Annotated in this window: 52 protein-coding genes, 3 tRNA genes and 1 pseudogene (2 of these 56 only partly in view); 16 read left to right on the top strand and 40 right to left on the bottom strand. The window is 41.6% G+C overall.

The window, feature by feature from the left end; genetic code table 11:
* The 3 genes in view from AC13DA_RS13425 to AC13DA_RS13435 are tightly spaced (at most 1 nt apart) and all read right to left on the bottom strand, a layout consistent with a single transcriptional unit that may run on beyond the window.
* Window positions 1-566, bottom strand: the 5' portion of a protein-coding gene (locus tag AC13DA_RS13425; RefSeq protein ID WP_284452106.1) for a DUF1365 domain-containing protein. The gene continues 232 nt to the left of window position 1, outside the view; 566 of the gene's 798 nt are visible here — the first part of the coding sequence; the start codon lies at window positions 564-566; its stop codon lies beyond the left edge, outside the window.
* Window position 567: 1 nt separating this feature from the next.
* On the bottom strand, window positions 568-1812 hold the full coding sequence (locus AC13DA_RS13430; protein ID WP_007145561.1) for an NAD(P)/FAD-dependent oxidoreductase: 1245 nt from the start codon (window positions 1810-1812) through the stop codon (window positions 568-570).
* Entirely contained in the window at window positions 1809-2726 is a 918-nt protein-coding gene (locus AC13DA_RS13435; RefSeq protein ID WP_284452107.1) for an acyl-CoA desaturase, read from the bottom strand. Before AC13DA_RS13435 ends, AC13DA_RS13430 begins: the two co-directional genes overlap by 4 nt.
* Before the next feature lie 146 nt (window positions 2727-2872).
* Here AC13DA_RS13435 and AC13DA_RS13440 point away from each other — a divergent pair, with 146 nt between their 5' ends.
* Entirely contained in the window at window positions 2873-3424 is a 552-nt protein-coding gene (locus tag AC13DA_RS13440; protein WP_284452108.1) for a chalcone isomerase family protein, read from the top strand.
* Here AC13DA_RS13440 and AC13DA_RS13445 read toward each other — a convergent pair.
* The 6 genes from AC13DA_RS13445 to ectA all read right to left on the bottom strand — a co-directional run bounded on the left by AC13DA_RS13445 (window position 3421) and on the right by ectA (window position 9724).
* On the bottom strand, window positions 3421-4857 hold the full coding sequence (locus AC13DA_RS13445; protein ID WP_284452109.1) for a sodium/proline symporter: 1437 nt from the start codon (window positions 4855-4857) through the stop codon (window positions 3421-3423). The genes AC13DA_RS13440 and AC13DA_RS13445 overlap by 4 nt on opposite strands.
* Window positions 4858-4895: 38 nt before the next feature.
* The gene (locus AC13DA_RS13450) at window positions 4896-5780 is read right to left on the bottom strand and encodes a TPR end-of-group domain-containing protein (RefSeq protein WP_284452110.1); all 885 of its coding nucleotides are present in this window, start codon (window positions 5778-5780) and stop codon (window positions 4896-4898) included.
* Entirely contained in the window at window positions 5765-7207 is a 1443-nt protein-coding gene (locus AC13DA_RS13455; RefSeq protein WP_007145566.1) for an aspartate kinase, read from the bottom strand. The genes AC13DA_RS13450 and AC13DA_RS13455 overlap by 16 nt, the downstream gene beginning before the upstream one ends.
* Before the next feature lie 134 nt (window positions 7208-7341).
* Window positions 7342-7746 carry an ectoine synthase gene (locus AC13DA_RS13460; protein WP_007145567.1) on the bottom strand — a complete coding sequence of 135 codons (405 nt, stop codon included), beginning with the start codon at window positions 7744-7746 and terminating at the stop codon, window positions 7342-7344.
* Between the two features lie 71 nt (window positions 7747-7817).
* On the bottom strand, window positions 7818-9155 hold the full coding sequence (gene ectB / locus AC13DA_RS13465) for a diaminobutyrate--2-oxoglutarate transaminase (RefSeq protein WP_007145568.1): 1338 nt from the start codon (window positions 9153-9155) through the stop codon (window positions 7818-7820).
* Window positions 9156-9214: 59 nt separating this feature from the next.
* On the bottom strand, window positions 9215-9724 hold the full coding sequence (gene ectA / locus AC13DA_RS13470) for a diaminobutyrate acetyltransferase (protein WP_284452111.1): 510 nt from the start codon (window positions 9722-9724) through the stop codon (window positions 9215-9217).
* Between the two features lie 194 nt (window positions 9725-9918).
* On the opposite strand from ectA, the gene AC13DA_RS13475 reads away from it, so the two are divergent.
* Both AC13DA_RS13475 and AC13DA_RS13480 read left to right on the top strand, forming a co-directional pair.
* A complete protein-coding gene (locus tag AC13DA_RS13475; RefSeq protein ID WP_284452112.1) occupies window positions 9919-10356 on the top strand; it encodes a chemotaxis protein CheW in 438 nt (145 codons plus the stop codon).
* Window positions 10349-10948 (top strand): MarR family winged helix-turn-helix transcriptional regulator, encoded by a 600-nt coding sequence (locus tag AC13DA_RS13480; RefSeq protein WP_007145571.1) that lies wholly within the window; start codon window positions 10349-10351, stop codon window positions 10946-10948. Before AC13DA_RS13475 ends, AC13DA_RS13480 begins: the two co-directional genes overlap by 8 nt.
* Here the strand turns inward: AC13DA_RS13480 and AC13DA_RS13485 are convergent.
* The 3 genes from AC13DA_RS13485 to AC13DA_RS13495 all read right to left on the bottom strand — a co-directional run bounded on the left by AC13DA_RS13485 (window position 10945) and on the right by AC13DA_RS13495 (window position 16599).
* The gene (locus AC13DA_RS13485; protein ID WP_273181993.1) at window positions 10945-13041 is read right to left on the bottom strand and encodes a two-component system response regulator; all 2097 of its coding nucleotides are present in this window, start codon (window positions 13039-13041) and stop codon (window positions 10945-10947) included. The two genes, AC13DA_RS13480 and AC13DA_RS13485, sit on opposite strands and share 4 nt — an antisense overlap.
* Window positions 13041-15269 (bottom strand): response regulator, encoded by a 2229-nt coding sequence (locus AC13DA_RS13490; RefSeq protein WP_284452113.1) that lies wholly within the window; start codon window positions 15267-15269, stop codon window positions 13041-13043. The genes AC13DA_RS13485 and AC13DA_RS13490 overlap by 1 nt, the downstream gene beginning before the upstream one ends.
* A gap of 286 nt (window positions 15270-15555) precedes the next feature.
* The gene (locus tag AC13DA_RS13495; protein WP_284452114.1) at window positions 15556-16599 is read right to left on the bottom strand and encodes an NADP(H)-dependent aldo-keto reductase; all 1044 of its coding nucleotides are present in this window, start codon (window positions 16597-16599) and stop codon (window positions 15556-15558) included.
* A 254-nt stretch (window positions 16600-16853) separates the two neighbouring features.
* On the opposite strand from AC13DA_RS13495, the gene AC13DA_RS13500 reads away from it, so the two are divergent.
* Both AC13DA_RS13500 and AC13DA_RS13505 read left to right on the top strand, forming a co-directional pair.
* Window positions 16854-17018 carry a hypothetical protein gene (locus AC13DA_RS13500; protein ID WP_284452115.1) on the top strand — a complete coding sequence of 55 codons (165 nt, stop codon included), beginning with the start codon at window positions 16854-16856 and terminating at the stop codon, window positions 17016-17018.
* A 267-nt stretch (window positions 17019-17285) separates the two neighbouring features.
* Window positions 17286-18596, top strand: coding sequence for an MFS transporter (locus tag AC13DA_RS13505; protein WP_273181998.1), 1311 nt, complete (start codon window positions 17286-17288; stop codon window positions 18594-18596).
* 40 nt (window positions 18597-18636) lie between these two features.
* On the opposite strand, the gene AC13DA_RS13510 is transcribed toward AC13DA_RS13505, so the two are convergent.
* From AC13DA_RS13510 to AC13DA_RS13520, 3 genes are all read right to left on the bottom strand, one after another.
* A tRNA-Pro gene (locus AC13DA_RS13510) sits at window positions 18637-18713 on the bottom strand.
* A 110-nt stretch (window positions 18714-18823) separates the two neighbouring features.
* Complete coding sequence (gene ppsA / locus AC13DA_RS13515) at window positions 18824-21190, bottom strand: phosphoenolpyruvate synthase (protein ID WP_007145577.1); 2367 nt, start codon at window positions 21188-21190, stop codon at window positions 18824-18826.
* A gap of 8 nt (window positions 21191-21198) precedes the next feature.
* Entirely contained in the window at window positions 21199-22089 is an 891-nt protein-coding gene (locus tag AC13DA_RS13520; RefSeq protein WP_007145578.1) for a pyruvate, water dikinase regulatory protein, read from the bottom strand.
* Between the two features lie 279 nt (window positions 22090-22368).
* Here AC13DA_RS13520 and AC13DA_RS13525 point away from each other — a divergent pair, with 279 nt between their 5' ends.
* A complete protein-coding gene (locus tag AC13DA_RS13525) occupies window positions 22369-23358 on the top strand; it encodes an HpcH/HpaI aldolase/citrate lyase family protein (RefSeq protein ID WP_284452116.1) in 990 nt (329 codons plus the stop codon).
* A 75-nt stretch (window positions 23359-23433) separates the two neighbouring features.
* On the opposite strand, the gene AC13DA_RS13530 is transcribed toward AC13DA_RS13525, so the two are convergent.
* The 14 genes from AC13DA_RS13530 to uvrB all read right to left on the bottom strand — a co-directional run bounded on the left by AC13DA_RS13530 (window position 23434) and on the right by uvrB (window position 37263).
* Window positions 23434-23862, bottom strand: coding sequence for a group I truncated hemoglobin (locus AC13DA_RS13530; RefSeq protein ID WP_284452117.1), 429 nt, complete (start codon window positions 23860-23862; stop codon window positions 23434-23436).
* Window positions 23862-24689, bottom strand: coding sequence for a DUF3034 family protein (locus tag AC13DA_RS13535; protein WP_050797524.1), 828 nt, complete (start codon window positions 24687-24689; stop codon window positions 23862-23864). Before AC13DA_RS13535 ends, AC13DA_RS13530 begins: the two co-directional genes overlap by 1 nt.
* Entirely contained in the window at window positions 24667-26994 is a 2328-nt protein-coding gene (locus tag AC13DA_RS13540; RefSeq protein ID WP_284452118.1) for a bifunctional diguanylate cyclase/phosphodiesterase, read from the bottom strand. The genes AC13DA_RS13535 and AC13DA_RS13540 overlap by 23 nt, the downstream gene beginning before the upstream one ends.
* The gene (locus AC13DA_RS13545; RefSeq protein WP_284452119.1) at window positions 26975-27646 is read right to left on the bottom strand and encodes a methylamine utilization protein; all 672 of its coding nucleotides are present in this window, start codon (window positions 27644-27646) and stop codon (window positions 26975-26977) included. The genes AC13DA_RS13540 and AC13DA_RS13545 overlap by 20 nt, the downstream gene beginning before the upstream one ends.
* Window positions 27647-27778: 132 nt before the next feature.
* Window positions 27779-28141, bottom strand: coding sequence for a MerR family transcriptional regulator (locus AC13DA_RS13550; protein ID WP_007145584.1), 363 nt, complete (start codon window positions 28139-28141; stop codon window positions 27779-27781).
* Complete coding sequence (ihfA, locus tag AC13DA_RS13555; protein ID WP_007145585.1) at window positions 28125-28421, bottom strand: integration host factor subunit alpha; 297 nt, start codon at window positions 28419-28421, stop codon at window positions 28125-28127. The genes AC13DA_RS13550 and ihfA overlap by 17 nt, the downstream gene beginning before the upstream one ends.
* A 39-nt stretch (window positions 28422-28460) precedes the next feature.
* Entirely contained in the window at window positions 28461-30836 is a 2376-nt protein-coding gene (gene pheT, locus AC13DA_RS13560) for a phenylalanine--tRNA ligase subunit beta (protein WP_284452120.1), read from the bottom strand.
* A 16-nt stretch (window positions 30837-30852) separates the two neighbouring features.
* The gene (pheS, locus tag AC13DA_RS13565) at window positions 30853-31890 is read right to left on the bottom strand and encodes a phenylalanine--tRNA ligase subunit alpha (protein WP_284452121.1); all 1038 of its coding nucleotides are present in this window, start codon (window positions 31888-31890) and stop codon (window positions 30853-30855) included.
* 106 nt (window positions 31891-31996) lie between these two features.
* Entirely contained in the window at window positions 31997-32356 is a 360-nt protein-coding gene (gene rplT / locus AC13DA_RS13570) for a 50S ribosomal protein L20 (protein ID WP_091711655.1), read from the bottom strand.
* A 16-nt stretch (window positions 32357-32372) separates the two neighbouring features.
* On the bottom strand, window positions 32373-32570 hold the full coding sequence (gene rpmI, locus AC13DA_RS13575) for a 50S ribosomal protein L35 (protein ID WP_007145589.1): 198 nt from the start codon (window positions 32568-32570) through the stop codon (window positions 32373-32375).
* A 34-nt stretch (window positions 32571-32604) separates the two neighbouring features.
* A complete protein-coding gene (gene infC / locus AC13DA_RS13580; RefSeq protein ID WP_139031853.1) occupies window positions 32605-33123 on the bottom strand; it encodes a translation initiation factor IF-3 in 519 nt (172 codons plus the stop codon).
* A 3-nt stretch (window positions 33124-33126) separates the two neighbouring features.
* Complete coding sequence (thrS, locus tag AC13DA_RS13585) at window positions 33127-35052, bottom strand: threonine--tRNA ligase (protein ID WP_007145591.1); 1926 nt, start codon at window positions 35050-35052, stop codon at window positions 33127-33129.
* 72 nt (window positions 35053-35124) lie between these two features.
* Window positions 35125-35201 (bottom strand) — tRNA-Val (locus tag AC13DA_RS13590).
* A gap of 49 nt (window positions 35202-35250) precedes the next feature.
* On the bottom strand, window positions 35251-37263 hold the full coding sequence (gene uvrB / locus AC13DA_RS13595; protein WP_284452122.1) for an excinuclease ABC subunit UvrB: 2013 nt from the start codon (window positions 37261-37263) through the stop codon (window positions 35251-35253).
* Between the two features lie 78 nt (window positions 37264-37341).
* On the opposite strand from uvrB, the gene AC13DA_RS13600 reads away from it, so the two are divergent.
* Together AC13DA_RS13600 and AC13DA_RS13605 are read left to right on the top strand one after the other, a co-directional pair.
* Window positions 37342-38526, top strand: coding sequence for a pyridoxal phosphate-dependent aminotransferase (locus AC13DA_RS13600; protein WP_284452123.1), 1185 nt, complete (start codon window positions 37342-37344; stop codon window positions 38524-38526).
* Window positions 38527-38589: 63 nt separating this feature from the next.
* Window positions 38590-38665 (top strand) — tRNA-Asn (locus AC13DA_RS13605).
* A gap of 511 nt (window positions 38666-39176) precedes the next feature.
* On the opposite strand, the gene AC13DA_RS13610 is transcribed toward AC13DA_RS13605, so the two are convergent.
* From AC13DA_RS13610 to AC13DA_RS13650, 9 genes are all read right to left on the bottom strand, one after another.
* The gene (locus AC13DA_RS13610; protein ID WP_007145594.1) at window positions 39177-39491 is read right to left on the bottom strand and encodes a HigA family addiction module antitoxin; all 315 of its coding nucleotides are present in this window, start codon (window positions 39489-39491) and stop codon (window positions 39177-39179) included.
* A complete protein-coding gene (locus AC13DA_RS13615) occupies window positions 39491-39769 on the bottom strand; it encodes a type II toxin-antitoxin system RelE/ParE family toxin (RefSeq protein ID WP_007145595.1) in 279 nt (92 codons plus the stop codon). The genes AC13DA_RS13610 and AC13DA_RS13615 overlap by 1 nt, the downstream gene beginning before the upstream one ends.
* Window positions 39770-41109: 1340 nt before the next feature.
* Window positions 41110-41457, bottom strand: coding sequence for a DUF488 domain-containing protein (locus AC13DA_RS13620; protein ID WP_284452124.1), 348 nt, complete (start codon window positions 41455-41457; stop codon window positions 41110-41112).
* A 26-nt stretch (window positions 41458-41483) separates the two neighbouring features.
* Window positions 41484-41927 carry a CopD family protein gene (locus tag AC13DA_RS13625; protein WP_284452125.1) on the bottom strand — a complete coding sequence of 148 codons (444 nt, stop codon included), beginning with the start codon at window positions 41925-41927 and terminating at the stop codon, window positions 41484-41486.
* A 2-nt stretch (window positions 41928-41929) separates the two neighbouring features.
* Entirely contained in the window at window positions 41930-42358 is a 429-nt protein-coding gene (locus AC13DA_RS13630; RefSeq protein WP_284452126.1) for a SirB2 family protein, read from the bottom strand.
* A 30-nt stretch (window positions 42359-42388) separates the two neighbouring features.
* Window positions 42389-44653, bottom strand: a complete 2265-nt coding sequence (locus AC13DA_RS13635) for a nitric-oxide reductase large subunit (RefSeq protein WP_284452127.1) — start codon at window positions 44651-44653, stop codon at window positions 42389-42391.
* 499 nt (window positions 44654-45152) lie between these two features.
* Window positions 45153-45890: a sulfite exporter TauE/SafE family protein gene (locus tag AC13DA_RS13640; RefSeq protein WP_007145616.1), complete on the bottom strand. Its 738-nt coding sequence runs from the start codon at window positions 45888-45890 to the stop codon at window positions 45153-45155.
* A gap of 228 nt (window positions 45891-46118) precedes the next feature.
* Window positions 46119-46832, bottom strand: coding sequence for an NYN domain-containing protein (locus tag AC13DA_RS13645; protein ID WP_007145617.1), 714 nt, complete (start codon window positions 46830-46832; stop codon window positions 46119-46121).
* 84 nt (window positions 46833-46916) lie between these two features.
* Entirely contained in the window at window positions 46917-47759 is an 843-nt protein-coding gene (locus AC13DA_RS13650; RefSeq protein WP_007145618.1) for a LysR family transcriptional regulator, read from the bottom strand.
* Between the two features lie 101 nt (window positions 47760-47860).
* Here AC13DA_RS13650 and AC13DA_RS13655 point away from each other — a divergent pair, with 101 nt between their 5' ends.
* The 8 genes from AC13DA_RS13655 to AC13DA_RS13690 are packed head-to-tail and all read left to right on the top strand — an operon-like array spanning window position 47861 to window position 55150.
* Complete coding sequence (locus AC13DA_RS13655) at window positions 47861-49579, top strand: diflavin oxidoreductase (protein ID WP_007145619.1); 1719 nt, start codon at window positions 47861-47863, stop codon at window positions 49577-49579.
* 17 nt (window positions 49580-49596) lie between these two features.
* Window positions 49597-51315: an NADPH-dependent assimilatory sulfite reductase hemoprotein subunit gene (locus AC13DA_RS13660; protein WP_007145620.1), complete on the top strand. Its 1719-nt coding sequence runs from the start codon at window positions 49597-49599 to the stop codon at window positions 51313-51315.
* The gene (locus AC13DA_RS13665; protein ID WP_007145621.1) at window positions 51316-51642 is read left to right on the top strand and encodes a DsrE family protein; all 327 of its coding nucleotides are present in this window, start codon (window positions 51316-51318) and stop codon (window positions 51640-51642) included.
* A 9-nt stretch (window positions 51643-51651) separates the two neighbouring features.
* The gene (locus tag AC13DA_RS13670) at window positions 51652-52065 is read left to right on the top strand and encodes a DsrE family protein (protein WP_007145622.1); all 414 of its coding nucleotides are present in this window, start codon (window positions 51652-51654) and stop codon (window positions 52063-52065) included.
* Between the two features lie 2 nt (window positions 52066-52067).
* Window positions 52068-52463, top strand: a complete 396-nt coding sequence (locus AC13DA_RS13675) for a hypothetical protein (protein ID WP_007145623.1) — start codon at window positions 52068-52070, stop codon at window positions 52461-52463.
* Between the two features lie 39 nt (window positions 52464-52502).
* Window positions 52503-53954 (top strand): cytochrome-c oxidase, cbb3-type subunit I, encoded by a 1452-nt coding sequence (gene ccoN, locus AC13DA_RS13680; RefSeq protein ID WP_007145624.1) that lies wholly within the window; start codon window positions 52503-52505, stop codon window positions 53952-53954.
* A 3-nt stretch (window positions 53955-53957) separates the two neighbouring features.
* Window positions 53958-54200 (top strand): hypothetical protein, encoded by a 243-nt coding sequence (locus AC13DA_RS13685; protein ID WP_091716088.1) that lies wholly within the window; start codon window positions 53958-53960, stop codon window positions 54198-54200.
* The gene (locus AC13DA_RS13690; protein WP_273182060.1) at window positions 54197-55150 is read left to right on the top strand and encodes an NAD(P)H-dependent flavin oxidoreductase; all 954 of its coding nucleotides are present in this window, start codon (window positions 54197-54199) and stop codon (window positions 55148-55150) included. The genes AC13DA_RS13685 and AC13DA_RS13690 overlap by 4 nt, the downstream gene beginning before the upstream one ends.
* Before the next feature lie 60 nt (window positions 55151-55210).
* Here the strand turns inward: AC13DA_RS13690 and AC13DA_RS13695 are convergent.
* Window positions 55211-55654: pseudogene (locus tag AC13DA_RS13695) on the bottom strand (sodium:calcium antiporter); the annotation flags it as partial.
* Between the two features lie 75 nt (window positions 55655-55729).
* Window positions 55730-57671, bottom strand: the end of a protein-coding gene (locus tag AC13DA_RS13700; RefSeq protein ID WP_284452129.1) for a calcium-binding protein. 7067 nt of this gene lie beyond the right edge of the window; 1942 of the gene's 9009 nt are visible here — the last part of the coding sequence; its start codon lies off the right edge, out of view; it ends in the stop codon at window positions 55730-55732.

Raw genomic sequence — 57671 nt, forward strand, 5'->3', positions numbered from 1 at the left:
TGTCGAAACAAATGCATATCGATACTCAACGTATCGTCACGCCAGTAAAAACGCCATTCATATTGAATATCCATCGGCATAAAAGGCGAGATATGGAATTGTTTATCAAATACAGAAATGACCGACTGTGAATGCGTATTTTTCTCCGCTTTTAAAACATAACAATAACGTTCATCCCATGGTGTGTTATTGATATCAGCGAGTACATATTCCAGCTGTCCCTGATGATTAACACAAAAGTAAAAACTCACCGGATTAAAGACAAAACCGAGGTAACGGGGGTGTGTCAGCAGATAAACCTTGCCCGAGAATTGTTCGCCGGTACGTTTAAAAATGAATGACTCAACGGTAGTTTTTAAATCACCGGAATGCCTGCCAAGATAATCTTTACGCTTAAAGCTGATTAGATTAAACCGCTCAACCGACCACCAGCGATTTTCCTCAAAGGTGGAAGCAATCTCATCAACATCGAGCATTAACATAGCGATGGGATAGCGAAATTGATGAAATTTCGGGCTGACACGGGTGTGGCTGACTTCTCCTTTCATTAATGCTGTGGAAAACATCTTATTCAGCCTTCCCGTTAATTTGCTGCACAACGTTTAGAGCACTGCGAACCCCATCTTCATGGAATCCCCATCCCCAATAAGCGCCACAAAAGTAGGTTTGGCGCTGGCCAGAAATATCAGCCCAGCGTTGCTGTGCAGCCATGGTCTTTTCGTTATACACCGGATGAGCGTAATGGCGCTCCACCAATACTTTTTCAGGATCAACACGCTCTGCAGAGTTAAGAGAAACGACAAACTCGACTGGCGCCTCTAATTTTTGCAGGGTATTCATGTGATAAGAAACGGTGCACTTCTCTTGTAGCGCCGGGCTCACATATACATTCCAGCTTGCCCAGGCCGCTTTATTAGGCGGCAGCACTGACTCATCTGTATGCAACTGCATATGGTTTTTCTGATAGTCAATATTGCCTAAGACGGTGGCCTCGTCATAACTGGAGTCGGCCAGAATCGATAAAGCCTGATCGGAGTGGCAAGCTAATACGATAGCATCAAATGACTGTTCTTGACCGTTGACTGTCACTACCACACCGTTATCGATACGCTGAATTTTTTCAACGGCTGAACTGTGATGAATCTGCCCAGAAAACCTTTTAATAAATTGGTTTATATACTGATTTGATCCACCATCAACAACACGCCACTGTGGACGTCTGGTCAGCGATAACATCTTGTGGTTAGCCATAAAGGCAATCAGGTACCGTACTGGCATTTCCAGCAGACTGACAGAAGGACCGGACCACAATGCACAGGCCATGGGAATCAGATGGTCATGAATAAAAACATCACTGTAATGATGTTTTTTCAAATACTCCCCAACCGTTTGAGTATTATTCGGCTGTTTAAGAATATCGGGAGATTGTTTATAAAATCTCACAATATCCCTAATCATGCGATAAAAGTTGGGGTTGACGAGGTTTTTACGCTGACAGAATAATTTATTGAGATTGGTGGCATTGTAGTGCAAGCCGGTATCAGCATTATGCACACTGAAGCTCATTTCAGTGTCAAAGGCATCCACTTCCAACTCACGTAATAACTGGCTGAAATTGGGGTAGTTGTATTCATTAAAAACAATAAAGCCAGTGTCTACGGACCACGTCTTACCTGCGATATCAATTTGATGGGTATCTGTATGTCCGCCAATGTAATCATTAGCTTCAAACAAGCTAACATCATGCTGTTTAGATAAATACCATGCGGCTGTTACCCCAGAAATCCCGCCACCAACAATCGCAATTTTCATTTAATCACCTGTATCCCAGCTCGGTGATCACGCTTTTCAGCTGAAATGGTTCGCATATCCCATATCAGCCCCAGTTTTTTCATTAAAACAAGTAAATAGAAGCTGATATCAATTTCCCACCAATAAAAGCCTTGTCTGGCCGATGACGCATGATAATGATGATTGTTATGCCAGCCTTCCCCCAGTGTTAATAACGCCAGCCAAAAATTGTTTCGGCTACCATCCTCGGTGTTATATCGGCGTTTACCCCATTTATGGGCCAGAGAATTGATGAGTAAAGTTGCATGAAGCAGCACAACGGTTGAAATGAAATAGCCCCACACCAGCATCTGCCAGCCATTGGTCTGCCACTCAGGTTTGATCCAGTTTAACCATTCACCAAAGCCAAATAAGGCTATCGCCAGTATGACTGGCATCGCAATATCAAACCTGTCGAGCCAGCGTAACTCAGGATAACGCGTCAAATCTTTCACAAGGCGATAGTCCGCCTGAAAGTAACGCTTTGTCAGAAACCAGCCGAGATGACTCCATAAAAAACCATCATTCGGTGAATGCGGATCCGATGCGGTATCAGCATGGCGATGATGTTGACGATGATGGGCAGCCCACCAGATGGGACCACGTTGTGTTGAACAAGCACCAATCGCCGCAAAGATAAACTGCACCGGCCTGCTTGTTTTAAATGACTTGTGAGCAAAATAACGGTGATAAAAAGCGGTGATGGCAAACATTCTGATGAAATACAACAAGGCAGCGGTTATCAGAGCAACAGGTGATACGCCCACCCAAAAAACAGCGAGACAGGCTAAATGCAGTGCGATAAACGGTATGATTCTAAACCAATCAATCGTGTTATCGACCGTGGCATTCACCTTGTCGTATTTACTATCAAACCAGTATCTGAGCGATTTCATATCAGTCCTTCAAACATGGAAATAGCGTATTGAGCAATCTGTGAATTTGATGTGAAACAAGTACTGGTGCGGTTTCACCTTAAATTCACAGTGTGAAGATTGTAATGCAGGCTTGTTTCATTTCTACAGAGCAGGAAAGCAAACTGATGATGCTCAAACTATTCTCCATGATTATGGCAATACTTTTCCCCAGCGTGACATCGGCAAACAATAGCTTTCCTGATTCAGTGGTAGACACATCGCCATCATTACAAAAATGTCATGAAACCGCGATTAGTGTGATGGCATTTATCGATGTCGCTGATGCCGCCATATATCGTCCTGATTGCAGTAAACTGCCTGAAATTCGTGGCGAGAAACAACTCTCTTTTCTTTATCACCGTAGCATTAAAAGCAGTGATTTTATTGAGGCATCGGAAACGCTACTGAAGCGTAATCTAACAGCAGCTGAATATAGAAATATTGAGACAGAGTTACAACAGTTTAATGCTGCTTATGAAGATGTTAATGCAGGTGATAGTTACGATATAAGACAAACACAAGACGGTTTGTATTTATTTAAAAACGGCCGCCAACTCGCCCATAGTCCGTCATCCACACTGGCAGAATCCTACTATCAGATATGGTTTGGTGCTGACCCTTTTGATACAGATCTGAAAGAGGACTTGCTTGCGCCCATATCAAATCAACCTAACTAAGATGAAGAATCAGAAACGACTCTATGTGTCGTCCCCACTGTCTTTTTTTTCCAGACAAGTCCAGCAGCCAATATCAGCAAACCACTCATGATGCCCGGCAGGCCTTCGTAAACAGCATTGTGCAAACCAAAATAGCGCCATAATAAAGCCACAGACAAACCAATTAACATGGCAATAATGCTCAGTCGTTGACTCGGTCTGAACCCCATACATAGAGTAATAAGCAAGGGAGCAAATGCACTCGCCAGACCAGACCAGGCAAAAATGACCAGACTGAATACACTCTCTGAACTGGTTAATGCCCACAGCAAGGCAACCGTGACAATCCCAATCGTGCTCAACTTCAGAATCAAGGTATTTTCTATGTTATGTGGCAATAAATCATGGGTTACTGCTGCCGAACAATTTAAAACAAGTGAATCAGCGGTCGACATTGTCGCAGCAAACACACCAGCAAGCACCAAACCAACTAGAGCGGGAGGCAATAATTCCATAGCCATCCTGGGTAAAGCCAACTCGGCATCAAAAGAACCTGCATCGCCAAGATAAACACGAGATAACATACCTACCCCGGTAGCAAGACAATAAAATGCTGTAAACCATGAGTAATACCATAAACGTGCTCTCATCATTTTATTGCCATGACTCAAAGCCATAAAACGAATCATCACATGCGGCTGACCAATGACTGAAAAGCCAGCAAACATCCAACTCAGGGCAAATAAGACACCACCCGTTAAACCGGGAATCACTAAATCCTGAGGGAACAAATTTAGAAAACCATCGACCTTATCCATTTCAACGATCGCGGCTGAAGGTCCACCCAATGTGGTTACTGCAATGAACAACATTAAACTCATCGCCACAATCATCACCACCGATTGAGCAGCATCCGTCCAGATAGACGCCCTTATTCCGCCAGCAAAACAGTATAAGGTCACCATAATGGCGCCGATAATCGCGCCGGTGTAGGTAGGCCAGCCAAATAAAACGTGCAAAGCTTTACTGCCAGCAACCAGTTGAGCACCAGCATAAGCTAACAATAACACCAGAGAAATCAGCGCAATGAGTCGCTGCAGGACAATATCATTCTGTCCATACCAGTTACTTAATACACCGGCATAACTCGGTTCAGCACTGTCACTGGTGGCACGACGCAGACGGGAATGAACAAAAGTAGAGGCGATCAGATCGCCTAAAATCCAGCCAATCATAATCCAGATGGAAGCGAGACCTGTGGCGTATGTATAACCAATCACGCCAATAAACATATAACCACTATTATTTGTGGCTACGGCAGATAAACCAACAAGACTAGGAGGAATGTCACTACTGGCCAGGTAATAATCTTTCTTAGTGCCACGACTGAAAAAAACAGAACTCACACCAATAGCCACAAAAATGGCAAGAAATCCTAAAAAACTCCAAATCATGTCATCCTCCTTTTGCAAAAACCACCGCGCTAGGAGGCTTAACTTTCAACTGTATTTTTTAGTAATACTTCCAGTTCTGGATGTGACTTCAACGGCTCAAGCGCCGGATCATCTTTACACTGTTCACGATAGGTATCACTGCACTGAATAGCTTGTTTCAGATAACGAATAGCCTCATCAAACTGATTCATGGCGGTATTGGCACACGCCAACTGATAAAAGGCATGGCCATTTTCCGGATCAGACTCCAATGCCTGATGACAAAGATTGGACGCCCACTGTGGTTCATCAAGCTCCAGTACAGCATCCGCTTTATACGTTAAGGCTTCAACATCATAGGGTCTTATCGCCATGATCTGGTCATATACCGCAATTTTGTTACTTGGACTGGTTTCCTGTCCCGCTCTTAACCATAACGACTGCACTTCTTGTGTGTGCTCAATCTTCTCGCGATTTTCTTCGATCTGTTGTGTTTCTTTACTGAGTTGCTGCTCAATAGCATGAAGACGTTTTTCATACTCATTGATCAGGCTGTTGATTTCTTGGTCTGCCAGTGTATGAACACGCTCTTTAATTTCACGAATAGATGACCAGCCCACCAAAACTAACACTGATGATGCTGCAGCAATAAGATAGAAAAAATAGGTCACCGTATCGGTGGCATAACCGACAGCCCTGTCCGCGGCTGACAGTTCTTTATCGACAGTCATTTGAATCATTTCTGCCCGCTGAGCAGCCATATCTGTGCGTAGTTGTTTTAGCTCATCCAGCACATAGCGTTCTATAAACGGGGTATATAACGGTTCTTTTAGGTTATCAACTGACTCTCGCATCTGCTGTTCAGAAGGAATCTGTTCAGCCGCAAACAGCTGAACAGGTAACAACAGAGCAATAAACAAACTAATCGTTAAGAAGCGAGACATATGGCCCTTCCGTGATCGTGAATTTCTACCAGCACACTGTGCAGGCTCTTGATGGCATCGTCATAGTCATCTTCATTGATAATAAACTGCATATCAACCTGACGCATGGACTGATGCATGGCTAAAACACTGATGTTTTCTTTTGCAAGTGCACCAACGGTTTTTGCCAAAATACCTGGGATCTTCATATCACTGCCGATGGCAGACACAATCGCCACTTTTTGTTGATTAATTTCAGCATCAACAAAACGTTCTTGTAAGGCATTACGGATACGTTTTATTGTTTTGAGATTGGCAGAGAGATAGTGGGTAATTGTGTTGGCGTTGATATCTTTAGAGATGATATGTGCTTTAAATCTGTCTATCATCGTCAGAATTTCACGATCATAAACGTCAATATTACCCGCCATATCTTGATCAAAGAGTTCAAACGCATAGACCCCTTTGCAACCGGCAATGATCTCAACACAGGGGGTTGCACTGATATAGTCACCCGTAATTAATGTGCCGGCATGTTCAGGTTCAAAAGTATTGCGTACACGTAGAGCAATCTCATTTCTGCGTAAGCCTTTAGCCGCCTTAGGATGAATGGCTTCCATACCTAGATTAGCTAATTGATCCGCAACATCGTAATTTGTTCGGCCAATAGGTACGGCATTATCTTCACCCACTAATCGGGGATCAGCACTGCTGAGATGAAATTCTTTGTGAATGATGGCTTCACTAGCGTTGGTTAGAACAGCAATACGACTGAAGCTCATTTCACTGTAACCACGGTCAAATGTTGACATTAGACCATCATCGCTATGTGCATAACCGGTGACGATAGGCAATTGCTTTTTGAGGTCGATATCCTGAAAAGCGATTTTGATACGTTCGTCTAAAGGTAAGTGCTTGTCTGTTTGCCAGCCGGTTAAATCAACAAAAATAGCATCAATACCATCACGCTGAAGCAACTGCGTCATGTTCCATGCACTGTGAGCTTCACCAATACTGGCGAGCATTTCCCTCACGGTTTCAAGATGCATATCCAGCTCAAAGTGGCCATGCTGGCAAAGTCTTTGTAGATCAGCCAAACAGCGTTCAGCATCATCAAGACGTTCACCTATGAACTGATTAGCACGTTCAAGATTGTCAGGTTTTTTATAAAAACTTTCATTGATAGTGAAAATCTTTTGCTTTAAATCTGCTAAAGCTTGTTTCCAGCTATCATCATGTATTCCGTTTGCAAATAAACCGAACACACCGGGTTGCCCGGTTTTTTTATGCTCCAGCAACAAGTCGGTAATACCGCCATAAGCTGAAACAACAAATATACGATTGTAGAGCGAGTCGTGATGAACCGGTTTCAGAATAATGTTATCGCGCACCGCAACATAGTCGCTCATAGAAGTGCCGCCGATTTTTTCTACCGTATGAAAACTCATTGTATTCTCTCTATTTCATCCTTTTTGGATTAGCTATCTTGTTCACTGTCAAAGCAGGCAGTGAACAAGATGTTTATTGACTGTTATAGCCCGAGGTAAGGCATCGATCACGTTCTGATCGATGCCTGAGCAAATTAGTCACTAATGGTGTCTGCTTCTAGTTCATAAGCACCATCTTTGTTATGAACTTCCGTGCCATGAAGTGGTGGGTTAAACACACATGCCAGCTTCATCTCTTTAAACGCACGTAGCATATGTTTATCGTGTTTATCGAGGTTATATAAGGTACCTGGTGTGATGGCATATTTTTTCCCATCATCCAATGTTTCAACTTCACCTTCACCACTGATGCAATACACAGACTCCAGATGATTCTGATAATGCATTCTGAAATCAGCACCTTCATAGATGGTGGTGATATGGAAAGAGAATCCCATATTGTCATCTTTTAATAACAGACGGGTGCTGTCCCAATTACCATTAGGATCCACAATTTTACGGTCTGTTTTTTCTGCTTCCTGAAGTTGTCTAACAAGCATTTCATTTCCTCTTATTTGATTATTATTTGGAATAGAAACGGGTGGCGAACCACCCGTTTTCTTATAAGCAATTAAGACTGACGAGACATTTTCTCGACTTCTTCACTGACTGAGTAATCACCTTCGAAGTAATCTTTTTCTTCTGGGATATTGTCAGCCTTGGCACAAACTTCTTTGATAGATTGCTCAAGAATATCGATACCCTTTTCCAGGTTTTCTTGTGTGATGGTGAGTGGACATAAAAATTTGACCACATGATCATCGGTACCGCTTGTCTCAATGATCAAACCTTTCTGGAAAGCGTTATGCGTGATTTTTCCTGCAAGTTCACCACTAACACAATTAATTCCTCGGAACATGCCACGACCATGCGAGTTAAAGTTACCCTCACCGTATAGCTCAACAATCTTGTCAACGCGTTTGGCGATGTAGTCCCCTTTTGCCTGTACTTCTTTAGCAAAAGTGTCGTCTTTCCAATAGTTATCCAGCGCCGCTTTAGCAGTAATAAAGGCAGGATTGTTACCACGGAACGTACCGTTATGTTCGCCTGGTTTCCATTGATCTAACTCCGGCTTCATCAACACGATAGCGAACGGCAGACCGTAACCACTTAATGATTTTGATACCGTGACGATATCAGGGTAGATACCGGCTTCTTCAAAACTGAAGAAGGTACCTGTACGACCACACCCCGCCTGAATATCATCAATAATCAGCAATACATCATGTTTTTTACAGATGTCTGACAGGCTTTTTAACCAAGTTGTTGAGCAAGCGTTAATACCCCCCTCACCCTGAACTGTTTCCACAATCACAGCGGCAGGTTTGTCTACACCACTACTTGAATCTGAAAGGACTTTATCGAGATAGTTGGTCGTATCAACATCATCGCCCATATAACCATCATAAGGCATACGTGTTGCACCACTCAGGCTCACACCTGCACCACCACGATGATGTCCATTACCAGTAATCGCCAGTGAACCTAATGTCTGGCCATGCCAGCCGTTAGTGAACGAAATGATATTTTCTCTGCCGGTGTATTTACGTGCCGTTTTTAATGCGGCTTCAACGGCATTTGTGCCTGTTGGGCCAGTAAACATCACGATATAGTCTAAGTCACGTGGTTTTAATATATTGTTATTGAAACTCTCTAAAAACTCGCCTTTCGCACGGGTATGGAGATCAAGACCTTGGGTAATACCATCGTTTTCAATGTATTCGAGCAGTTTTTCTTTGAACAGATCATTATTGTGACCATAATTCAATGAACCAGCCCCAGCTAAAAAGTCTAGGTAAGCGTTCCCTTCTTCATCATAGATAAACTCATCTTTGGCACGGTTAAACATGCGCGGAAAAGATCGAGCATAAGAACGAACTTCTGATTCAATTTCATCAAAGATTTTCATAGGTTTTTTTCTCCTAGTAGTATTTTTTTATTCGTGTCCCAGCGTGTAGAAATAATGGCTTACAGCTTAAACGGACCGACTTTGACCAACATTTCCGTTTCATGTTGGCCAGCAAAATGTTGTTGGCGATCAAACATCACCGAACGGTTTAGCTGTGTGTTTAATTTATTCGCTAGACTCTCGAACAAGGCCCAAGATGCACGATTATCAGGGGTGATGGTTGTTTCGATATATTTCACGTCTTTGCAGATATCCCGTTCCAGGATATGACGAAGCATTCGACTTGCGAGTCCTTGCCCCCTTGCTTTCTCTCCTACCGCGACTTGCCAGATAAATAAGGTGTCTGGCTTTTTCGGTAATACATAGCCAGAAATGAAACCCACAAGGTTTGCGTCCATTTCTGCTGCTACTGACGTCTGAGAAAAATGACTGCTTTGTAACAAATTGCAGTACATGGAATTGGTATCAAGAGGAGGACAGGCAGATATTAAATCAAAGACGGATGCACCATCTTCTGCTGTGGGCTCTCTTAAAGTAATTGAAGCTTTTTCATGATTATCATTATTCATTTATAAATAGCTCTATTGTTTATATCTCTATCAATTATAAGTTGCAAAAAACCTGTAAATTCTACGAAAAAACTATATAAGGCATAATAAACAGTAATTTGAATAAAACTATACAGGCTGTTAATGATTTAATATATATAGTACACTAAATAAATATATTGTCCAGCCCGAGATTAATAACGTATATTCAATAGATGACATTACAGTTACATGACAACAAACAATGGCTATGCTTCCTTATTGAAGATGAGACTTATGCACACCCTGTAAATAAGATAAGAGAAGTTCATGACTATATGGCAGCGGTCCCTGTACCCGGTGCCCCTTCCTATATAGAAGGAGTACTGAACATAAGAGGCGAGATAGTCACCATTGTGAGTAGTAGGAAATTATTAGGAATTGATGAGACAGATCAGCATCGCCACATCGTTATTATTGAGTCAAAAAATGGCTTGGTGGGTATTAGCGTTGATGAAGTCGTGAAAATTACATTACTGGATTTACAGAATTTGGTGCCAGTAGAACAAAAAAATACATTGAGCCCTATCTATGCCACCTTAAAACATAAACAACAGCTAATTATATTGGCCGATTTTGAGCGTTGTTTTAATCAAATGGAAAATTATGAGTAAAACTATCGGTTTAAATTTAGATGCAGTTTATAATCTTGATCTGACTGATGAACAGAAGGATCACCTGTTGAACCAAATTGAAGAAGTATTGATTGCATTACGACGAGTTATCCGTGCAACTGATTTGCACTCTAAATATCTTGCAAAGACAACCAGCCTGACTTCTCCACAGATTTTATTGTTACAAAGTCTCAGGGATAAAGGTCAAATTACAATTGGTGAGCTTGCTAATGAAATGAGCTTGAGTCAGGCAACGGTGACGACGATTGTTGATCGCCTGGAAAAACGTGAACTTGTTTATCGTATGCGTTCTGAGTCGGATAAACGCAAAGTTCATGTACACCTAACAGATAAAGCCCTGGAAATTCTGAAAAAAGCACCAATCCCACTGCAAGAGCAATTTACCCGTCAATTTGGCGATTTACAGGAGTGGGAGCAGACCATGATTATTTCTGCGCTTAAGCGTGTGGCTCAAATGATGGATGCCCAGCATATAGATGCCTCACCAGTATTAGATATTGGTTTGTTAGACAGACATGATGACTTAATCGATACCCATACGCCTTTTCTGGAAGAAAAAGACAAGAGCTAATGCTCGAGCAATAAGCTGAGCTGAGGGACCGGCAGTGGATGACTAAAATAAAATCCCTGAAACTCGGCACAGCCTAACTTTCTTAATATGTCGGCCTGCTCACTTGTCTCAACACCTTCTGCAATGGTGCAAAGCTGTAAATTATCGGCCAATTGGACAATCGTTTGTGCTATTGCACAATCTTTACTATTGGTCACGATTTCTTCCACAAATGTGCGATCAATTTTTAGGGTATCAATAGGAAAATTCTTTAAGTAACTCAATGAAGAATATCCCGTACCAAAATCATCTATCGCCAGACGTACGCCAAGTTTTTTTAATGAGAAAAGCAGCGGAATCGTCTCTGCAGTATCTTTTAACATCGCCGTTTCTGTGATTTCCAACTCGAGCGTCTCTGGGGGTAAACCAGTTTCATCTAACGTTTTTCTTACGGTATCCAACAGGTAAGATTGGGTGAATTGTGACGCAGATAAATTAACAGCTACCCGATACGCACAACCCGACTCTTTTTGCCATTGTCTCACCTGACGACAAGCCTGCATCAACACCCAATCCCCAATCCCCAGTATCAAACCTGTTGATTCAGCAATTTCAATAAAATAGTTTGGCGTTAATAATCCCTTCGTAGGATGTCGCCAACGCAACAATGCTTCAAGACCAACAATAGCCATGCTTTCAGCATCATATTGAGGTTGATAATAAACTTCAAACTGCTGTTCAGACAATGCTGTCCGTAAATCATTCTCCATTTCTAAACGCAGTTTGAGATAATTATTCATGCTCTCAGAAAAGAACTGGTAATTATTTCTACCCTTTTCTTTTGCGTGATACATCGCTACATCAGCATGTTGCAATAGGGTCTGTACATTATGGCCATCATCAGGATAAAGGGTAATGCCAACGCTTATCGAAATATGTAGGTGTTTCTCACTAATAAAAAAAGGAGCTGAGAAAGCACCAATGAGGCGGTTAGCAATTTCAGCTACCTGCTCAACTTTACTTATATCATCAAGTAAAACGGTAAATTCATCACCCGCCAGGCGAGCAACCCGATTATCAGTATCATAATTGGCTTTGGCCACCAGATCCGAATCTCTCACACATTCACGTATCCGCTGGGCTGACTGACATAAGACTTCATCACCGATATGGTGTCCATAGGTATCGTTAATATATTTAAACCTGTCCAAATCAAGAAACATCAAAGCAAATTGCGCCTGATGACGTTTTGCACTGGCAATGGCCGTTTCTAATTGTTCAATGAATAAACGTCGGTTGGGTAAATCGGTCAGCGTATCGTAGTAGGCATAATAGGTAATTTCTTGCTCTGACTGTTTTCTTGATGTGATGTCGTGCAAAGTACCAACAATTCGCCACTGCCCATATTCAAAGCTAATATCTGTTCGCTCATTCACAAACAAAACACTGCCGTCAGAACGGATGATCCGGTATTCGATATCGTATGACTGTTTTTCATACACGGCTTGCTTGAGGGCTATAATTAATTTTGTCCGGTCTTCCGGGTGCACTTTTTTCAGAGCAGATCGTACGGTGAGATTAATTTCCTTGGAAAAACCCAACATAGCAAACATATCGGAGGAGCACTCAAGAAACTCGGACTCAAAATCCCATTCCCAGTAGACCAGATTTGCAATAGATTGGGCCTTAGCTAATTTATTTTTATTAAGACTTAACTCTTGTAAAGTCCTGTTAGCTTTCAAGATATAACGGACTCTGTGCCTGAAAAGCGGCCACTTGAGCGGCTTGGTGATGAAGTCTGTCGCACCGGATTCAAATGCTTGTTCAATATCTTCAACATCATCAAGTGCCGTGACCATCACAATGGCGCATTCTGCACCTTTAGGTAAAGCTCGCAGTCTGGCACAACATTCAAAACCGTTCATGCCCGGCATGGAAACATCAAGTAATGTGATATCAGGCTTGTGGAGTGAGAACTGGACTATAGCATCTTCACCAGAGGCAGCCTCAACAATCTCTAATTCCGTCGATGTTAATGATTGAGTCATTAACATCCGTGTGACGGGATCGTCATCAACAATCAAGACCACTTGCTTTTTGATGGTATTTGCCATCAAATCCTCCGCCATTGTCCATTTAATAGTGAAGTCAGTTCATCATAATAAGTATCTAGTTTATCTATATATATAGCAATTTGGTCAAGATTATTTTCTCGCCCTGATTTTTCTATCTCTCTTGCCAACTCAGCGATAGCTGTGGCACCGATATTCAGCGAACTGGATTTAAGTGCATGTGCAGATTTAAATACTTGCTGTGCATTTTTTTCAATAAACGCCTGTTTGATGGCTTTTATCAAATCAGGTGTATGTTGCATATAAACCTGGAATATTTGTTGTACGACCTGTTCACCATTCTCACCAGCCATCGTAATTATGTCATCAACAATCTTCTTATTAAGTATAGGTTTCACCTCACTCACTTCTCTGTAGCTATGAGCCTGTGAAACTGGCTCAATTGTTTTTCCTAGAAATCGATTGACTAAATCAATCAATTTGTTCAATTCAATAGGTTTAATTAAAATATCATCAGCACCAGCTGTATAAAAATCAAGCCTAACTTGTTCATTCGCATCAGCAGTTAACGCCACGATGGGTGTTGTAATATGTAAAAACTTTCTTAGATGCTCTGTGGCCGTCACACCATTCATCAGAGGCATGTGATAGTCCATAAATATCATGTCATATGCCTGCTCACCGCATGATGCTATTGCCTCTTCACCATTAGCTACCAACGTTACTGTACAACCCAGTTTTTCTAACAAGCCCAAAGCAACAGATTGATTGACTTCATTATCCTCTGCAACAAGTACATGATTAGTTTTTTTATCATCACCGCGTGGGTTGATTTGAACTCTTGCCTCAGGCGACGTATTAGTCACAGAGATAATATCAACAGGAATCGTGAACCAAAAACTGTTCCCTTGCGTGGAAGAGTTCACTCCATATTCACCATTCATCAACTCAACGAGATGAGCATAAATAGTTAAGCCTAAACCGAGCCCTGAGTATTGCTGATCATGCAACGGGAATTGCTGAAATGGCTCAAAAATACGTTCCTTATCATTCTCATTAATAGCTCCAGCAGAATCTTTCACTGTTAAGGTTAAAAAATGCTGTTTATCCCTTGAAAATTCGCTGACAGAAAGTTCAATATTCCCCTGCTTAGAAAACTTTATTGCATTATCAATCAAATTATTTAGCACGTTTCTGAGCATATGTGGGTCGAGCATCACTTCCATGCCAGAACATTTCATATTTAAAAATAATGTATTTTTTTTCTGATTTGCTTTGGCATAATTGGCCTCAACTACAGACTTAAGAAATCGATATAAATCAACCTGTTTAACATCAAGAGTCCATTGCTTTTCACTCAGTTTCACATAATCTTGTAACTGGTTTATCACCTCTAATAAGTGATGCGTTGAGTCATTTATCAGACTCACTGTTTCATGAGCCTTAGCCTCTGTCACATATACCTTTAACAGCTCAATATGACTAATCACTTGAGACAAAGATATTTTCAGCTCCCGGCTGATAACATTAATCATTCCGCACTTAGCATCTCCATCGTATTCAAGCCTGTTAATGGCATCAGTTAATAACTTTTGTTGCTCCGCCAACCGTAATTCTAATTGCTGTTTTTGTTCTGTCAGATCCTGCTTATCGGAGCTGAGTTTGACGAAGTTTTGCCTTAGTCTTTCAAGCATATGTCCAATACTGGTCTCTGAGCTATCAGACTCTCCCGACACTTGGAGGCTCAAACTGTTTATTGGCAAGAGATAGTGCGTTATGAATAACCAGACTAACGCCACAATACAAACAAAAAGGACAAGAATGGCGATACAGGACCAATCGAATAATCTTTTGAATGGTGCGTCAAACAAATACTTATCGACTGAAAGGTAGACACTTGCCAAAGCACTTCCGTTTTCTACTAGTGGGTATAGAAAATGAATAACATCAGAGTCTGAATAAATCTGCTTTTCACTGACTACTCCATTTTGGAGCCTTTGTTTGATGAAGGTGTTTGTAACCGATGTATTAAGATTTTGATAACGAAAAATACCCGTTCCATTTTTATCAAAAATGATGGACTGTTTGATATAGGGGTAAGCTCGCAACCATGACAAGGAACCACCTTGCTCAGCTGTCGAAACCGGTTTATCTGCCACGGTTATACTAGCTGATATAGCTTGAGCAAGCTGCTCAAGCTGTTGTTGGTTTGCTTTATCAATGAGTGATTTGTATTGAAAAACGACAGCGATCAAAAGCAGGGTCAACATCAATAAGATAGTGCCGTATCTTATAGTTAAACTGCTCTTTCTAAGCATAGAGACAGTCGTCATTTAAAAGGTGGCAAACTGGTAAATAATAATGAATTGATGAAAAGTGAATATAAGACTAAGTCAGAAAAAGGCAAATCAACTTTAGAAAGCTTATTGTCGAAAAAACTCATATTGCCCCTCCTTGTTATAAAACCATAGAATTTATGGTCAGTATGCTCAGGTCACTCTATATGTTGTCGTCCCTATCTTGGTTATATTTAATAAAAATGAAAAAGTTTATATTTTATGGTGCAGGATTAGGAATGCTTTGGTGAATCAGCTCAATTTCTGAGAGTATTTCTTCAGTTAAAATCAATTTTTCACTAGCGATATTATTTCTAAGCTGTTCCATACTAGTTGCTCCGATAATATTAGCTGTTAAGAAAGGTCGTGAATTAACAAAAGCCAATGCCATTTGAGCAGGATCCAGCTGAAAGCGGCGGGCAATCTCTACATATCGACGAGTTGCCTCAATGGCCTGAGGGTTGCTGTAACGGCTATAGTTAGGCCAGCGTGTCAAACGAGCATTTTCAGGTTGTTGATCAAGATATTTCCCCGTCAGTACACCAAATCCTAATGGTGAATAGGCCAGCAAACCAACATTTTCACGATGACTAATCTCAGCGCAACCTATTTCATACGTTCTGTTTAATAAGCTGTAGGGATTTTGCACACTAACTACCAGAGGTAAGTCCATCGATTTAGCCAAAGTAATAAATTGCATTATTCCCCATGGTGTTTCATTGGATAAACCAATATGTCGAATTTTTCCTGCTTGAACTTGTTTTTTCAAACCACGCAGCGTATCGATAATGGGAGTCAGCTTTTGCTCATCAGCCGCCTGCTGATAACCCAATCGGCCAAAATAGTTTGTATTTCTTTCAGGCCAATGCAATTGGTATAAATCAATATAATCAGTCTTGAGCCTTTTAAGACTTGCATCAACTGCCGTTTCAATTGTTGTCCCATTAAACCGGGTACCACCACCTCGAATATGTGAAACCCAATCACCGCCCGGACCAGCCATTTTACTGGCAAGAATGATGTCATCCCGCCGGCCTCTTTGTTGTAACCAATGACCAATAATCTCTTCTGTTACACCATAGGTTTCTGCACAAGGAGGGATTGCATATAACTCTGCGGTATCGATAAAGTTAATTCCCTGGCTGACAGCATAATCTAATTGCTGATGTCCTTCTGCTTGCGTGTTTTGCTCGCCAAACGTCATGGTTCCCAGACAAATACGACTGACACTCAGATCAGTATTACCAAGAGTATTGTATTGCATGCTAAACATGGCCTTTTTATATCGTTAGAAGGCATCAATCATACAGCAGCTATTCAGTTTACTTAACAAGGTATAAAAAAAGAGGGTGGCAGAAGCCACCCTACTCCAAAAAGGAGATTTACGCAGATAGGATTACTGACGTACAGGTCAGTGAACGTCAGTACAAATACGACTGCAGTATTAACGAATCTATCCATTGGAATTAACGAATGAAAATGACTTAGTGAACTGCTAAATAAGAAAAAGGCGATGATGTGACCATCACCGCCTTCTCAAAACAAGGAGTAGAAATTACACCATTGACGATAGTCTCAGGTAACGTTATGACACACCTGATAAATATTGGTTGCGAAAAAGAATGTAAAGTTATGAAAAAAATAAGCCAGCTTATCGGGAATAAGCTGGCTAAGGGTGGTTGAACTGTTAACAAGGATAGTTCGAAGTTGATACTAACAGCTTGATGCGAAAATTCTGTGAAATTGATTGAGGAGATTAGCATCATCCACGATATGAAAATAACGGTTCATGATTTGCATCAATTCTCATATCACTTTGTAATCGATAATTTTTATATATAAAAGCTATTAAAGATCATGCACTTAATATTTTCAAACAATAATAAATAGATTTTAAGTATATTTTTGGTGCAATGACTATTAATTAAGGTGCATAAAAAAGGAAACAATATGCAATCACTTGCATTGCTTAAGCCTATTCAATCTATTTTATGGAGCGTTGCTTTGCTTCTATTGGGAAATGGATTAATCAGCACTCTCCTTACCCTCCGCGGCACAAATGAAGGCTTTTCAAGCGCCACCATGGGACTGATCATGTCGAGCTATTTTATTGGGTTCGTATGTGGCACCTGGGTCAGTGGCAGACTGATTCGTCGCATGGGGCACATCAGGACGTTTGCATTCTGTGCATCTATCTGTGCTTCAGCCACACTTTTGCATATTATTTTTATTGATGCTTGGGTATGGATTGTTCTTCGTTTCTTTTATGGGCTTGCTTATATTACCCTGATGACTGTCATCGAAAGCTGGTTAAACAGTCAGGCTGCAAGCCATGAGCGTGGACGTATTTTTGCTTTTTATATGGTAGTCAATTTAGGTGCTTTAACAATTGCACAGCAAATGTTGCATATCGCTACGCCCGATAATTTTCTGCTATTTGCCATTGTGTCTATTCTGATTAGTTGGGCCATACTGCCACTGACACTCACCCGCCGAAACCAACCGATGATTAATTCGGAAAGGCCAAAAAGTAGTCTAAAAAACTTATTAAAGATCGCACCACTCTCGGTAGCTGGTTCAACTCTCTCAGGTCTGGCAATGGGCGCTTTTTGGGCGATGACACCTATTTATGCCACTGAACTAGGATACGATATCAGTGGCATCGCACTGATAATGAGTTTAACTATTCTAGGTGGCGCTGCCTTGCAGATCCCTATTGGCCGTTATTCAGATAAACACGACAGACCCAAAGTCATTACATGGGTAGTGGCATTAGCAGGGATTATTGCTCTATCCATGGCAGTGATTCCTTCTCAAACCGCCTTATTAGCCATCTTTTTTATCTGGGGTGGCTTATCTTTTTCCATCTACCCACTGTCCGTCGCTCAGCTTATTGACCAACTCCATCCTGACGAAATTGTCTCTGGCTCCTCAGATATGCTGGTGCTTCATGGTTTAGGCTGCGCTTTTGCCCCGGTGATAGCTGGTTCATTAATGACCATTATTGGTTCACAAGGCCTGCCGCTCTATATTGGAACAGTATTATTAATTTTAGCCGGATATACGGCCTATCGCCGCCGTCGCGTCGTTGATCTTGTCAGTGGAGATAATGCCCACTTCGAACCGATGGTTCAAACCAGCTCGCAAGTGCTCAGTATGATGTTTGATCAACCGCAAAGAGACTTATTTGATGACCCAAGTTTTTATGAAGAGGAAGAACGTAATCGCATCATCAATGCCTTAAGGCAAAGTGGTTCGTAATCAGATGCTCTGAGTTGCTTTGGATAAACAAAAAAATAATTGGTCGGGACAGAAGGATTTGAACCTTCGACCCCTTGCACCCCATGCAAGTGCGCTACCAGGCTGCGCCATGCCCCGACGATATTGTTGTTAATCTATTGATGCTTGAAGTAAGCCTGATTAACGAGGTCGCTATATTAGCAAAGCCCGACCTGAAAAAACAGGTCGGACAGTCGCTTTTTTACTTTTTAAGCATGCTTTTCTGCTAAAGCCTGCCATGTACTGACTACGGTATCAGGGTTTAATGAAATACTGCTGATTCCACGCTCTAATAACCATTCAGCCAAGTCTTCATGATCTGATGGACCTTGACCACATATACCGACATATTTATCTGCTTTCTTACAGGCTGTAATCGCCATATCCAGCATTTTCAGTACCGCAGGGTTACGCTCATCAAATGAGCCGGCCACTAGCGCTGAATCACGGTCTAAGCCCAGTGTTAACTGAGTCATATCATTTGAACCGATAGAGAAACCATCAAAGAATTCGAGGAATTCATCTGCCATAACAGCATTTGAAGGTAGTTCACACATCATGATCAAACGCAGACCATTTTTACCGCGCTCCAAACCGTTTTCTTTGAGCAAATTAACCACAGACTCCGCTTCAGCCAGTGTGCGAACAAACGGGATCATTAACTCAACATTTGTTAATCCCATTACATCACGAACACGCTTCATCGCTTCAATTTCAAGTTTGAAGCATTCAGCAAAATCTTCTGATGAATAACGTGATGCTCCACGGAAGCCAATCATTGGATTTTCTTCTTCAGGCTCAAACAAGGTACCGCCAATCAGATTAGCGTATTCATTCGATTTGAAGTCAGACATACGAACAATCACAGTTTCAGGATAGAACGCAGCGGCGATGGTGGATACACCTTCAGCAATACGGCTGATGTAAAATTCTACCGGGTCACCGTAAGCGGTTGTACGCTCTTTAATGGCTTGTTTAACTTCACCTTCCATCTTATCCGCATTCATCAATGCTTTTGGATGGATACCAATCATATTGTTGATGATGAATTCCAAACGCGCCAGACCAACACCTTTATTAGGTAACTGAGCAAAGCTGAATGCGCGATCAGGATTACCTACGTTCATCATGATTTTGACAGGTAGCTCAGGCATATTGTCGAGTTCTTCCACACGGTGTTCGAACTCAAGTAAACCAGCATAGATATTACCTTCATCGCCTTGGGCGCATGAGACGGTCACTTCTGTGCCTTCTTCCACTTTTTCAGTGGCATCACCACAACCAACAACAGCAGGAATACCTAATTCACGTGCAATAATCGCGGCGTGACAAGTACGACCACCACGGTTAGTGATAATGGCCGAAGCACGTTTCATGATAGGTTCCCAGTCAGGATCGGTCATGTCCGTTAATAAAACGTCGCCTTCCTGGAATTTATTCATTTGATCCAGGCTGTTTAATAAACGCACTTTACCCTGACCAATTTTGCTACCGATAGCACGTCCGACAGAAATCAACTCGCCTTTTTGTTTCAGGACAAAAGTTTCACGGACATTTTTCTTAGTTCGGCTTTGAACCGTTTCAGGGCGCGCCTGAACGATGTAGATACGACCATCATTACCATCTTTAGCCCACTCCACATCCATTGGACGTTGGTAATGTTTCTCGATAGTCACTACCATTTTTGCTAAAGACTCAACTTCTTCGTCGGTCAGGCAGAAATGTAGACGTTCATCTTCATCAACATCCACGGTTTTAACCGGTGATGAAGCATCACCAGAATAAACCATCTTAATTGCTTTTTGACCGACAGTGCGTCGTAACACAGATGGGCGGCCAGCTTCTAATGTATTTTTGTGTACATAGAATTCGTCAGGGTTAACAGCACCTTGAACCACCATCTCACCCAGGCCATAACTACCTGTAACAAACACAACGTCACGGAAGCCACTTTCAGTGTCCAGAGAAAAGGCCACACCCGCACTGGCGATATCAGAACGTACCATTTTTTGAATACCGGCTGATAAAGCCACTTCACTATGATCAAACCCTTGGTGATCGCGATAAGCAATAGCACGGTCATTAAATAACGATGCAAATACTTCACGAATAGCTTTTTTGATATTGTCTAAGCCGGAAACATTAAGGAATGTTTCTTGTTGTCCAGCAAATGAAGCATCAGGTAAATCTTCCGCCGTTGCTGATGAACGCACAGCAAAACTAGCTTCAGGACCGTATTCTTTTTCCAATGCAGCAAAAGCTTCATCAATGGCTTTTTCCATCGCTTCTGGATAAGGAATCGTCATGATCCAGTCACGAATTTCCTGACCTGTTTTTTGCAAAGCAGTGACGTCATCGACATCCAGCTCACGCAAACGATCATTGATTTTACTCTGGAGTCCATCGTGCAGAAGAAATTCCCGGTAAGCATCCGCAGTCGTGGCAAAACCACCTGGGACATCGACTCCTAGAGGGGCGAGATTTTGCAGCATTTCACCTAATGAGGCGTTTTTGCCACCTACTCTGCCGACATCCTCCATGCATAGCTTATCCAGAGAGATAACATATTCTGACATAGTTATAACTACCTTGCTTTTATAGATTTATTAAACATTAAGACCGACTCTCTAACACGTTCTCTACCTAGGCCAAGCGCACGAACTACACGGCTAGAGATTTCTTCGATCGATGTATCGGTTGTTTCAAAAACGGCAATGCCCGCTTTATCAAACATAGCTTGTGCTTGTGTCAATTCAGCCTGACAAATTTCCAGTGAGGCATATTCACTGCCAGGACGTCGCTGGCGTCTGATTCGACTTAATGGCACCGGTTTAATTGTTAAACCAACAAGTTTATCAATATTATCCAATAAACATTGAGGCAATTCATCTGATGATAAGTCTTCCGGTGTAAGTGGATAATTTGCCACTTTAAGAGAAAAGTTCATCGCCAAATAAAGACTGGTGGGCGTTTTGCCACAACGTGACACACCCGCCAGAATAACGTCAGCATCGTTATAGTGATCCGGTCTGACGCCATCATCATGCGTAAGTGCAAAATCAATCGCATCCAATCGACGCTGGTATGTGGTATCACTGAAGGCAATTCGCGACACGCCTTGCTTGTGTGACGACTCCACACCAAAAAAACTTTCTAGGGAGCCAATATAGCTGTGAAACAAGCTGATAACACAGGCATTAGCGCTTTCAATAATGTATTGTTCATCATCGTGCACTAATGTGCTAAAAACCACTGGCTTAAGATTAGACTCTAAGCTCGTTTCATTAATTTTTTCTCGTGCTTGCAAGGCTTTTTCTGGTGTATCCACAAAAGCCAGCGTGATGGTTTCAAATTCCAAATCAGGAAATTGGGCAAGCAAACACTTTCCATAAGATTCGGCAGTAAGTCCAGTACGGTCTGAGACAAAGAAGACTTTCCGTATCTGTTCAGAATGTTGTAGTTCTGTTTCTGTCATGTGTTAATCATGTGCCGAAATACAGGAATTGATCAACAAAAATTTTGCGTCCAGACAAATCAGTGTTTACTCAATTCAGCCCAAACCATATATAGTTAATTCGTTGGAAAAAAGACTATTCCAATCGAATTTGTTACTAAAATACGGCAACCAAAACCGTGAATAATCGCATCTTTTTAAACTAAAAACCAGACTTAATCGATATATTATGCTTTTGACAATCAGACACACGATGATCGATGACGTGATGAAAAGAGCTGAGTTAGGGATATCTATATAATGACTATCTTAATTCATCCGAATGATGCACTTGTTGATGACATCTCGCCACTACCTTTAATACCTGCATGTGAACACTTCGCTGGTAGCCGCCATACTTTACTCAAAGCCTTTTCAATTCAATCTGAATATGGCCCGGTATTCGATATAACCTGTGATTGTGAAGACGGCGCAGCCTCGGGTGGAGAAATACAACATGCGAATATGATTGTTGAACTTCTCAATAGCGAACACAACATTCATCATATGTCAGGAATTCGTATCCATGGCTATGATCATTCTGTCTGGCGACAGGAAATCGATATTTTGTTATCTGGCGCAAGAGACAATATTCGCTATATTACACTGCCCAAGGCGCAAAATGCTCATCAAGTTGAGGTTATGCTTGAATATATTCAGCAAGCTTCACAGAGATACAACATTACCCACCCCATCCCTATCCATGTATTAATTGAAACACACGGTGCATTAAACGACGTCTACAAAATTGCAGCCATGAAGCCTGTGCAAGTTCTAGATTTCGGGATTATGGACTATATCAGCACATATCAAGGCGCTATAACGGATAATGCTATGCATAGTCCTACTCAGTTTGAACATGCTCTGATTGTCAGAGCGAAAACAGAAATAGCCTGTGCCGCCATATCTTCTGGCTGTATACCATCACATAATGTGACACTGGCGATTAAGGATTATCAACAAACATTTGAAGATGCTTATAGAGCGCGTAATCAGTTTGGCTTTTTGAGAATGTGGAGTGTGCATCCCCAACAAATAAAAGCCATTATAAAAGCGATGACACCTGAGTCAGAAAAGATCCAGCTTGCCAGTGAAATCTTGTTGACAGCACAACAACGTAGTTGGGCACCAATAAGCTTAAACGATAAATTGTATGATAAGGCCTCTTATCGCTATTACTGGCAGCTTCTACAGCGGGCTCATCTATCTGGCGAGAAGCTTTCTACAGATGTCCAGGAACAATTCTTTTAGTGCCTCATTAAAACAGTAACTAACAGACCCTATCCAACTCGCATATGGCTGAAACAAAACAACTACTGTGACTCACTATCGGTAAATGATCTGCTTTCTCAAGGGGACTAATCTCGCAAGCAATTGATTTTGTATGGGATGGGAAATACCTGTTTCATTCATAGCATCAATCAGTAAATCTACCAAATGATTAAAATCACGCTCATTGATATCCATCCCGTCATGAATTTGTTGCATTGAGTCACCATTGTACTGACACGGTCCATCACTAGTTGCACAAAGATATAGTATTAAGCTTTTTTTGAATCGGCTGACATTAGACTGGGCAAAGTAATGAAATAGCTGTTCATCATGTCCAATATTTTTCGTGAGGTTATTAACAATAGAAACGATCCCCTTTTCACCGCCGAGTTTTTCATACAATGAGGGAGCAGGCGAAAAATGACCGCAAGCGGTCAAAAAGCCGAAGATAAGTAAAATAATGCAAATATTCCTGCATCTCATCAGAAATTGCCCATAATGGAAAAGTAGATACCATCTTGATGTTTTGCACCGGCGATATCCCCCAAGTCAATCCAACCAGCAGTGATATTCAGTGATTTATTGGGTACCCAAGCGAGAAACAGGCTTTTCCAGTCGTCTTCTTTCAGTGATAAATTATCCGGCTTTTGGCGATACTCAACCCCCAAAGCAATATGCCTTCCTAGCAATAAGGCTGTAGAAGCTTCCCAGACAAGTTCGGCACCCTCCCCTTTTGCACCAAATCCTAATAAACCGGTTTGGTTTGCCTCCGTATAACGGCCTGTGACATTCCACAGCCAATTCAGGCCAGCAATCGCGCCTAGATGTAATTTACTCGCAGCCAGATAATAATCTGTTCCACTATCATCTTCTGCGCCGAGTAAATCAGCAACAAAGGGATCATGTAACGTTTTATGTTGGATACCTAAACTGAGTTGTGGCCAATCACTATAGACAATATCCCCATACAAACGTAATTTGGCACCGAAAATACGTTGACGAATATTGCGATCCAGAGCATCAACATGAAACGTTTGCTCTGCAATTGATAATTCCAAACGATCGTATAAATTTGTTTGAGCACCACAGACATCTAATCTGTAGTCATCAACCTCACCACGACTGCAAAAAACATTGAAAGCGACTTCATCCTGACTCGCGTAACCTGCTAATTGTGCCCAAGGAACCAGCCCTCCACCTCCGCTTCCCTCTATCTGAGAAACACCAGGAGTTGCAATTAATTTTCCATCTGCTGCACAACAGACAACGGGCATAAAAAGCATTAATTTAAGAAATATTTTTTTCCACATACTCTTTTTGCCATGAATAAAACGTACCTGCAGAAAGCGGTTTACTGATGAAATAACCTTGAATTTCGTCACAACCAAAGTCACTCAAAATCTGAAGACCAGCTTCATTTTCTACGCCTTCAGCAACAACATAAAAGCCAAGCTGATGAGCTAATTGAATAGTAGAACGAACAATTAATTTATCTTTTTCAGAAGAAGCTAACTGCATAATAAAGCTTTTATCCAGTTTAATTTCATCTACAGGGAGATCTTTGAGTTTGGATAATGATGACTGGCCGATACCATAGTCATCAATAGCAATATGAAAACCATGACTTTTCAACCTTTTTAATGCGGCAACAACAATATGTTCATGGTGCATGATATCTCGTTCAGTAATTTCTAGAGTAACGAGTGCCTGGTTAATTTGATGACGCTCAACCAACTCGCAGAGATGTTTTTCAAAGTCTTTATGCATCAAATCTTGCGCGGAGACATTAATCGATACAGGGACTATAAGTCCTTTGTTTTGCCAAAATGCCATCTGAGAGAAAACAGAATCAATCACCCAATCCGTTAACTCGATAATAAGCCCAGCTTGCTCGGCCAGATTCACAAATAACTCTGGTGAAATAAATCCCTTATCAGGATGTTTCCAGCGAATCAGTGCTTCTGCCTTAATACTCTGATCTTGTAAATTAATCTTAGGTTGGTAAACCATAAATAATTCTTCAGTATCAGGTTTTTTAAAAAGATTTTTCAGAGCATCAGTAATTGCCAAACGCTCTAGATGAGCTTCATCTTCACCATCCTTATAAAAATGTATACGCTGTTTACTTTTTCTTGCATTATCGAGAGCGATGCTGGTTCTTCTCAGTAATGATGTTGTGTCGGTACCATTATCTGGATAAATAACAACACCAGCGCTGAGCTCCAGGTTTATCATTAATTCAGCAACGTTAAAATCCCCCTCAAGAGAACTGAGGAAATTATCGACCTGATGTATAGGACTTAGCTTTTCTGATAAATTCAGTAGAGAGAAGAACTCTACACCGTCCAGTCTTGCCGCCATTTGTATTTCAATAAGCTCAGTATGTTTAAGGCGTGCAGACAGTGCCTTTAAGCAGTCATCTGCAATGTCAGGCCCTAAACGATCATTAATCTGTCTGAAGTTACGAATACTAAAAGCAACCAGTAGTTTTTGCCGTCCTGAAGCTAAATACTCAGGTAATTTTTGTTTCGCCGTATAGATGTTATAGAGGCCGGTCAAAATATCGTATTGAGCTTGGTAAAGAATCTTATCCTCACGCAGTTTAATCCGCTGCCCCATCATTTCAAATGTACTCAGTAGCTGTCTTGCTTCTATACCACTTCTCTCTAGATCAATAGTTGATGAATAATCTCCAGCAGCGAATTTTTCCGCTAGCTTTGTCAATTTTGTCAGTGGGATAGTGAGACTTTTTGCCAGAAAAATACTCAGTAATGATGCAATAATTGCTACCAACAGCGCCAATAAGAGGTTATGAATGATAATTTCGTCATATTGAGCATAAAGAGGAGCAAGGCTGCTGGTCAGCAAAACACCGACAGGCGCTGCACTCGTGGATGGCAGGAGCAACTCCTCAGTAATATAAGCGGGCCGAGGAATCATAAATCGATAGGTAAGCTGATTATTCAGATTGTCTTGAAATTGTCTAAAACTCTCAACACCAATTGTGGAAATCAGTAGCTGCTTGTCTTCATCATAAAAGCTCACATCGACGCCGGTGAGCTTTTTTAAGGCATCCATATCATCAGCCGTAATTTCAAATCCGACTACACTATAAGCAATTGTATGAGGTGCTTTAACCGGCAGTAATATTAACTGATAAAAATGCTGATTAATCGTAGCAAAAAAACTTTTTCCGGGACTGTTGATCAAACTTTTGATTAAAGCTTCATTTAAATCAGAGTCAGATAAAATCGCCCGACTGGAACTGATAAGGCTGCCAGATAAATCTGTCAGTAGCATTAAATCAGCATCAATTCGTTTACCGTGATTTTGCAATACGCTTTTGATTGTTTCAGCATCGGAAGTTGCAACTGCACGGATGAAACCGAAGTCAGATGTCAGAACGTTAGCAGCAATAACTAATAACTTTTCTTGTGCAGATAAATATTCGATAAGTACCTGTTTTGCACTCAAAACTCGCTCTGTTAGCTGTTGCTGATTAAATTTATGACTACTCAACCATGTACTGGCCTGGATAACGACCGTAGTAAAAAATACCAAAAAGGTACATAACAAAAAAATCTTGTTTCGTAATTTAATCCGGTGAAACCACACCAAAAACATCCTCAAAGCTATTTCTAGGTAGCGGGTCGACAGTCGTCACTTTAATCATTAACTGCCCCCTTGTATTGTGTGACAAAGTATCCAGAGTAAGTATCTGTTGTGACTCGGCACCATCAGCTTGTTGCGCATGCCACACACGAACAGCTTTAATCGGTTTGTCTACGATTATCTCGGCGCTACCATTATCATCCGTAACAACAGTTTGATTAGAATCAGCGACATAGATATAGCCAATCATACTATCGTGGATATTACATCCCAGTACAACTACGCCAGCCTCATTAAATGTGATAGGTGCTTCTGGCTTATTAGCATAAAGTTTTAGTTCAAAGACTTTTGCTTTTGAGAATGAATACACATGATGTCTGATGTTATCACTATTTGGAAATTCAACAGATTGTCCCTTTTGGATAATAATTTGTTGTGGCGTAAACTGCTTATTGACTTGATCGATACTGGTAAGTGGAAGCGACTTATGAGGTTTTTTTGATACATCAACTAAAGGCTCAATAACGGTATCACTTAATGGTAAGCCTTGTTGATCAACAACCACAAAGGGATATCTTTCCGTCGCCTGAGAATTAACTGAGAAACAAAATACAATCGTTATAGAAATAATCCAGTAACAGCGTTTTAGCGACATGATAACTCTAGTCTATTCGACATTATCGATTCCAATATTGAGAATTAAGCAGATTGAATAAAGTCATTTAACTACGAAAAAAGCCCATACAAGCGATCTTGCATGGGCTTTTTTCATAGCGATTAAATAGATTTAATTTAAAAAAGTTCTTAAATCTTCCAGCTCTTTCAGCAATTCTTTTACAAGCTGTTTTTGGTCCGTTTGGTGTTCAGCAACTATAGTTTTTGTGTCCGTTCCAAGTTGCTGCCTAGCACCACCAATGGTGAATCCTTGCTCGTATAACAAACCACGAATCTCACGAATCAACACCACATCATGCCGTTGATAATAACGACGATTACCGCGTCGTTTTACCGGCTTTAGCTGTGAAAACTCTTGTTCCCAGTATCTTAGAACGTGCGGTTTTACACCGCATAGTTCACTCACTTCACCAATGGTGAAATAACGTTTTGCAGGTATTACAGGGAGTTCGTTGTTGTTACTTGCTTCCAGCATAATTGTCCACCCTTGCCTTCAGTTTTTGTCCGGGTCTGAACGTGACCACACGACGGGCTGTTATTGGGATTTCTTCACCAGTTTTTGGGTTACGGCCAGGTCTTTCGCTTTTATCTCTTAACTCGAAATTACCGAAGCCAGATAACTTTACTTGTTCACCTTTTTCTAGTGCCGAACGAATTTCTTCAAAAAACATTTCAACTAATTCTTTTGCTTCACGTTTGTTGAAACCTAATTCATCGTACAACTGTTCTGTCATATCGGCCTTAGTCAGTGCCATGTCTACCTCAAATTAATTCTTATTGTTTATTAAACGATTTTAAGATCTTATCGTTGCATTCAGTGTTTGCGCCAGGGCTTCTGTCACACTATTGAGCAATGAGTCGACTTCATCGTCTGTTAAAGTTCGTTCTTTATGCTGGAGTATAAAGGCTACTGCCAAGCTCTTTTTACCAAGCTCGACTCCATCTCCACTATATACGTCAAATAATTGAAATGACTTAAGAATATCAGAATCGATCTCCCTCAGGCAATCTTCGATTTGACCCGCCGTAATTGCATCATCAACCAGTAATGCCAAATCACGACGCAAAGCAGGGAATTTTGATAGTGTTTCGAATTCTGGTACATCTGTTTCAACGACGTCAGACAAGCTTAATTCAAACACATAGACCTTACCATCAATATCGAGTGGTTTATTCAATTTTGGATGTAAAGCCCCCAGCCAGCCAATGGCTTTGCCATTTTTGTACACACGAGCAGACTGTCCAGGATGTAATGCCGGATGGGATTCTGCTTCATATGTTATTTGGCCGCCACCCAATTTGAGTAAAGCCTCAACATCCGCTTTGATATCAAAGAAATCGACATTCCGCGGCTTTTGAGACCATTGTTCCGCATATTGGCTACCATAGATCAAACCACCAATTTGACGATGCTGATCAATATTGTCCAGCGTTCCTTTAAATACACGCCCTACTTCAAACAAACGAATCCGTTCATGCTGACGGTTAGCATTATAAACCATGGCTTGCACTAAGCCTGGCCAAAGTGATGTTCTCATCACTGACAAATCAGCGGAAATCGGATTGGCTAATTTAATAGGTGCTGATGTGTCTTCAGCGAGTAGTTGTTGAATTTTGGGTTCTACAAAGCTGTAGGTAACGGCCTCATAATAACCACGATCCACTAATACATTTTGTAAACGCTCAACTGGCGTCAGCGTTTCAGTAATGTTGGTTGTTAATACCGTTCCCTGAGGTCGTGTATTTGGCAATTTATCATAACCATACAAACGCCCTAACTCTTCTATTAAATCGACCTCAATAGCAAGATCAAAGCGGAATGAAGGTACCGAGACTTGCCAGCCACCATCAACATTTTCTACAACGAGACCTAAGCGTGTTAGCTGTTCAGATACTGTTTCTTTATTTAACTCAAGTCCAAGCACACGTTTAACTCTGTCCGCTCGCAGATGAATGCTTGCTATCTCCGGTAACTCTTTTTCACTGCATTGTTCAATAACAGGACCGGCTTCACCACCGACAATCTCAAGTAATAAAGCCGTAGCCCGGTTTATTGCTGACTTAGTTAATTCAGGGTCAACACCGCGCTCAAAGCGATGTGATGAATCAGTATGCAAACCATAGCTACGCGCTTTACCGGCAATCGCTTCAGGTGCAAAAAAAGCAGCTTCCAAAAATAAAGACGTTGTTTGTGAACTGACAGCAGATTCTTTTCCACCCATTACACCAGCTAAAGCGAGTGGTTTCTCTGAGTCAGAAATTAATAAAGTCCCCGCCTGTGTTTCAATTTCTTGTCCATCCAACAAAGTCAGTTTTTCACCTTGTTCAGATAAACGCACATGAATGGCTTGATCGATCTTATCCAGATCAAAGGCATGCATAGGCTGGCCTAATTCAAGCATCACGTAGTTTGTGACATCAACAACAGGCCCTAAACTTCTCAAGCCACTTCGGCGCAGTTTCTCTTGCATCCATACAGGTGTTTCTGCTGCAGGATTAATATTTTCGATGACACGACCCAAATATCGGGGGCAGGCAGCGCTTGCTTCAACCTTGACTTCAAATGTCTTAGAAGAAGTCGCATTAACATCATCACACGCTACCGCATTAATATCCTCTGAAGTCAGTACGCCTACTTCACGCGCCACACCAGCGACGCTCAAGCAATCGCTGCGGTTGGGTGTGAGATCAATATCTATGGCCTTATCATCTAAGTCCAGATAAACACGGAAATCTTCACCAACCGGTGCATCATCAGCAAGCTCCATCAAGCCTTCCGCTGATTCTGTGAGACCTAATTCTTTTGATGAACACAACATGCCAAACGATGGCACACCACGTAATTTAGCTTGTTTAATTTTGAAATTACCGGGCAATACAGATCCAATAACTGCAACTGGAATTTTTAGCCCTTCACGTACATTGCTTGCACCACAAACAATATCCAATAACTCATCAGCACCGACATTCACTTTCGTCAGACGCAACTTATCAGCATCAGGATGAGGGGTGACAGAGGTAACTTGTCCCACAACAACGCCTGAAAATTCGCCTGCTACAGCCTCTACAGCATCAACTTCGAGACCAGCACCAGTGAGTTTCTCTACTAAAGCATCTGTATCAAGTGCAGGATTGACCCACTCTCGTAACCATTTTTCACTAAACTTCATTGTCTTATCTCGTCGCTTAACTGAATTGTTTCAGGAAACGTAAATCGTTTTCAAAGAACATACGCAAGTCATTAACGCCGTATCTCAACATCGCCATCCGTTCAACGCCTAAGCCAAACGCAAAGCCTAAATACTTTTCACTATCAATATTGACGTGTTTGAATACGTTCGGATGAACCATACCGCAGCCTAATATTTCAATCCAGCCGGTATGGCTACAAACTCGACATCCTTCCCCGCCGCAGATAACGCACTCGATATCCGCTTCAGCTGAAGGCTCAGTAAACGGAAAATAAGAGGGGCGAAAACGCACTTTTAAAGGCTTCTCAAAGAAAGCCTGCAAGAAGTCTGACAAGATGCCTTTCAGATCAGTAAAGCTGATATTTTCATCCACCATCAGCCCTTCAATCTGATGAAACATCGGCGTATGCGTTAAGTCTGAGTCACAGCGATAAACTCTGCCTGGTGCAATCAAACGTAACGGAGGCTGTTCTTCTTCCATCACCCGGATTTGAACCGGTGATGTGTGTGTTCTTAATAATTTATCGGCATCAAAATAAAATGTATCGTGCATCGCACGCGCGGGATGATGCTCAGGAATATTGAGGGCAGTAAAGTTGTGATGGCCATCTTCAATTTCAGGGCCTTCAGCCACATCAAAGCCAATATTCTTAAAGTAACGTTCAATACGTTGTAATGTGCGTGTTACCGGGTGTAAACCACCAATCTGACTATTACGACCAGGTAAGGTAACGTCGACTGTTTCTGCGGCTAAAGCGGCTTGCATCGCCATTTCAGACAAGGATTTATTTCTCGCATCGATCAGTGCAGAGACATCTTGTTTAGCTATGTTTACCGATTTACCGATAATGGGTCTTTCTTCAACGCCCACATTGGCTAAATCTTTAAGGTAAGCCGTGATTTTGCCTTTTTTACCTAAAAATTCAACGCGAACGTTATCTAAAGCCCGATTATCATTCGCTTGTGCAATTGCCGTTTTAGCAGACTCAACAATGTCGTTTAAAGCTTGTAACTGTGTATCCAGTTCAGCCATTATTACCCCCGTCTGAGGAACAATATTCAGAAACAAAAAAGGGCCGTTTTGGCGGCCCTTTTCTACTTACATGCAAACACGTAGGTTTAATCAATAAACCAACGATTTAGTTTGCCAGTGCAGCTTTCGCTTTTTCTGCAAGTGCAGCAAATGCAGCTTCGTCATGTACAGCGATATCGGCCAGCACTTTACGATCGATTTCGATAGAGGCTTTTTTCAGACCATCGATCATTCTGCTGTAAGACATTCCGCACTCACGTGCAGCAGCATTGATACGCGCAATCCATAAAGTACGGAAATTACGTTTTTTCTGACGACGGTCACGATAAGCATATTGACCTGCTTTTGTAACAGCTTGGACAGCTACACGGTATACATTCTTACGGCGACCGTAATACCCTTTAGCTTGATCAAGAACTTTTTTATGGCGAGCACGTGCTGTGACGCCGCGTTTTACTCTAGGCATTAGAAAACTCCCTCAATTACAGGTTTGGCAACATCTTACGAACTGACATGTGATCTGCTTTACAGATTGTCAGAGTAGAACGTAATTGACGTTTACGCTTAGTGCTTTTCTTGGTCAGGATATGACTAGTGAAAGCTTGTGAGCGCTTGAATTTTCCGCTACCAGTACGTTTAAAACGTTTAGCAGCACCACTATGGTTTTTTAATTTAGGCATTGAATTAACAACTCCGCATTGAAAGTTTATGTAGTTATTTTTTACTGACCGGAGCTAAAACCATTGTCATTTGACGTCCTTCTTTCTTAGGGCGCTGTTCGACATTTGACAGTTCTTTTAAATCTTCAGCGACTCTTTCAAGTAACTTCAGACCTAAGTCCTGATGTGCCATTTCACGTCCACGAAATCTGAGACTGACTTTAGCTTTATTTCCGCTTTCTAGGAAACGTATCAGGTTGCGTAGTTTTACCTGATAATCCCCTTCTTCTGTTCCAGGTCGGAATTTAACTTCCTTCACCTGAATTTGTTTCTGTTTTTTCTTAGCTAGCGCTTTCTGCTTGCCTTCTTCAAACAAAAACTTGCCGTAATCCATGATACGGCATACTGGTGGAGTCGCTTGTGGTGCGATTTCCACCAAATCCAGATCAGCTTGTTCGGCTCGTTCCAACGCTTCTTTCAGCGTAACGATGCCCACTTGCTCACCATTAGAATCTGTTAATCGTACTTCTTTGGCTGTGATTTCTCCATTCAGCCTTTTTTGATCTGTAGCGATGTTCTAATCCTCTATAATTATTCGACCGCGACTCGCAACATCTTTCTGTAGCAAGCCAACAAAGTCCTCAAGTTGCATTGCACCTAGGTCTTCGCCTTTTCGAGTGCGTACTGCCACGGCATTATTTTCTGCTTCACGTTCACCCACAACAATCAGATATGGTACACGACGTAAAGTGTGCTCGCGTATTTTAAAGCCAATCTTCTCGTTTCTCAAGTCCGAATCGACTCTAAATCCTTGTTTCTGCAAATTGTTGGTGATATTTCTGACGTATTCAGATTGTTTATCACTGATTCCCATTACCACAACTTGCTTGGGTGCAAGCCATGTTGGGAAGGCACCAGCATACTCTTCTATTAGGATGCCGATGAATCTTTCTAAAGACCCAAGGATGGCACGATGCAGCATAACCGGAACTTGTTTACTGCCATCATCCGCGACATACGCCGCATCCAGACGTCCAGGCATTGAGAAATCCACCTGAATAGTACCGCATTGCCACACACGACCGAGACAATCTTTTAAAGAGAACTCAATCTTTGGACCATAAAACGCGCCTTCGCCCGGTTGTAAATCCCAATCAAGACCGGCAGCATTTAATGCCTGTTCTAATGCATGTTCAGCTTTGTCCCATACCTCATCACTGCCTACTCTGTTTTCAGGGCGAGTCGATAATTTAACGATAATTTCATTAAATCCGAAGTCAGCATAGACCTCATGCAATAACTCAATAAAAGTAGCTACTTCTGATTGAATTTGATCTTCAGTACAGAAGATATGCGCATCATCTTGTGTAAATCCGCGCAAACGCATCAGACCATGCAATGTGCCAGATGGCTCGTTACGGTGACATGAACCAAACTCCGCCATGCGCAAAGGTAAGTCTCTGTAACTTTTCAGACCTTGATTAAAAATCTGAATATGACAAGGACAGTTCATTGGTTTGACGGCATAGTCACGATTTTCAGAATGTGTAGTGAAAATCATGTCACCAAACTTATCCCAGTGACCGGACTTTTCCCATAAAGTGCGATCAACAACCTGAGGTGTACGCACTTCCTGATAACCGTTATCGCGTAATACATCGCGAATATAGTTTTCAACGACGCGATAGATACGCCAGCCATTATCGTGCCAGAAGATCATACCCGTCGCTTCTTCCTGCAAATGGAATAAGTCGAGGTTCTTGGCGATTTTACGATGGTCGCGTTTTTCAGCTTCTTCAAGACGATGTAAATACGCTTTCAGCGCTTTTTTATCTTGCCAGGCCGTGCCATAAACTCGCTGTAACATTTCATTATCAGAGTTACCACGCCAGTAAGCACCCGCCAATTTCATCAACTTAAACGCTTTTAGCTTACCGGTGCTCGGCACGTGCGGGCCACGGCATAAATCGACAAAATCACCTTGGCGATAAACCGATAAAGTCTCACCTTGAGGAATGTCTTCTAGGATTTCAGCTTTATAGACTTCACCCATCTCGCGGAATAGTTCGATACCCGCATCACGAGAAATTTCTTCACGAACCACAGGAAGATCTTGCTTCACAATCTCTTCCATACGTTTTTGGATTTTGTCTAAATCATCCGGTGTAAATGCTTCTTTATATGAAAAATCATAATAGAAGCCATCTTCAATGACAGGTCCGATGGTGACTTGAGCTTCAGGATAAAGCTGTTTTACCGCCTGAGCCATCAAGTGTGATGTCGAGTGACGAATCACATCCAGCCCTTCTTCATCACGCTCAGTGATAATGGCGATCTCGGCATCATGATCAATGACAAATGAGGTATCCACCAATTTCCCATCGACTTTACCAGCTAATGCAGCACGAGCTAGGCCAGTACCAATATCAGCGGCAACATCATGGATAGAAACGGGATGATCAAATTGGCGTTGGGAGCCATCGGGAAGTGTTACTGAAATCATATGAAATCCTGGTTGTGGCCGATACAAAGGGCCTTAAAAACCAAAAAAGCGCCTAAGCGCTTTTGAATATACTGGTAGGCACGAGTGGATTCGAACCACCGACCCCCACCATGTCAAGGTGGTGCTCTAACCAACTGAGCTACGTGCCTGCCGTGAAGCTGCGAAATTATACGCAGCTAACGACAGATTGCAAGCCCTTTAAATCACAGCCGGGCCCAGTGCCACCTTCCGCAAATGTTCCAAGTCATCACGTAGCTTGGCAGCTTCTTCAAATTCAAGGTTTTGCGCATGTTTATACATGGCGTTTTCAATCTGCTGAATACGTTTAGCCAATTGCTGAGGCGTCAGTGAGGCGTACTTGGCCTGCTCTTCAGCGACTTCTGTAGCATGTCTATCATTAGCCGGTTTGGACATCGCATCGTCCATGCCCATTCTGATCGCTTTTTTGATGCCTTGCGGTGTGATGCCATGTTCTTCGTTAAAGGCAATTTGTTTTTCGCGTCGACGATCCGTTTCATCAATAGCCCGTCGCATGGAACCTGTTATTTCATCGGCATACAAAATCGCTCTACCATTTAAGTTTCTGGCAGCACGACCAATTGTTTGAATAAGAGAGCGGTCACTACGTAGGAAACCTTCTTTATCTGCATCCAGTATCGCGACTAATGAGACTTCAGGAATGTCCAGACCTTCTCGTAACAAGTTAATGCCAATAAGCACATCAAACTCACCCAGTCGTAAATCACGAATAATCTCAACCCGTTCAACAGTATCTATATCAGAATGCAGATAACGTACTTTGACATTGTGCTCACGCAGATATTCCGTCAAATCTTCAGCCATGCGTTTCGTTAACGTAGTAATTAATACCCGCTCCCCCACCGCCGCACGCTTATTAATTTCTGATAAGACATCATCAACCTGTGTCCCGACGGGGCGAATTTCCACTTGTGGATCCACGAGTCCTGTCGGTCTGACCACTTGTTCGACAATCGTGCTGGAATGTTCATTTTCATATTTGCCGGGTGTGGCTGATACAAAGATGGTTTGTGGAGCTAATTTTTCCCACTCTTCAAACATCAACGGTCGGTTATCAAGTGCTGAAGGCAAACGGAAACCATAGTTGACTAGAGTCTCTTTTCTGGAACGGTCACCTTTATACATAGCGCCAATCTGCGGCACCATCACGTGACTTTCATCAATCACCAGAATCGCATCATCGGGCAGGTAATCAAATAAAGTCGGCGGCGCCTCACCAGGACCGCGTCCTGACAAATGTCTGGAATAGTTTTCGATGCCGTTGCAATACCCCAGCTCCAGCAACATCTCGATATCAAAGCGGGTGCGTTGTTCTAAACGTTGTGCTTCGACCAGCTTATTGTCAGCATTGAGATGTTCGAGTCGTTCTTTTAACTCTTCTTTGATGGCATCGACGGCTTTTAATAAGTTATCGCGAGGCGTGACATAGTGAGTTTTGGGATAAATAGTAATTCGGCTCATCCTCTGCAGGATTTCACCAGTCAGCGGATCGAAGTAGCTGATTTGCTCCACTTCGTCATCGAATAATTCCACTCTGACGGCATCACGTTCAGATTCTGCCGGGAAGATATCAATCACCTCCCCTCTTACGCGATAAGTACCACGATGAAGCTCAACATCATTTCGGCTGTACTGCAGTTCCGTCAGTCTTCTTAATATATCCCGCTGACTGATAATGTCGCCTTGAACCAGATGTAACACCATTTCCAGGTAAGCATCTTTCTCACCCAAGCCATAGATACAGGACACACTCGAGACAATAATCGCATCCCGTCTTTCCAGCATGGCTTTCGTTGCCGACAAACGCATTTGTTCAATCTGCTCGTTTACTGACGCATCTTTATCTATAAAAGTATCAGAGGAAGGCACATACGCTTCAGGCTGATAATAGTCGTAGTAGGAGACAAAATATTCCACCGCATTATTGGGAAAGAAATCTTTCATCTCACTATAAAGTTGCGCGGCCAAGGTCTTATTAGGTGCCAAAATCATCATCGGCCTGCCCAGTGCTTGCGCAACATTCGCAATGGTGAACGTTTTACCTGAACCCGTTACCCCAAGCAGGGTTTGCCACATTTCACCGTTTTCCAAGCCCTCAATCAAAGTCTTGATTGCGGTTGGCTGATCTCCGGCGGGAGAAAATTCGCTGACTAGCTGAAAATGTTTACTCATACGTCTTTAGCATCGATTATGTTTGGCGTATATTATTGAGATATTTATCAATTTACCGTGTTAAATGAAGGAAAGATTTTGACTATCAAGCTCTCCCAACGTGTTCAAAACATCAAACCGTCTCCGACTTTGGCTATCACAGCACGTGCTGCTGCGCTGAGAGCCGAAGGCAAAGATGTTATTGGTCTGGGTGCAGGCGAACCCGACTTCGATACACCTGAACACATCAAACAAGCTGCTATTGAGGCTATCCACAGCGGCAAAACAAAATACACGCCTGTCGATGGCACAGCAGATTTGAAAGAAGCCATCATCAAAAAGTTCTCAAGAGATAATGGGCTCGAGTATGCCGCGAATCAAGTCTTAGTTTCCGTCGGTGGAAAACAAAGCTTTTTCAACCTGGCTCAAGCCTTTATTGAAGCGGGCGATGAGGTCATCATTCCAGCACCATACTGGGTATCATACCCTGATATGACCCTGCTTGCTGACGGTGTACCGGTTATTATCGAAGCAGGTCAGGAAAACCAGTTCAAAATCACACCTGAGCAATTAGAAGCTGCTATTACAGATAAAACAAAACTGTTCGTTATCAACAGCCCTTCTAACCCAACCGGCATGGCTTACAGCCTAAAAGAGCTTGAAGCGTTGGGCGACGTATTACGTAAACATCCAAACATCCTTATTGCCACTGATGATATGTACGAACATATCTACTGGGCGGATGAACCTTTCTGCAATATTTTGAATGCATGCCCGGATTTGTATGAAAGAACACTGGTCATGAATGGTGTATCTAAAGCCTATTCAATGACGGGCTGGCGTATTGGTTATGCAGCGGGCCCGGCCCCACTCATCGCTGCAATGAAAAAAGTACAATCCCAAAGTACTTCTAACCCAGCATCTATTTCTCAGGCAGCTGCTGTGGAAGCACTGAATGGCGATCAGTCATGCATCAAAACCATGCTGACCGAATTCAAAAAACGTCACGATTTCGTTGTGGCTGAATTGAACAAAATGCCTGGTGTTGATTCATTAGAAACTGACGGCACGTTCTATGTCTTCCCAAGTATCGCTGGTGTACTGGAAAACAAACCAGAATTGAACGATGACATGGACTTTGCTGAAGCATTATTGGTTGAGAAAGGCGTGGCTGTTGTCCCTGGTTCTGCGTTCGGATTGAAAAACCACATTCGTCTTTCAATCGCCACCAGCGAAGAGAATCTTCGTAACGCACTGATTCGTATCGCCGAATTTATTGCGTAAAAAATTATTCAAATTTAGGCTTGACCTACACAGGTCAAGCCACTAGAATAGCCATCTTTCTGTTCCCCGATAGCTCAGTTGGTAGAGCAAATGACTGTTAATCATTGGGTCGCTGGTTCGAGTCCAGCTCGGGGAGCCAAAGAATATAAAGCCTCAGAGTTTCATGCTCTGAGGCTTTTTTGTTTCAGTGTAACTCAGGTGTAACTTCTTACAGTGATTGCCGGTTATCTACAGTGAAGCAAGGCACTCAGGTATTGCGCAATTATTTACAAATTATTAGCTGTAATCTGTACCATAACCACCTTAAAGACGATAGTCTATCTTTTGGCGTAAAGATACGAGAATGTGCTCTGATGGTATCTAATTCGCTGCCCGCCTGGCACATCAGGAGTGAGGGCTCCCACTAACATAAGCAATTATTAACCTACATTTTTCCATACACTGGCACATGTCATCACCACTGTTCCCAGTCTCAGAGTTCATTTTTTAAAGTGATGAAAGATAATCCGCACTTAATTAACATAACTCCATACAGAAAGCTCTAACTCCCAAAGTCATAAGAAGAGGTCATCGATAGTCGTTAACTTAGGTTTATTCCCATAGGCACGGAGCATAAGTCAGATTTAAACCAGATAACATTTAATCACTCTTTAGATTGCTTCTGCCAACACTTCAAAATCAAATTTTTTGAGCTGTTTTGTGTCTACTTTTAGACTAGCCTGCCACAAATCATAGTTTTCCTGTAGTCTCATCCAGCTTTTTGCACTACGCCCTAACACAATCGAAAGTCTGACAGCCATTTCTGGTGATAAGTCAGACTTACCGTTCAACAGTCTATTGAATGTACTGGGGCTTACTTTTAAAGCTTCAGCAATTTTATTTGCAGATACCTTATCGAAGGGATCAATATATGTACGTTGGATCAATTCGCCAACATGGGGTGGGTTAAATTGTTGTAAAGTCATTAGTGATAATCCTCATAATTAACTAAATAAGCGTCACCGTCGATAAACTCAAAAACAATTCGCCAATTACCGGAAACCGTTATTGAATGTTCCCCTGCTCTATCCCCTTTTAACGGGTGCAGGTGATAACCGGGCAAGTCCATATCTTCTATACAATCAGCAGTATCAAGAAATGCAAGTATATCTCGCAACCTTGCTGAGTGGTTTGGTTGAATCCCAACAACGCTACCTGTTAGGAAAAATTTTTTTAGACCTTTATGTTTAAAACTTTTAATCATGTAATAATTATTTCATAAAAATACCTCATTGCGCAACACGCAATAAATATAACCATTAACTATTTTTTCATTCTTTTTAAATGCATTTGTAGACTTATTCTCGATGTACCAAAACATCGTCAGAGGTGGTATCTAACTATATAGAACTTGATTGCAGCTTAATCCCCGTGGGTACGGGGAACACAAATCCTCTTATTAAGTTTTGCCTTGTGGCACCGGTTCACCCCCGTAGGCACGGGGAACACTCATCACTCATAATCCTCAACTCTGATAATGTCGGTTCATCCCCGTGGGTACGGGGAACACAAATCGCTACCATTTAGGCGTCAATAAATGGACGGTTCATCCCCTTGGGCACGGGGAACACAATACATCAAAGGAGAAGCCTAATGCACACTCCGGTTCATCCCCGTGGGCACGGGGAACACCGACGACCGTATTGCGCCATGATGTTGACTGCCGGTTCATCCCCGTGGGCACGGGGAACACCGGAATAGAGCGAGTAACCAATCAGTTACTCGCGGTTCATCCCCGTGGGCACGGGGAACACAGCAGTACAGGCTGACATTGTTGCTGCTCAAACGGTTCATCCCCGTGGGCACGGGGAACACGCGATTCGGATTCTCCCTCATTGGTTCTGTAACGGTTCATCCCCGTGGGCACGGGGAACACTTACAAGGATACCGTTCGGTGTTTTCTGTAGTCGGTTCATCCCCGTGGGCACGGGGATGAACCGTCCTCCATAAGCATGTCCTTTATTTACAGTATATTACTGGGGACAGTATACCTAGGGGCGCAGAATACGTTAACACCTAACCCATTGATTATAAATATATAATAGAATATATACTCTATTATATATTTTGGTGTCTGATGAAAATTGATAACGCCGTCTAATTTAAGCATTATCAAGGAATGACATGAGTTTTAGTTACAAAACTCAAGTAATACAAGAAAAGAAAAACCTGACAAGGAAAATTAAACTACAAAAATTTTTATTGCGAAATTGATAATTATTTCACAAATATTTTGTAATCATATTCCGAAAGTCTTAGTTATATAGCCATTACTTAATGAGTATTCAAAAAATTTGGTTTTTAGATAACCTGTTTTGGCTGTTTTTCTGAATCGTAAATCATCAATACATTAAACAAATAAATATCTTCATAATTATTCTCTTCATTAGTGCTTTCACATAAAAGTCTAATCTGAATGGATACTTTATTTATAGAGAAATGAACACTTTCATACGAACAGTATATAACTAATAAAACCTTAGTATGTGAATGTCACAGACGAATTATTAAATATTTTTTTACTTTATAACGTCTATTTTAATTTTAACCCAGCTTTTCCAGATACTCTTTTAGTATATAGGCGTGGCTGTGTTGTTTGTCTTTTGCTGCATAGAGCAGAACAACATTTTTTTGGGTGACTTCGGCTAGGTAGTCTTTTGCGGTTTGTTTATGTTCACTCAGTTCGCTGAGGTATTTTTTACGAAAGCTGTTCCATTTGTCAGGGTCATGATCAAACCATTTACGTAGCTCATCACTGGGGGTGAGTTCTTTCCAGTGAGCGTCCAGATCGGCGTCTTTTTTTGATACTCCACGTGGCCATAATCGATCCACCAGCACTCGGTAACCTGTGGGTGCATCACTTTCATAAATGCGATGTAGCTTAATGTTCATGTATGCCTCCTTTCATTGCAAGGTGATTAATAAAGCCAACCTGTCCTGAATGACACGCCAACAACGACGAACAAGATGGAAAGAATGGTGACGGGAATGATGTGCCAGGCCATCACTTTGAGTGTGTCTGGAGAGAGATGAGGAATCACACGAAATCGTGCGTGTACAGCAAAGCTGAGTGTTAAAAGCAGCAGACACAATTTTGCCATGATGGCATGTGAGACGGGATTTGTGAGGTTAAACCATTGTGTGATGTCTGGCAGCATATGATAAGCCAGATACAACCCCGTTAAGATTTGAATAATCAGGGCGGGCATGCCTATCTTTTCATAAACTGACTCAAAACTAAGCAGCTCTTCAGGCGAACGATGCTTTAATACCTTAGGCAAGATCACCACTGATAAGACGATATGCCCTCCCGTCCATATGGTGGCAGCGAGTATGTGAAGCAGTAATAATGTCCCGTACATAACTATCCTCTAAATGCATCTATAAAATGGCTTTCAACGAGCAAGCTGAATATGCCCCCGCTTTGATGCGTTTTCGCTACGCTGAAAATAAACAACCACATCATCAAAGCCAGCCCCCAAACTGTGGCATATTGCTGCTGGTTTCGAGTGTTGTAGAGCATGATGTGTGAGAGAAAGAGATAAACGATTAGCAGCAGAAACTTCACCGTAAGCCAAGCATCGATAAAAGGAAATTGCTGCACGATATTGGTCAGCATTAACGCTGCGGTGATTAACACCGTATCAACGCCGTAGCGAAGATAACGAACGGACGTTGAAAGCAGATTATCAGGTTGACTCAGGTGAATGAGCCCATGGATGAAGAGCAAGCCGCCACTGGCAAAGGCCATCAGCCAGTGTACTTGCCTAACCTCATCATAGAACTCAATCACCGTCAGTCAGTCCTTAAATCGGATTGGCTTTTAGCCGCGTTGTTGCCCACCTTCGTATTTTGGTTTGATCCATAAGCTGAGAATAAACCAGGCTAATAACAAAGCGCCGACAGCAAAGATGGTATCGCCGGGCACACGCATCCAGACCAGTAAATCAACAACGGGTTGCTGCATAAAGTCCGCTGAACGGGCATACCAGTAACCATGATTCAGGCTGGCAAATAATTGCATCACACCAAGCGGTAACAGCGTGAGTAAAGCCATCAATGCCAGTCCAATATTGAAACACCAGAAGCTAGCTTTAAGCGTGCCTTCCGGCCAGATGAGATCGGGCTTGATACCACGTATACAGAACAAGGTCAGACCAATACCCAACATACCGTAAACACCGAATAAAGCGGTATGACCATGCAATGGTGTCAGGTTAAGACCTTGCATGTAGTAAAGCGATAATGGTGGATTAATTAAAAAGCCAAATAACCCAGCACCAACCAGGTTCCAGAACGCCACGGCCACAAAGAACATAATCGGCCAGCGGTAACGTTTCATCCACTCAGTCGCATGACCCAACGTGTAATTGTGATACGCCTCAAACCCGATGTAGGCCAGTGGCACTACTTCCAGTGCTGAGAAGCTGGCACCCAACGCCAATACCGGTGTAGGTGATCCGACAAAATAGAGATGATGTAATGTGCCAATTACGCCACCCGACATGAAAATAATCGTGGCAAACAGCACAGCAACAGTGGCTGTTTTGACTGGTATTAAACCCAGACGAGTGAATAAGAATGCAATAACTGCTGTGGCAAAGACTTCAAAGAATCCTTCAACCCAGAGGTGAACTAACCACCAGCGCCAGTATTCCACCATGGAAATATGCGTATGTTCATTCCAGACCAGTGCCGCCCCAAAGAACAAGCCAATGGCGACGGTGGATAGGAATAGTAAACCAATAATGGAACGACTTTCAGAGGGTTGACGTAATGTCGGCCAGAGCGAGCGCCCCACTAAACAAAGCCAGAGTAATAAACCGATAAACAGGAACCACTGCCAGAAGCGACCAATATCGGCATATTCCCAACCTTGATGACCAAACCAGAAATTATGTTCCAAACCTAAAGTTTGATTCACCGCGAACCATTGGCCAGTAAAGGCACCAACCACAATGACCAGCAAGCACAGCCATAGCAGATTCACACCGAATCGCTGATAAGGCGGCTCATACCCCGATACGGCAGGACCGATATAAAGGCCGGTCGCGAGCCAGGCAAGTGCTATCCATAATACGGCCAGTTGGGTATGCCAAGTGCGAGTTATCGAATAAGGCAAAATTTTGGATAACTCAAAGCCATACATAACCTGTCCCTCTACCTGATAATGCGCAGTCACCGCACCAAGTAGAATTTGCACCAGGAATAAAGCGAGCAACACCCAGAAATATTTGGCTGTCGCCATCATCGAAGGTGTGGGTCGTAACTCACGCATCGGATCAGTAACTGGTAATTTACTGGTCGCCTCCTCTTTGCCATGAGACGCCGCGTAGTACCATCCCATTAAACCAATGCCAGCCAACAAGAATGTCACACTGAATGCAGACCAGAGGAACATACTCGCCGGCGGTTTATTATCAATCAACGGCTCATTAGGCCAGTTATTGGTATAGGTAATGTCACCATCGATGCGATTAGTCATAGTGGCCCATGCCGTCCACCAGAAAAAAGCGGAAAGTACACGACGATTTTCTGGATCGGTGACCGTGTTATTTTTCATGGCATAGGCTTCACGCAGCTCAGCCGTTGAAGGTTCATCACTAAAGAGACGTTGGTAATGCTCAGAGACCTGAGTTATCGCTTTGACTCTGTCCAAACTTAAAGTGATGACGCCTGTGTCGGGATTGTATGTATTTTTTCTGACTAGGGACTTCAGCCTGCCTTGCAAAGCGGCTTGCTGTTCGGCATTGGCAAGCTCAAAGCTTTCCACACCGTAATCTCGGTTTGCCCAGAGATTGAGTAAGGCCATCAACTCTCGGTGCATCCAGTCGGCACTCCAGTCCGGTGCAACATAACCACCGTGTCCCCAGATTGAGCCAAGCTGCATACCACCGAAGGATTGCCAGACTTGTCGTCCTTTCTCAATTTCATCGCGGCTGTAGATTAAGTTACCGTCGGTGGTGACGACCTTTTCGGGCATAGGTGGTGCTTGTTGATAAATCTGATTACCACTCCATATCAGCACCCCAAAAGAAACAAACAACAAAAATGCCAGAAATAACCAGAGTTTTTTTACGTTTGTCATCAGTCACTCCTTTGTGAGATGCCGCCTATACCCTGAGCAAGGCTTTATTGAATAACGAGTAAATGACGGAATGGCGTTAATGAACGAGTCATTAACAACATCGATAACTGCGCGTCAATCAGCACATTGACCAATGAATAAAAACTTTTAACGAATTGTTTTTATTTAATAAAACGACTTTATAAAAACATATCGTTAGCTATAAAATCCCGCCTTTTTAATAAGGTATTTCATTTACCTATTTTAATCAATGCATTTGATGATTAGAAAGTTAATATCTGGAAGAGTGTATTGGAGAGTTTTGATTCTGAGACTATAAAAGACAAATAAATTGCAGTACCATCGTGAAGTGGTTAGTTATGTAACATCTGTATTTGTATTAAATATCAGCAATATAAGCTGTTTTTTATATATGAACAATCTATCCCAACTAATCAGATCGAGATTTTAAAAAATGAAAGCGTGATAAAGAAACGGTAAATTTACATATCAGTGTGCTCTATCGGTTGAAATATATAAGCGTCATCACACATCCCAAAAATATGATTATTACTCTAAAGTTTTTTTGTGAGAGAGAATAAGATAATCTCGAACCAAGATACCCACCAAATAGTGCAGATATCCCCATCATGAACAATAAGTTAAAATCAATTAAATCAGCCATCCAATAAAATAAGCTAGCGATAGTTGTCAACATAACTGACATCAGATTTTTTATCGCATTTGAATTATGTATATCTGTATTTGTCATTATAGATAAGCCCGCTAACAACATTATTCCTACACCACCATTGAAATAGCCGCCATACAGACAAATAGCAAACAAAATCAGAAAATGTTGAAGATATTGATGTCGAATTGCATTAGTTTTGAGGAGTGTAATTTTAGGCCCAATAACGAATGCCAGAGTAGACAGTAACATCAACCAAGGCAGCAATCTGTCGAAGTGTTTCTCATCACTCCAATTTAATATTAATGCTCCGCACATTCCTCCCAATAATGAAGCGATAACATATGGTGTCAGATTGTTGGGTAATTTTCTTATGGTATGACGTGAATGCCATACACTTGCAACATAACCTGTTAGTAATGCCACAGTGCCAGTAGCATTAGCAGTAATTGGACTAAATCCTATCAACATCAAAGCTGGCAAAGTAATAAAACTCCCTCCACCAGCGATTGAGTTAAGCATACCGCCTATCAGTCCAGCAAGGATAATGACTAGAGCATCTAACATTGGTCGACTATAAGCTCACATATTTTCTTTTTTCATGTTTGACGCGATGCAATGTTAATTAAAAAGAGAGTTTTAACGGTTTATATCGTATCTTATATAACTAAAATAATGACGTTACATATAAGCTAAATCTATTTGTGTCTTCACTATCATCTAAATTTTCAATTATTGAAATCAAATAAATTAGATAGTTTGATTATCTTGTTATCTCTATAATAGAAATTGTTTTCAGGACTTCGTCTGTTTCCGTATGTCCCTGACTAAGTATGTATTACCCACCCCTCTTTTTAGCTCAAAAAGATCGATCGATTTAAAGAGACTACTTAGATTCTTAAACCCATAGTTTCTAGTATCGAAAGATGTTTTATTAGAAATGTTCGCTCCTACAGGGCCCAAAGCAGCCCAGCCATCTTCATCTTCTGTTGCTTCAATAGCCTGCCTTAACAAATTGATAAGTTTAGTATCTGATTTAATGTTTTTAGGTTTTGTCACAGATTTAGTTTTTTCTTTTTCTTGATCAAGAAAAAGAAATTTAGAACAGGCATTCACAAATGGTAACGGTGTTTTTCGTTCTCCAAACCCTAATACCACTTTTCCTTCTGCCAGGGCTCTAGTGACCATTGGTGTAAAATCGCTATCAGATGTAACAAAACACATCACATCGATCTGTTTTGTATACATGACATCCATCGCATCAATAACTAAAGCAATGTCCGACGCATTTTTTCCCTTTGTTAAATCGAATTGTTGTATTGGTTGAATAGCGTATTCATGCAAAAGTTCCTCCCACGCTTTTAATGTCGGCGACTTCCAATTTCCATAGGCCTTACGAATAGTTACAACACCATAATTTGCGACTTCACTAAGTACATCTTCAAATTTGCTAGCTGGCGCATTATCAGCGTCAATGAATAAAGCAATTCTTTGTTTCGTCTCATCCATGTTTTTCTCGCTATTGCTAAATATGTGTTGAGTAAAATATTTACAAGCAATTACTCGTAAATAGATAGTTAATGCGTATGCTTATTAGGGCAACCATGGCGACTGAATTTTTGATGATTCAAATAAAGCGTTAAGTTGTGAGCGATATCTTTGTTTATCTGCCTGTTTGTACAAGACAAATACTGGAAAAGTAAACTCAGGATAATGTTCATTATGCTTTAAGAGTCCTGCTTTTATATGGTGCTCAACCACTCTCGTACGAAAATAACCGCTTCCACCATTTGTTAAGATGTAATGTAAAGCCAATGGCCCGAGACTAATAGTTAGTTGTGCTCTTGCTAGTTCAGGTAAAGCCACATCATGTTGACGTCTAAAGTCATCTCCCCAGTCCACGTATACATAAGGTTGAGGATTATCAACTGAACTTACATGGATGAGCTTTTCTTCTAATAGTTGCTCGACCTGAACACCTGGCCAATATTCAGGCTGATGAACCAGAATAATATCTAGAACACCATTTTCAAGTTGCTCCATGAGTGATTGACGCTCACCAATCTCAGCTCTAATGGCCACTTCACTTTCAGTGATATTAAGTGCATTTAACCACTGTAAGACAAGCGGACTCCATAAACTGACTTCACTACCAATATTAAGTACATTTTGTACTCCCTCGGGTAGAGGCAGATCTCGTTTTGCCAGCTCCCATGATTGAACCATTTTCGTTGCATGCTCAACAAACCTGACACCATTTGAGGTTAGACTTGCACCTGAACGATTGCGAACAAACAGTTTACATCCAAGTTGTCCCTCAAGATTATGAATTCGAGCGGTTACGGTAGTTTGAGTCACATGCAGTTTTTCTGCTGCTGAGATAAAGCTTCCCGACCTGACAATTTCAAGAAATGTTCTGGCTAAACTGACATCCATATGAATATTTTTGATATTAAGTTGCGATAATATTCATTATATATTACAAAAGAATCTCTCCATAATGTGTTTCAACATTCACAGCACTTGAAACACACTTCATGCAAAATTTAGCTACATCATTATTCACAACATCTGAGTGGGAGGCCGTGGCAAACCTTCTCAAAAGTTTGTCTAATCAACAAACAGAATGGTTAGCAAATAATTTATTAGACATTTCCACTTCAGATAAAAGCATAGCTGCTGAAAAGAAGGCCGTCGTAGCCTATGGAACAGAAACAGGTAATTCGAAAGGTATTGCTCAAAAGTTCTATGAAAAAGCATGTCATCAAGATAAATCAATAGAAATTATTAACCTAGCGGATTTCAAGTTCAAACAACTAAAACATATTGATCACCTATACATTGTGTGTAGCACTCATGGTGATGGCGATCCACCAGAACCCATTACATCTGTCTATGATGAATTGCTTAACCTAAATGAAGATTTATCTCATCTTTCTTACGCAGTGCTTGCTTTAGGTGACAGTTCATATGATCACTTTTGTTTAACAGGTCTCAAAATTGATGCCAAGTTGCGTGAGCTCAGTGCAATACCTTTTACTGAATGTGTAGAGTGTGATGTTGATTTTGAAGAAACGGCTGATGAATGGATTACTTTCTGTCTTCCGACGTTACCAGATATCACAGAAAACGATGAAGCACATCAAAGAAGCAGTAATAAAATCCGTACTTCGACCTACTCAAAAACAAGTCCACTCTCTGTAGAAGTGGTCAAGAATACTCGTTTATCTGATGACTCAAGAACAAACCCTATCCATCACTTAGAATTAGAGATACCAGAAAATATTCAACTGAGTCTGACTGCCGGTGATGGAATCGGTGTTTTACCTCAGAATCCTCCTCAACTCGTACACCAAATATTGTCATTAACAAAATTATCAGGAGACGAATCTGTTGTTGTAAAACAAATTGCCATGCCACTAGTACAGGCTTTGCGTGAATATTGTGATCTCACTTTGGTAACAGCACAATGTTTAACTAAATGGAGTGAGATTTCAAAAAACAATGACTTAATAAAATTAAGTCAGGATAAACAAACATTACGCTCATATCTCAAACGGCACCAATTAACAGATTTACTAGTCAACTACCCTGTACCGTTAAATCCACAACAGCTAATCGATAGCTTAAGGCCGTTACAACCCCGTTTATATGACATTGCCAACAGCACTCGCCAGATTCAAGATGAATTACATCTCACTGTAGAAAAGTATCAATATCTTTGGTCTGGGAAGTTACAAAATGGAATTTGTTCAACATATTTAACGAATATAGAAGAAGGTGAACATCTTCTTATTTTCCCTCATCACAATAAACGGTTTCATTTACCCACCAATCAAAATAGCCCCATTATCCTCATTGCTGACGGAACGGGAGTTGCACCATTTCGAGCTTTCATGCAGGAGATTAGCTCCGATCCTAACCGTGAACATTCAGTGTGGTTAATACTAAGAGAACGTACATTTTTAAATGACTTTCTCTATCAAACGGAGTGGTGCCAATATTTACAAGATGGCCTATTGTCTCGCTTAGATACGTCTTTTTCTGAAGACATCTCAGTTAAATCAATCTACGACATCATTCAAGACAATGAAGACACATTTAAAGGCTGGTTAAACGCTGGGGCACATCTGTATTTATCAGGTCACAAGAACATATTCGACCATCTCACAGAAACCTTGAGCCATGCGTCATCTTATTCTCGGATCTGGCTTCAACTCACTCAGCAAAAACGATTGCATAGAAACGTATATTAATTTTACGGAGAAATAAAGTGACCATACTTACTATTGATCGACAGTCTGATATTAGTCAACCGCTCATTGAACAGCATAGTAATGAACAGCTTAAAGCAAAAAGTCATTTTTTAAGAGGCACGATCAGAGAGGGACTAAATGATTCTAATACAGGAAGTATCAGTCACGATGATGGATTGTTAACAAAATTCCATGGCATCTATCAACAAGATGATCGTGATACACGACAACATCGTCTCATTCGAAAACTTGAACCTCATTATCAATTTATGGTGAGACTCAGAATTCCAGGTGGAAGATTAACCAAACAGCAATGGATAGAAATAGATCGTTTATCACGAATTTACTCATCAAATGGGATTCGTATTACCACACGTCAAACTATTCAACTTCACGGTGTGAAAAAACAATGCTTACAACCACTCCTGATAAGTCTAGAAAAGATAAAGATAGATACCCTTGCTGCATGTGGCGATGACAACCGCGGTATTGTTTGTGGAGTCAATCCTGATGAGTCAAAAATATCCCAACAAGTCTATAAGATCGCAAAAGAAACGAGCATGCGGCTTCTACCTAAAACTGCTGCTTATCGTGAAACTTGGTATGACTCCCCTCCTTCAGTCTCCCACTCTGAAGAGCCACTTTATGGAGATACCTATTTACCTCGTAAATTTAAAATTGGATTCGTCATCCCTCCAGATAATGATATTGATATATTTGCCCAAGATGTCGGGTTTATAGCTGTTATTAAGGAATCTCGCCTGGTTGGCTTCAACGTGTGTGTCGGCGGTGGAATGGGGCAGCTTGACTCCAGAGAAGATAGCTATCCGAGACTATCCACCCCCATTGGCTTTATAGATGCATCAGATGCGCCATTTATCGCTGAGGTCATCATGAGTATTCAACGCGATTATGGTGATAGGAAAGATAGACATCGTGCACGTTTCAAATACACATTAGACAGAATAGGTTTAGATAACTTCAAAGAATTACTCATAAGCCGTTTTGGTAAAAAGCTAGCACCACTAAAGCCATATAAATTCGCGCATAATGGCGATAAGTTAGGCTGGCACCAAACTGAAGATAGTCAGTGGTACGCAACACTACATATTCAAAGCGGACGTATCAATGATCATTTACAAGATCAATTACAGGCTTTCTTTCAGCAATATAGTGGTGAAGTCAGGTTAACTGCAAACCAGAATATTCAGCTTATCAATATTCCACCATATGACATTTATGACGTAGCAAGACGATTATCTGATCTTGGTCTATATGAAAGATTGCTCCCATCAAATCAAGAAGCTGCCACATTGAGCTGTGTTGCACTTCCTACATGTGGGCTGGCTATGGCTGAAGCGGAAAGAATAACACCTGAGTTTCTTACGCTTTTTGATGATTTGAAACGTCAGTATAACCTTCAAAAAACGCCCATCACGCTCAGAATAACTGGCTGCCCTAATGGATGCGCTCGCCCCTACTTAGCTGAAATAGCATTAACAGGACGAGCTCCAGGTTTATATAACTTATATCTTGGAGGTAGTCACCGAGGCGACCGGCTAGCCACTCTGCACGAAAAAAACCTAAGTCAAACTCAGGTTCTCGATGCAATAGCTCCTTTATTCGATTTGTACTCGACAGATCGTATTGATAAAGAGCATTTCGGAGATTTTCTTCATCGATGTAATTTCATTAAATCCTCATCCATCTCTAATCAATCAATACAGGAACGATAGATGTCTGAATTTCTTTTTATACAAAGTCGAGATCCATTCACAGATGCACTGACTAAATCACAATATGAATTAATTCATCATCTCGCCACTGCAGGCAATCGTGTGACGGTAGTGCTTGTTCAAAACGGTGTGATGCCTGCAACCAAAAGCAGCATTTTTACCCCCTTTACTAAATTACTTCATGAAAACATTACACTCGTTGCTGATAAATTTTCTTTACAACAGAGAGAAATAGATGCTGAACAACTGATACCAGAGATATTAACCACCGATCTGGATATTGTTATCAAAGCATTACTGTCAGGACAAAAGGTCATTTGGAATTAGGAGATGACAATGTCACATAATAAAACACTTACTTTCGCCTTTATGGACCCACCATTTGAGAGTGAACGCACAGTCACATTTTTTAGATTGCTAGATGCCGCATTAGATGCTAATTCACATGTGAAGGTTTTTGCTTATGAAGGTGCTGCTGCCCTCTCATTCGCTAAGCAACAACAACATGGCAACGCTATTCATGGAAATGATACTCAACAAGAAGATCATCCACTGACAAAAACGTGGATTGCTTCATTACAAAAAAAAGCACGTAAAAAAGCACTTTCTTTTGAATGGATTAATTGTGGTTTATGTGTAGATGAGCGCGGCGTCAATGACACCATTCCCGGTTGCAACCGAGGAGGACCAGCAGATTTATGGCGCTATGCCTCAGAATCATTTAACACTCTAACTATTGGAACACGTTAATTATGAAAGTTTTACAAATACTTGATCAAGCTTTCAGAACAGTTGTAGAGGAACAAGATGAAACGATTCTATGGCTGATCCAATGCATGCAGAAAAAAGTTGAGCTAAGCGATATCGACCAAATTCAATTATTACTTACAGGTCAAGCCGTGTATTACACACAACAAAAAAAACAGCAACCTCCATTAAAAATAGGTGATTGGTTACAAACTCAACCAGCCAATATCAATAAAGATATCGATAACTTAATTTCATCTCATATTCCCGTTTATGTTGTGTATGAAGATCTATGGGATAGAGGGCTAGAAATGGAAGCGCTACGAGAGGGTATACAAGTAGTAAATAGAGAACAACTTGTTCCTCTTTTTGAGCAAGCCGATCAAATTTGGCATTGGTGACGCTAACCAATATAGCCATTCAAAGTCAGGAGCTTAATCATGAATAAAACAAATAATTACAATGAAGATATCACTAAGTGGTTTTCCGTTGCTGCTTGTATTTATCTAGTCATTGGTACCGGCATAGGAGTGTATATTGCTTCGGAACTCGCCTGGCCAATCCTTAATTTTGATAATCCATATATTAGCTTCGGACGTCTAAGACCTGTTCATACCAACGTAGTCGTCTATGGGTTTGGCGGCTGTGTTCTGATGGCGACGGCTTATTACGTAGTTCAGCGAACCTGCTATGTGAGGCTATGGAGTGACAACATGGCTTGGTTCACTTTTTGGGGATGGAACCTTTATGTGATCGGCGCTTTGGTGACGCTTCCACTTGGTTATACGCAAGGCAAAGAATATGCAGAACTAGAATGGCCATTTGATATTTTATTAACGGCTGTATGGCTAGCCTACTCAATCAATTTTATTTTCACATTGAGCATTCGCCGCGTTTCCCATATCTATGTAGCGAACTGGTTTTTCCTATCCATGATGATAATGTTCACCTATCTACATGTGGTGAATAGCTTGTCGATTCCCGTTGAATTGATGAAATCATACTCGATTTTCGCCGGCGTTCAAGATGCCATGATTCAATGGTGGTGGGGGCATAATGCCATTGGATTTTATCTCACTGCTGGCTTTTTAGGCATCATGTACTACTTTGTACCCAAACAAGCTAACAGACCTGTTTATTCTTACCGATTATCAGTTATTCACTTCTGGGCATTGATATTTGGCTATGTTTGGTTAGGTGCACACCACCTGCAATATACAGCCCTACCTGATTGGACAGGCTCACTTGGTGCAGCTATCTCCCTCGCCATGATTATTCCGTCGTGGGGAGGTGCAATTAATGGCATGTTCACATTGAGCGGGGCTTGGGACAAACTAAGAACCGATTATATTCTGCGTTTCTTAATTGTAGCGTTGGCTTTTTATGCTATGTCTACGTTTGAAGGTCCTGTTATGGCGTCAAAAACAGTTAATGCTCTTTCGCACTATACCGACTGGACTATCGGTCATGTTCATTCTGGTGCATTAGGTTGGGTGGCGATGATTTCTATTGGTGCGCTCTACCATATGGTAGAACGTTTATGGGATACGCGCATGTTTTCAGTCCGGTTGGTTAATGTGCATTTTTGGTTAGCGACGGTGGGTACAGCTATTTACATTACTGCTATGTGGGTGGCCGGTATCATGCAGGGGCTGATGTGGCGCGCTTACGATGACTATGGCAACCTCGCCTACACATTTGTTGAATCTGTTGCTCAGATGCATCCTTACTATGCTATCCGCATGATGGGGGGCTTCGTTTTTTTCAGCGGCGCCTGTGTGATGTTATTTAATGTAATCATGACCATTAGAGCAGCAGTAAGGCTTCATCACAATAATGGACCAGTCATCGCTGATAGCAAAACCGATATTCCGGTTAAGCTTGGAGGCTAGAAGATGAGCACTTTTTTTCTGTTAGCACTACTCCTGAAGTATCACGATACGCCTCATTTATTTATGTTTATTGGTATCGACGCTTTCATAATACTCGCATTTTATTTCATTATTAAGACCGTTTATTCACCTGAAAATGAACGTCACTATAGAGAAGAAAGTTTCATTCCTCTTGATGATGATACCTATGAAGAAAAACAGTTATTTGGTACTCATCACAGCTTCTCATCCAGGAGAAATAAATGACTATTAAAACTAAACTCACAAGTGCGCTAGGTATTCAACATCCTATCGTATTGGCACCCATGGGCAATGTGGCAGGAGGCAGACTTGCCGCTAGTGTATCGAACGCAGGTGGACTTGGCATGATTGGAGTCGGCTATGGTGATATCTCTTGGCTAAAAGCTGAACTTGAAATCATAAAATCTTCAACAAATAAACCTTGGGGAGTCGGCTTTATTACATGGTCACTCACTGATGAAGTGTTTGATTTTGTCATGAGGTATTCACCCAAGGTAGTGATGATGTCTTTTGGTGAGATAAGCCCATGGGTAGATAAAATTAAAGCCCACAATATTCCCCTGATTTGCCAGGTTCAATCATTAGCTGAAGCCCTGGAAGTCAAGAAAAAAGGCGCTGATTTTATCGTCACACAAGGTAGTGAAGCAGGCGGTCATGGCAAAAGCGGACGTTCCACCCTTTCACTAACTGAGGAAGTTATCCATCATGTCCCGAATACACCTATCATAGCGGCCGGGGGGATTGCCGATGGCAGAAGCCTGGCAGGGGTGTTGAGCCTCGGTGCACAAGGGGCCTCTATCGGCAGCCGTTTTTATGCATCCAATGAATCTTTAGCTCATCCCAAGATGAAACAACAATTGTTGACACATAAGGCTAAAGATACTATCAGAACTACCGTTTTTGATATCATACGCGAGATAGCATGGCCTGAGGGCTATAATGGCCGAGCAATTGTTAATCCTTTTATTTCACGTTGGCACGGTTCGGAAGTTGAATTAGCACAACAAGTAGAACATTATCAAAAAACGTTTTTCCAGGCACAGCATGAAGTCAGTCTCGACTCCTTAATTATATGGGCTGGTGAGGGTATTGATAACATAAATTCGATTGAATCGGCAGAAACAATCATCGAAAACCTAATCAGCAGTGCTATATACCATTACAGTATAGACTAATATCATTCAGTCTCATTACACTCTTTATACATCAATAAAATCTGTTTCACTTTTGCTGGACTATAATTCATGATGACTTTGTCTATTACGTCTTACCAAGTCATTTCCCACTGTGAAGCATACATAGACAAACACAGCTGAAATTAAGCCATAGATTAAAGCCTGCACTAATGTCGTTGCGAAGTTAGACTGAGTAACTAATAAAATCATGTACGAAACATAAGATGTATATAAAAGCAGGAATAGAAATCCCTCAAACCGGGTTAATGTGGCACCCACAAAAAATAAGGGTAAACATAAAACTGAAACAGACAACATGACAGGTATATCTAATGTTACCAATTGCGGGCCAGCAATTAATGGCTCTGGTGAGATGAGTCCCGCCAAACCAAGCACCCAGAAAATATTGGAAATATTACTTCCAATCACATTCGCAATAGCCAGCTCAGCCTGGCCGGACCAAGCAGATTTAACGCTGACAGCGAGTTCAAGAGCACTCGTTCTAAAGACTACGACGGCTAATAATACTCAAACTTCTAGAACTCGCAAAAAATGCGAGTTCTAGAAAAGACTGATAAGTTAGTTTGCGGTCCAACTGTTAGCTAGAACAGGCTGAAGATTATCCTTAACGTCCTGTGGAATAACATTTCCAGCTCCCATAGGTACATCATATGCAGCCATTGCAGAGACAAGTTGATCGATTTGATTATTCATTAATACCATTGAACCTGATTCAAACTGGTCAAGTTGATGCTCAGTACCGTCATACCAGTTTGAAATCGTTATCTGATCATCCGTCCCTTCAACGTTAATTTGAAGATCATTATCACTTCGGCTAAACCAAAGCGCATCATAAGAGATATCGTTTTCAAAAGCGATGACATCGTTATATGTCTCTGCAGCGTTAGTATCATTTTGTATGATCTGGTCTTGACCGTCATTCAAGCCAAACTTAATACGATCATTACCATCTCCCCCCTCAATTAGGTCATTCCCCGCGCCACCTGACAAAATATCATCCCCAGCTAATCCAGAGAGATATTCGTTTGCACTCGTACCTGTGATAGTGTCATTGCTCGTTGTACCAGTCATTACGTGACTCAACGCATCTTCGATAACAACAGTATCTGTTGGTGCTGATACACCAAATGCACCGTAGAGTTGGTTAGCAGTAATTTGAGAGCCATCTTCGAAATCTAGACTATTAATAGTATTGGCTACCGCAAAGAAGTTATTAACCTTCACCTGATTACCTGTACTAGCTATACTCAAGATAAGATCATCACCAGACCTCATTAGGCCACTTGCAACATCTGAGAAACCAATACCATCTATGAAACTAATTGTATTTACACCCATAGAATCAATGATGATGTCTTTACCGCTTCCACTACCTATGATGTATGTATCATCACCATCTCCACCAATGAGTTGATCGTCACCAGCACTACCAGTTAGAGAATCGTCACCCTTCCCACCCAATATCACATCATTATCGAGCGTCCCAGTAAGTGAATTATCTTGTCCATCACCTAGCGTTAATTCACCTGAAAATAGAGTAGTTGTTGGTGCTGTCTCGCCAAAGGCTGAAAAGACCTGGTTCGATGTGAGTTCACTCCCAGTATCAAAGATCATTTTTTCAATTGTGTTAGTCACTGAGAAGAATCGTTGTATCCGTACAGACCCATTTCCAGTGGCAATATTCAAGATTAAATCATCACCAGAACGCATTAACCCACTGGCAACATCATTAAAGGTAAGGCCACCAGAAAAGTGAATTATATTATTGCCATCTGAGTCGATAATGATATCGTCTCCATCGCCAGGATTAATGACATACGTGTCATTTCCTGCTCCTCCCATCAAGTAGTCATTTCCTTGACCGCCTTCCAGGGCGTCATCTCCCTCACCAGAGGCAAGCACTTCATTTTGAGTCGTTCCTGATAAACTATCATCACCGGAGAAATCTAGATGAATGTCACTTGTTGTAGGAGTCGTTGGTTGCTCTGGATCTTCAGGATCTTCGGGCTCCTCTTGGTTACCTGTCGGTAAATCTGTTAATTGGTTGGAGATATCATATGGTGTTTGTGTATATCCACCATTCGGTTGAATCATGATTGCATAATTGCCACCTAGAAAATGGTTGATAACTTTTACTTGTTGTTCCAGATCACCATCAACTAACACAATCAAATCATTGCCCATCTGATGATAACTTAATCTTTCCGGACTTACATTATTAAAGAACAAGATGTCTTGACCATCACCAGCATCACTTATGATGTCTTGACCATGACCTGAATAGTAGTAGTAATGATCATCACCATTGCCTCCATCCATCGTATCATTACCATCTTCACCGAAAAGTGTGTCATTCCCCTCACCACCGAACAACTCATCATCCCCGGAACCTGACCCTGAACCATTGCCTCCAGATAGCCAGTCATTACCATCTCCACCTATGAGTCGGTCGTTATCTGAGAAGCCATACAACTCATCGTCACCTGCTCCTGCAGTGATG

The organism is Methylophaga sp. F-2, from assembly GCF_056859315.1.

Bases quoted from the DNA above. Each gene is read 5' to 3' on its own strand.
- AC13DA_RS13645 (WP_007145617.1), bottom strand. From the start codon at position 46,832: ATGGATGAGACGAAACAAAGAATTGCTTTATTCATTGACGCTGATAAT.
- AC13DA_RS13535 (WP_050797524.1), bottom strand. From the start codon at position 24,689: ATGTGGAAAAAAATATTTCTTAAATTAATGCTTTTTATGCCCGTTGTC.
- AC13DA_RS13450 (WP_284452110.1), bottom strand. From the start codon at position 5,780: ATGTCTCGCTTCTTAACGATTAGTTTGTTTATTGCTCTGTTGTTACCT.
- rpmI (WP_007145589.1), bottom strand. From the start codon at position 32,570: ATGCCTAAATTAAAAAACCATAGTGGTGCTGCTAAACGTTTTAAACGT.
- AC13DA_RS13650 (WP_007145618.1), bottom strand. From the start codon at position 47,759: ATGGATGTCAGTTTAGCCAGAACATTTCTTGAAATTGTCAGGTCGGGA.
- AC13DA_RS13620 (WP_284452124.1), bottom strand. From the start codon at position 41,457: ATGAACATTAAGCTACATCGCATTTATGAAAGTGATGCACCCACAGGT.
- pheT (WP_284452120.1), bottom strand. From the start codon at position 30,836: ATGAAGTTTAGTGAAAAATGGTTACGAGAGTGGGTCAATCCTGCACTT.
- AC13DA_RS13675 (WP_007145623.1), top strand. From the start codon at position 52,068: ATGAAAGTTTTACAAATACTTGATCAAGCTTTCAGAACAGTTGTAGAG.
- AC13DA_RS13495 (WP_284452114.1), bottom strand. From the start codon at position 16,599: ATGCAATACAATACTCTTGGTAATACTGATCTGAGTGTCAGTCGTATT.
- AC13DA_RS13505 (WP_273181998.1), top strand. From the start codon at position 17,286: ATGCAATCACTTGCATTGCTTAAGCCTATTCAATCTATTTTATGGAGC.
- AC13DA_RS13690 (WP_273182060.1), top strand. From the start codon at position 54,197: ATGACTATTAAAACTAAACTCACAAGTGCGCTAGGTATTCAACATCCT.
- AC13DA_RS13670 (WP_007145622.1), top strand. From the start codon at position 51,652: ATGTCACATAATAAAACACTTACTTTCGCCTTTATGGACCCACCATTT.
- AC13DA_RS13545 (WP_284452119.1), bottom strand. From the start codon at position 27,646: ATGTCGCTAAAACGCTGTTACTGGATTATTTCTATAACGATTGTATTT.
- ectB (WP_007145568.1), bottom strand. From the start codon at position 9,155: ATGAAAATCTTTGATGAAATTGAATCAGAAGTTCGTTCTTATGCTCGA.
- AC13DA_RS13685 (WP_091716088.1), top strand. From the start codon at position 53,958: ATGAGCACTTTTTTTCTGTTAGCACTACTCCTGAAGTATCACGATACG.
- pheS (WP_284452121.1), bottom strand. From the start codon at position 31,890: ATGGCTGAACTGGATACACAGTTACAAGCTTTAAACGACATTGTTGAG.
- uvrB (WP_284452122.1), bottom strand. From the start codon at position 37,263: ATGAGTAAACATTTTCAGCTAGTCAGCGAATTTTCTCCCGCCGGAGAT.
- ihfA (WP_007145585.1), bottom strand. From the start codon at position 28,421: ATGGCACTGACTAAGGCCGATATGACAGAACAGTTGTACGATGAATTA.
- AC13DA_RS13475 (WP_284452112.1), top strand. From the start codon at position 9,919: ATGACATTACAGTTACATGACAACAAACAATGGCTATGCTTCCTTATT.
- AC13DA_RS13525 (WP_284452116.1), top strand. From the start codon at position 22,369: ATGACTATCTTAATTCATCCGAATGATGCACTTGTTGATGACATCTCG.
- AC13DA_RS13485 (WP_273181993.1), bottom strand. From the start codon at position 13,041: ATGGCAAATACCATCAAAAAGCAAGTGGTCTTGATTGTTGATGACGAT.
- AC13DA_RS13520 (WP_007145578.1), bottom strand. From the start codon at position 22,089: ATGACAGAAACAGAACTACAACATTCTGAACAGATACGGAAAGTCTTC.
- AC13DA_RS13445 (WP_284452109.1), bottom strand. From the start codon at position 4,857: ATGATTTGGAGTTTTTTAGGATTTCTTGCCATTTTTGTGGCTATTGGT.
- AC13DA_RS13480 (WP_007145571.1), top strand. From the start codon at position 10,349: ATGAGTAAAACTATCGGTTTAAATTTAGATGCAGTTTATAATCTTGAT.
- AC13DA_RS13460 (WP_007145567.1), bottom strand. From the start codon at position 7,746: ATGCTTGTTAGACAACTTCAGGAAGCAGAAAAAACAGACCGTAAAATT.
- ppsA (WP_007145577.1), bottom strand. From the start codon at position 21,190: ATGTCAGAATATGTTATCTCTCTGGATAAGCTATGCATGGAGGATGTC.
- AC13DA_RS13665 (WP_007145621.1), top strand. From the start codon at position 51,316: ATGTCTGAATTTCTTTTTATACAAAGTCGAGATCCATTCACAGATGCA.
- AC13DA_RS13440 (WP_284452108.1), top strand. From the start codon at position 2,873: ATGATGCTCAAACTATTCTCCATGATTATGGCAATACTTTTCCCCAGC.
- ccoN (WP_007145624.1), top strand. From the start codon at position 52,503: ATGAATAAAACAAATAATTACAATGAAGATATCACTAAGTGGTTTTCC.
- AC13DA_RS13635 (WP_284452127.1), bottom strand. From the start codon at position 44,653: ATGACAAACGTAAAAAAACTCTGGTTATTTCTGGCATTTTTGTTGTTT.
- AC13DA_RS13435 (WP_284452107.1), bottom strand. From the start codon at position 2,726: ATGAAATCGCTCAGATACTGGTTTGATAGTAAATACGACAAGGTGAAT.
- AC13DA_RS13455 (WP_007145566.1), bottom strand. From the start codon at position 7,207: ATGAGTTTTCATACGGTAGAAAAAATCGGCGGCACTTCTATGAGCGAC.
- AC13DA_RS13430 (WP_007145561.1), bottom strand. From the start codon at position 1,812: ATGAAAATTGCGATTGTTGGTGGCGGGATTTCTGGGGTAACAGCCGCA.
- AC13DA_RS13615 (WP_007145595.1), bottom strand. From the start codon at position 39,769: ATGATTAAAAGTTTTAAACATAAAGGTCTAAAAAAATTTTTCCTAACA.
- ectA (WP_284452111.1), bottom strand. From the start codon at position 9,724: ATGAATAATGATAATCATGAAAAAGCTTCAATTACTTTAAGAGAGCCC.
- AC13DA_RS13550 (WP_007145584.1), bottom strand. From the start codon at position 28,141: ATGCTGGAAGCAAGTAACAACAACGAACTCCCTGTAATACCTGCAAAA.
- AC13DA_RS13530 (WP_284452117.1), bottom strand. From the start codon at position 23,862: ATGAGATGCAGGAATATTTGCATTATTTTACTTATCTTCGGCTTTTTG.
- rplT (WP_091711655.1), bottom strand. From the start codon at position 32,356: ATGCCTAGAGTAAAACGCGGCGTCACAGCACGTGCTCGCCATAAAAAA.
- AC13DA_RS13610 (WP_007145594.1), bottom strand. From the start codon at position 39,491: ATGACTTTACAACAATTTAACCCACCCCATGTTGGCGAATTGATCCAA.
- AC13DA_RS13625 (WP_284452125.1), bottom strand. From the start codon at position 41,927: ATGTACGGGACATTATTACTGCTTCACATACTCGCTGCCACCATATGG.
- AC13DA_RS13490 (WP_284452113.1), bottom strand. From the start codon at position 15,269: ATGTTGACCCTGCTTTTGATCGCTGTCGTTTTTCAATACAAATCACTC.
- AC13DA_RS13640 (WP_007145616.1), bottom strand. From the start codon at position 45,890: ATGTTAGATGCTCTAGTCATTATCCTTGCTGGACTGATAGGCGGTATG.
- AC13DA_RS13655 (WP_007145619.1), top strand. From the start codon at position 47,861: ATGCAAAATTTAGCTACATCATTATTCACAACATCTGAGTGGGAGGCC.
- thrS (WP_007145591.1), bottom strand. From the start codon at position 35,052: ATGATTTCAGTAACACTTCCCGATGGCTCCCAACGCCAATTTGATCAT.